The sequence below is a fragment of the Kitasatospora sp. NPDC001664 genome (assembly GCF_053596675.1).
In genome coordinates this window covers 114,572-171,226 of the sequence record NZ_JBSFGS010000011.1, presented here as the reverse complement: position 1 = coordinate 171,226, position 56,655 = coordinate 114,572, and the positions used below count along the sequence as shown (strand labels likewise).

Below are 56,655 nucleotides of genomic sequence, written 5' to 3'. Positions count from 1 at the left end.
CTCCGACCGGCACGAGCAGCTGCTGCGCGAGGCGCTGGAGGAGGGCGGCGGCGTGCCGGTGCTCGGCTCCGTCCGGCGCTCGGCCTCGGTCGCCACCCCGTCGCGGCACCTCGGCCTGATCCCGGCCGTGGAGCGCTCGGAGGCGGCCCTGACGGCCGTCCGGGACATGGGTGAACTCATCGCCGCCTCGGTGGACCTGGACGCCGTGCTGGAGCTGGCGCGGACGGCCCCCGAGCTGACGGAGGCACCGTGGTCCGCCGAGGACGAGGTCGAGGTGGTGCCGGGGCGCCCGCGGATCGCCCTGGCGGGCGGGGCCGCGTTCTCCTTCTCGTACGCCGAGAACGCGGAGCTGCTGGCGGCGGCCGGGGCCGAGGTGGTCCCCTTCGACCCGCTGCGGGACTCCGAACTCCCGGCGGGCACGGCCGGGTTGGTGATCGGGGGCGGCTTCCCGGAGATGTACGTCGGGGAGCTCAGCGCCAACGAGGGGCTGCGGAAGGCGATAGCGGAGCTGGCCGCCTCGGGGGCGCCGGTGGCTGCGGAGTGCGCCGGACTGCTGTACCTGGGGCGGGAGTTGGACGGCGTCGCGATGTGCGGGGCGGTGGACACCACCTCCCGGATGACGCAGCGTCTAACCCTCGGCTACCGGGAGGCGGTGGCGTTGACGGACAGCGTGCTGGCCCCTGCCGGGACCCGGCTGCGGGGGCACGAGTTCCACCGGACGGTCTGCGAACCGGGCGCCGGGCCCGCCCCGGCCTGGGGTTGGCGCAGCCCGACCGGACCGCAGACCGAGGGCTTCGTCGAGGGCTCGGTCCACGCGTCGTACCTGCACCTGCACTGGGCGGGGGCACCGGAGTTGGCCGTCCGCTTCGTCCGCGCCGCGGCGGCCGCCCGGCAGGGGGTTTAGGGGCGCGAGGAACTGCGCGAGACGGGAGGCGGCGACCCGTGTGCCGGGTACGGACGCTCACGTGCAAGTGCATCTCCGTACCCGGCACACGGGTCTGTGCCTTCCGCTTCGCGCAGTTCCTCGCGCCCCCGAAGCATCACGTTCTCCCGAAGGGGCGCTACCGGAGCGGGAGTTCGTAGATCAGCTCCAGGCCGTCCTCCTCGTCCCACTGTTCGCCGACGTGGGTGAAGCCGAAGGCGGCGACGGTGGCGAGGGAGGCCTCGTTGTCGGGGCTGATGGTGGCGCGGACGACGGTCACCTCCGGTTCGGCCTCCGCCTGCCGGATCAGGGCGGCGAGGATGGCCTTGGCGTAGCCGCGGCGGCGGTGGGCGGGGTCGACCCCGTAGCCGACCTCGACCATGCCGCGCTCGTCCGGCGGGCCGTGGAAGCCGGCGGCGCCGATCGGCACCTCGCCGGAGAGCGCGGCCCGGGTGACCCAGTCGGCGCTGGTGGGGTCGTCGGCGATCTGGTGGTAGCGGCGGCGCCAGGTGCCGCGCATCTTCTCGTCCGCGGCGTAGTCGGCCAACGGCAGGCCCAACTCGGCGACGGCGGCGGTGAGGTCACCCTCCATCAGGAGGCCCATCACGGGGCGGGGCACCTGCACCAGGCTGACCTGGAGCGGGGCGTCGGGGGCGGAGGTCCACGGGGCTGATCGTTCTGTCACGCACGGATGCTCGCCCACCGGACGGGGGCTGTCCACCGGTTATCGGCCGGACAGCCCCCTGCCGGGGAGTGCGTCAGTAGGGCTTCACCAGGACGTGGGCGGCGCCGGGGATGCCGATCTTGAGGAGCTCGTCCTCCTCGGGGGTGGTGGGGGTGCCGGTCTCCTGCTTGAGGACGGCGCGGGAGAGCGACTGCACGAACATCGCGCGCGGGCGGCGGCGGGCCTCCCAGGCGGCCAGGGCGGCGGGCACGGACTCGGCGGCGTCCAGCTCCTGGGCGAGCACCAGGGCGTCCTCGACGGCCATCGCGGCGCCCTGGGCGAGGTGCGGGGTGGAGGCGTGCGCGGCGTCGCCGGCCAGCACCACCCGGCCGACGTGCCAGGGCTCGTCGACGGTGACCTGGGAGATCCGGGAGTAGACCACGGCGGCCGGGTCGGTGACGTGGCCGAGCGCCTCGGCGACCGGGCCGGAGAAGCCGGCCAGGCGCTCGGCGAGCTGCTCGTGGGCCCGCTCCGGGTCCGGGCGGAAGTCCTCGGTCTCGGCGAACACGGCGCCCAGGTACATGAGGTCGTCGGTGATCGGGGTGAGCAGGGCCTTGGCGGCCTGGTTCCCGGTGCTCATCACCACGCCCTGCACCTCGGGCTGCCGGGGCACGGTGACCCGCCAGTTGGCGAAGCCGGTGTACTCGGGGCGGTAGCGCTCGCCGTACAGGCGGGTGCGCAGCGGGGAGCCGATCCCGTCGAAGCCGACCACCAGGTCGTAGCGGCCGGCGGTGCCGTCGGAGAGGGTGACCTCCACGCCCTCGCCGTCGTCGGCGAGTTCGGCGACGGTGGTGGAGAAGCGCACCGTGGCGCCGGCCTCCGCGGCGGCCCGGCCGAGCAGCCCGGCCAGGGCGGGGCGGGGTATGCCGTTGTTGGCGGGGGCGTCGTCCATCCGGGGCTGCGGGATCTTGGCCAGGGTGGCGCCGGCCGGGTCGCAGATGGTCAGCACCTCCCACTCGAAGCCGGCCTTCAGGCAGTCGTCCAGGACGCCGAGTTCGCGCATCACGTGCAGCGCGTTGGAGGGCTGGATGATGCCGACGCCGAGCGCGTCGAGCTCATCGCGCACCTCGGCGACCTCGACGGTGTGGCCGCGTCGGGCGAGGGCGACGGCGAGGCTCAGGCCGCCGATGCCGCCGCCGTGGACGAGGACGCGCAGGGGTTGTGCCATGGGGTGTCTCCGTTGGTTCGGGGGAGGTTCGCGGGGGACGGGGTCAGGCGACGGGGAGGGCCATCAGGTGGTCGACCAGGGCGAGCAGCACGTCCCGGCCGAAGGGCCGTTCGCGGATGTCGCCGACCAGCATCGGGACGTGCGGGTCGAGGTCGAGCGCGGCCCGGATCTCGTCCGGGGTGCGGGTGTTGACGCCGTGGAAGCAGTTGATCGCCACCACGAACGGGATGCCGCGGCTCTCGAAGAAGTCGATCGAGGCGAAGCTGGTCTCCAGCCGGCGGGTATCGGCGATGACCACCCCGCCGAGCGCGCCGTTGACCAGGTCGTTCCACATGAACCAGAACCGTTCCTGGCCCGGGGTGCCGAACAGGTAGACCACCAGCTCGGGGCTGACGGTGATCCGGCCGAAGTCCAGGGCGACGGTGGTGGTCTCCTTCTGGCCGACCCCGGCCAGGTCGTCCACGCCGACGCTGGCGGTGGTGAGGTACTCCTCGGTGCGCAGCGGGGCGACCTCGCTGACGGCCCCGACCATGGTGGTCTTGCCGACGCCGAAGCCGCCGGCGATCAGGATCTTGACGGCGTTGGCGCCCGCCTGAGTGGTCGTCATCTCAAAGCCTCCTCAGGCCCTCGCGTACGGCGGCCAGCAGACTCCGGTCGGCCCCGCCGGCGGCCCGGGCCACCGAGATCGGGGCGCGGGCGGTCAGCAGCCCCTGCTCGACCAGGTCGCCGAGCAGGATCTTGGTCACCGAGACCGGCAGGTCCAGGTCGGCGGCGACCTCGGCCACCGCGGCGGGGCGGCGGCAGCGGTCCAGGATCATCCGGTGCTCCGGCTGGAGCCGGCCGGGCCGGGCCGGCGCGCCGTAGGCGTCGACCGGCGCCGGCACGCTGGTGAGCAGGGTGATCAGGGTGAGGTCGTCCCGCTCGGACACGGTGCGGCCGGAGGTGATGGTGTACGGCCGGACCATGCTGTCCGCACCGTCGTCGCCCTCCTCCTCGTCCCAGTAGGAGGTCACCCGCGCTGCCCGCTCCGGGCGGCGAACGCGTCGAACTCGCCGCGCTGCGCGGCGCCGAGCTTCTGGCCCACCTGCTGCACCAGGTTGTGCATGGCCAGCGACATCACCTCGGCGTCGACGTCCTGGGAGGCGACCACGGCCAGGTGGGTGCCCTGCCCGGCGGCGATGACGAACAGCCAGAGCTCGGCCAGCTCGACGATCACCTGGTGCACCGGCCCGCCGTTGAACAGCTGGCCGACGCCGCGGGCCAGGCTCTGCTGGCCGGTGGCGACGGCGGCCAGCCGCTCGGCGTCGGAGCGGTCGATGGTGCGGGAGTGGCTGACCACCAGGCCGTCGTCGGACAGCAGGACGGCGTGCCTCGTCCCGGCCACCTGGTCCACCAGGCCGTCCAGCAGCCAGTCGAGGTCCTGGTGGGTGGCGGTTGTACGCGTCGTCATGTCCGGTCTTCTCTCGTCGGGATGGTGGTGTGGTGGTTTCCGGTGTCACCGGAGCGGGCCTCCCGGGACCGCCGCTGGAACGCACCGATGGCTGCTCCGGCCCGTCGGGGGGCCGGTCGGAACAGCGGGTTCTCGTCCCAACGGGGCGGCACGGGGGCGGGCTGCGGACCGTCGAGGTCGATCCGCAGCTCGTCCACCAGGCTGGCCTGGCGGACCCGGCGGGGCAGCGGCGGTTCGCCGCCCGGAAGGTCGGACACCGGCTCCGGGCGGTACGGCTCCGGCTGGTGGGGCTCGGGCCGGACGTGCTCGGGGTCGGTGCGGTGCGGCTCCGCCGCGTACGGCCCGGTCCCGTACGACTCCGCCCCGTACGGCTCGGCCTGCCACTGCGGCTCGGGGCGGTGGGGCTCCGGCTGGAACGGCGCGGGCTCGTAGGGCTGCGGCTGGTGGGCCTGCGGCTGGAACGGGTCCGGCTGGAACGGCTCCGGCTGAAACGGCTCCGCGCGGAACGGCTCCGGGGCGGCGAACCCCGCGGGCAGCGCGGGGAGGTCGTGACGGACCGTCACCTGCTCCCCGAGCGGTGCCGCCGGCGGCCCGCCGAGCTGCGGGAGCGGCTCGACGGTGGCGTACCGGTCGGCGCTGCCGATGGCGGTGACGCCGGCCAGCGCCTGGCCGCGCGAGCGGGTGGGCAGGCCGCCGTCCTGCTGCGGGGCGACGGCGAGCGGGCGGACCGTCGGGTCCGGGACGATCAGCTCCTCCGGGACGAGCACCACGACCCGGGTGCCGCCGAAGGCGGACTGGCGGAACTCGATCCGCAGGCCGTGCTGCGCCGCCAGGCGGGCCACCACGTAGAAGCCGAGCCGGATGTCGTCGCCGCGGGCCAGCACGTCGGTGCGGGGCGGACGGGTCATCAGGCGGTTGGCCTCGTCGATCTGGTCCTCGTCCATGCCGAGGCCGCGGTCCTCGACCTCGATCGCCACGCCCCGGCTGACCCGGCCGGCCCGGAGCTCGACCGGGTTCGGCGGGCGGGAGAAGCTGAGCGCGTTCTCGATCAGCTCGGCGAGCACGTGGGCCACCGGACCGACGGCGCGCTCGGAGAGCCAGGGGCTGCCGTCCAGGTCGATGACGACCCGGCGGTAGTCCTGCACCTCGCCCTGGGCGGCGCGCATCACGTCCAGCAGCGGGACCGGCTTGCGCCAGCGGCGGTGCGGGGTGCCGCCGGCCAGGATCACCAGGTTCTCCTCGTAGCGGCGCAGGCGCGCGGTGAGGTGGTCGAGGTCGAAGAGGCCCTCCAGGATCTCCGGGTCCTCGTGCCGGCGCTCCAACTCGTCCAGCTTCTTCAGCTGCTGACCGATCAGCAGCTGGGTGCGGCGGGCGATCCGCTGGAGCAGCCGCTCGAAGCCGCGGTGCTGGTCGGCCTGGGCGACGGCGGCCTGGATCGCACTGGCGCGGGCCAGGTTGAAGGCCTCGGCCAGCTTGGCCAGCTCGTCCTCGGTACGGGCCCAGGGATCGGGCTCGATCGCCCGGGCCTGCTCCTCGGCGTCGATCTGCTCACCGTTGCCGAGGCGTTCGACCACGGCGGGCAGGGTGTTCTCCAGCTCCTCGGCCTGCTCCTGGAGCCGGCCGATCCGGCGGCGCAGGGTGCGGGTGAGCCGCCAGCTGGTGATCGCGACCGCGACCACCGCGATCAGGCCGACCACGGTGGTCAGCAGCAGCCGCAGCGCGAGGGACATGATGCTGCCCTTGCCCTCCTCGACCACCAGCCCGGTGCGGTGCTCCAGCAGCGCGACCAGCTGCGGGGTGATGGCGTCGACCGACTGGCGCCAGACGTCCCGGTCGACGGTCAGCGCGATCCGGCCGTCGCGGCCGGGGGCGGCCTGCTTGAGCAGCTCCTGCTCGGCCCGGGTCTTGGCCTGCCAGGACTGGCCGGTGGCGATCTGCTGCCACATCGCGGTCTCTTCGGCCGGGAGGTAGGGCGCGACCTGGGTGTTGAACTGGAAGGTCTGCTCGGCGATCGCCTGCCGCAGCAGGAGGTGGTCGTCGGGGGCGAGCGAGCCGCTCGGCCAGCCGCGGGCCAGCAGCGCGTCCGAGCGGGAGATCATCTCCTTGGCCCAGAACAGGTTCACCAGCGGCTGGGAGATGGTGGTGATCCGGCCGTTGTCGACGTGGCTGAGCGCGGAGAACAGCTTGAGGTCCACCGCGATCAGGTCGGTGTAGTAGCCGTAGACGGCGGCCTGCTGCTGCTCGCTGCCGCTGTTCACCAGGGCCCGCTGGGCGGGCAGCTGGTTGATCGCCTGCCGGGCCTGCCGGACCGCCTCGCGGACCTCCTCGGGCGCGTCGTCGGCCGACACTCCCGAGAGCTTCTGGAAGTCGGCGATGGCCTGGTCGGTCTTGACCCGCTGCGCCCGCAGCGCGTCGTTGACCCCGCTGTGCGTGGCCAGGACGTCGGCGCTCAGGCGCCGCTCCTCCTGGAGGTTGTAGTACACGATGTTGGACGGCTGACCGGCCTCCTGCGCGAGCAGGCCCTGGGCCGCCTGGCGCTGGAAGTCGAAGAGGAGCTGTCCGCTGGTGACCGCCCAGAGGGCGGCCAGCGCCAGCCCGGGGACAATGGCCAGCACGAGCAGGGTCGCGCGGAGCGACAGTCGGCCCGTGACGATCCGGCTGGAAGCGCGCGTGCGCAGGGCTAGCTCCTTCGGACGTGGCACCAGTCGTTCACAACTGGTCGAATCTGATAGGACTCTGACGGATGGATATTAGTCGTACCGCATATCGACGGGTGAAACCCCCATGGCGGTCTCGTGAACGACAGACCGTCACACCCCCTCTGAACTGCCGTTCCACACAACTGAACTGATGCAGCGACCAGGGCCGACAGGTCCAGACCTCACGACCACCCCGCACCCTCCGGAGACGTGATGAGCCGTCAGCACACCTACACCCTCGCCGTGACCTGGACCGGGAACACCGGCGCCGGCACCGCGAACTACCGCGCCTACGAGCGCTCCCACGAAGTCGCGGCCGAGGGCCTGCCGACCATCATCGGCAGCTCCGACCCCCTCTTCCGGGGCGACCCCTCCCGCTGGAACCCGGAGCAGCTGCTGCTCGCCGCGCTCTCCCAGTGCCACCTGCTCTCCTACCTGCACCTCTGCGCGGTGAACAAGGTGGTGGTCACCGCCTACGTGGACGAGCCGGTCGGCACCATGGTCGAGGGGGCCGGGGACGGGCGCTTCACCGAGGCGGAGCTGCGGCCCCGGGTGGTGGTGACCGAGCCCGGCATGGTGGAGAAGGCGATCGCCCTGCACGCCGACGCCAACCGGGCCTGCTTCATCGCCAACTCGGTCAACTTCCCGGTGCACCACCGGCCCGAGGTGACGGTCGCCACGGCCGACTGAGCGGCATTGACCGCCTCTGGCCAGGCGTGATGGGATTCCGGCGGTCCATCGGTCGTCAGGAGTCCGGAGAAGCCCCCCGTGCAGCAGCCCTCCCTGGTCATCGGCGTCGGCGGCGGCAGCGGAGTGCCGGGAGCCGAGGTGCTGGCCCTGATCGACGCCACCCTGGCCGGCCTCGGCCGCGACCGCCGCGACGTGGCCCGGCTGGCCACCGTCAGCGCCAAGACCGCCGAGGCCGGGCTGCTCGCCGCGGCCGCCGCCCTCGCCGTCCCGCTCACCGGCTACCCCGCCGAGCAGCTCGCCGCCGTCCCGGTCCCGCACCCCTCCGGGACGGCCGCGGCGGCGGTCGGCACCCCGAGCGTGGCCGAAGCCGCCGCCCTGCTCGCCGCCGGCACCGGCTCCCGCCTGCTCGCCCCCAAGCACCGCTCCGCCCGCGCCACCGTCGCCATCGCGACGCCGGGCCCGGCCAGGGCCGCCGAGGGGAACGGGCACGGAAGCACCGCGACGGGGACCGGACCTGACACGGCGGAGCCCGGCACGGCCCTCCCGGGAGGGCCCGGCGGGGAGCCGGATCTGCGGCATCACGGGGACGCGGAGGTGCGGGCGGCCGGGCTGGTGGACCTGGCGGTGAACGTGCGGACCGGGACGCCGCCGCAGTGGCTGCGGGAGCGGCTGGCCGCGACGCTGGGCGACCTGGCGGCGTACCCCGAGGGGAGCCGGGCCAGGGCCGCCGTCGCGGGGCGGCACGGGCGGCCGGTGGAGGAGGTGCTGCTGACCTCGGGGGCGGCGGAGGCGTTCGTGCTGCTGGCCCGGGTGCTGGCGCCCCGTCACGCCGTGGTGGTGCACCCGCAGTTCACCGAGCCGGAGGCGGCACTGCGCGACGCCGGGCACCGCGTCGGCCGGGTGCTGCTCTCCCCCGCCGACGGCTTCCGCCTCACCCCCGGCGCCGTCCCCGAGGAGGCCGACCTGGTGGTGGTCGGCAACCCGACCAATCCCACCTCGGTCCTGCACCCCGCCGCCACCCTCGCCGCCCTAGCCCGCCCCGGCCGGACCCTGGTGGTGGACGAGGCCTTCGTCGACACCGTCCCCGGCGAGCGCGAGAGCCTGGCCGGCCTGCGCGGCCTGCCCGGTGAGGTGGTGGTGCTGCGCAGTCTGACCAAGACCTGGGGCCTGGCCGGACTGCGGATCGGCTACGTGCTGGGCCCCGCCGGGCTGATCGCCCGCCTCGCCGCCGCCCAGCCGCTCTGGCCGGTCTCCACCCCCGCGCTGGCCGCCGCCGAGGCGTGCAGCACCCCCGCCGCGCTGGCCGAGGCGGAGGCCGCCGCCCACACCATCGCGGCCCAACGCGCCCATCTGCTGGCCCGGTTGGCGGAGTTCCCGGCCGTCACCGTGCACGGGGAGCCGGCCGCCTCCTTCCTCCTCGTCCACGTCCCCGGCGCCGCCGCGCTGCGCGAGCGCCTGCGCGGGGCCGGCTACGCGCTCCGCCGCGGCGACACCTTCCCGGGCCTGGGCCCGGACTGGCTGCGGATCGCGGTCCGGGACGAGGCCACCACGGACGCCTTCGTCGCGGTGCTCCAGGAGCTGCTGCCCTGACGGGTGGTCAGTGCCCGCCCTTGGGTTCGAGGCAGCCGCCCTCCATGTGGACGCCGTGCACCTCGGCGTTCACGGTCGGCCCGAAACGGACCGTCACGCACGGCCCGACGCCCGGGACGAAGAGGGCCAGCAGCCCCGGGGCGTGGTCCAGCTGGACCTGGACGATCTCGCGCGGGTAGCCGAGGTTCTCCACCGTGGCCCGCACCGAGGCCTCCCCCGCCGCCATCCCGTCGCGCGGAAGCGCCGCCACCAGGCGGGCGGCGTGCGCCTCGCCCCGGCAGCGGGCCGTGGCGGAGAGCCCGAGGGTGGTCTTGAAGGCGTGGTTCTCCGCGTACTTGGGGTTCTCCGGCGCGGGGCCGCCGCCGGTGGCCGCAGAGGGCGTCGCGGTGGCGTCGGTGACGGCGGCACAGCGCTGCGCCACCTCCGGGAAGCGGGCGTCGTGCGCGGCCGGCGCCTCGGCCGCCCGCTGCGCGGCGGAGGCCTGGACCGGGGGCACCATCGCGCCGGGGCCGGACGGTGCCGGACGGCTGCCGCAGGCGGCCGTGGTCAGGAGCAGGCCGGCGACAGCGGGCAGCAGGAGGCGTCTCACGGCGGGGCTCCGGTTCACGAGGGGTGCGGCACGGTCGTGCCGATCATGCCGCACCCGTCCGACGAGGGTCGTGAGTACCCCTGCTCAGCTCAGGTCCGGCGCACGATCCCCAGCGCCGTGGCCTCGGCCAGCCAGCGCGGGTACTCCTCCAGCAGGGCGTCGTAGAGCGCGTCCTCCTGCCAGGAGCGCGGGTCGTCGCCGGCCGCGAAGAAGTCGGCGTTGTCCACCTTGCGGCCGTCCAGGTCGTCCAACCCGGCCAGGAAGCCGAGCTGTTCGCGGCGGCCGAAGCCGACGAACTTCCAGAACAGCGGCTGCTTGGACGCCGACTTCAGGGCCCGCCGGGTGGCACCGCCGTCCGAGGGGTCGCCGTCGGTCTGGAAGACCACCAGCGCCGGGGTCCCGGGGGCGCGGCGCTCGTGCAGCTTGGTGACGGCCTTGATGGCCGGGGCGTAGTTGGTGCCGCCCATGAAGACGCCCTCGCGGACCTCGTTGATCCGGCCCTGGTGGGTGGCGAGTTCGAGCTCGGTGGTCTTGGCGATGGTGTGGGAGAAGAGCACCAGCGGGACGGTGCCGTCGTCGTCGAGGTTGGCCGCCAGGCCGAGCACCTGCTCGGCGAAGACCTGGACGTCGCCGCGGTCGTAGAAGCGCCCCATGCTGCCCGAGTAGTCCAGCACCAGGTAGACGGCCGCCCGCTGTCCGGCGAGCCCGAGCCGCTGCAGGGAGGCCCCGGCGCTCTGGTACTTCGTCAGCAGCGCGGGGGCGACGGCGGCGACCTTCTCCAGGCTGATCGCGGGGGCGGCGAGGGCGGGAGTGTGAGCGACGGAAGGAGCGGGGGCGACCGCAGGAGCGGGGGTGGGGGCGACGGCGGGTTCGGGAGCGGCCGGTGCGGGTTCGTCCTCGACGCTCACGCCGTAGTCGGTGGCCAGCGCGGCCAGCCCGCCCGCGTAGCCCTGGCCGACGGCGCGGGCCTTCCAGAGCGTGCCGCGCCGGTAGAGCTCGGCCAGTACCAGGATCGTCTCGCCGTCCTCCATCCCCGGCGGGACGAACTCCAGCTCCGCCGCCGTGCCGTCGCCGATCCGCACCGAGGGCGTGGTCTCCGGCCGGAAGGTGGTGCCGGGCAGCTCCACGTCCACGCTGGCGACCACCACCACGGCGGCCACCTCCGTGGGGAGCTCGGTCAGCCGGGCGGTGATCCGCGCCCCGTCCAGGCGCACGCCGTCGCGGTGCGGGTTGTTGAAGAAGACCAGGTCCTGGTCGGTCCTGACCTTGCCCCGCTCGTCGACCAGCAGCGCCGATACGTCCACCGCCACCCCGCCGGAGGTGACCGTGACGGTCACCTCCGGTCCGGTGAGCGGGGCGTTGGCGCCCTTGGCGAGGCTTCTGGTGTCCGGCATCTGGGTCCCCCGTGTCGTTCCTGCGGAGGTCACAGGGTCACGGCCGGGCGGACGGCCCGTCAAGGGAGGTGGCGGGCCCGGGGCTTCAGGGGGCGATCGGGAGACGGCGCTTGTGGTCGGTCAGCCGGTAGCGGTTGACGATCTTCTCGTAGGAGGCCGCGTCGACCGGCTTGCCCTCCAGGAAGTCGTCGATCTCGTCGTAGGTGACGCCGAGCGCGTCCTCGTCGGCCTTGCCCGGGTCGAGGTTCTCCAGGTCGGCGGTCGGCACCTTCCAGACCAGCTCGGCCGGGGCGCCGAGGGCGTCCGCGACGGCGCGCACCCGGCGCTTGGTCAGGCCGGTCAGCGGCACCAGGTCGGCGGCGCCGTCACCGAACTTGGTGAAGAAGCCGGAGACCGCCTCGGCCGCGTGGTCGGTCCCGACCACCAGGCCGTCGTGGGCACCGGCCACCGCGTACTGGGCGATCATGCGCTGGCGGGCCTTGACGTTGCCGAGCAGGAAGTCCTGGTGGTGGGCGTCCCGGAAGGCGGTGCCGCCGGCCAGCACGGCGGCCAGCATGGCGTCGCTGGCGGGCTTCACGTCCACGGTCAGCACGTGGTCGGCCTCGATGAAGGAGAGCGCCAGCTGCGCGTCCTTCTCGTCCGCCTGCACCCCGTAGGGCAGCCGCATCGCGTAGAACTCCGCCTGGTGCCCCGCCGCCCGGGCCCGCTCGACGGCCAGCTGGCAGAGCCGGCCGGCGGTGGTCGAGTCCACCCCGCCGCTGATCCCCAGCACCAGCGACCGCAGCCCGGTGGAGGTCAGCCGCTCGGCCAGGAAGGCCACCCGCCGCTCGATCTCCGCCTCGGCCTCGAACGCCTCCGCGACCTCGAGCTCCCGGGCGATCTCCCGCTGGAGGGCACTGCCGGCCGGCTCACTCACGTCTGCTCCCACTGCTGTCCCGACACTCTGTCCCACCCACCCTACTCAGCCCCACCGCGCAGGCCTCCGGCCCACTCCGCCAGCAGCCCGAAGTGCGCCTCGCCGAGCCCGTGGCGGTGGTCCACCCACACCGTCAGCGCGGGCCCTGGATGGTGCGCCTCGATCCACTCGGCATCCCGCGGCTCCAGCTCGTCGTCCACCCAGGCGAACGGCCGCCCGGCGGCCCACTCGACCACCCGCCGGGTCTTCCAGTGCAGCCCGTCGGGATCGCCGCCGTGCGCGGACGGCCAGTCCACGTACGGGAGTTCGGGCAGGCCGAGGAGCGGGGAGATCCAGGCGTTGGCCTCCCCCCGCCAACTGGTGCACCAGACCGGCCGGTAGGGCAGCGCGAGCAGCGCGGGGCCGTGCGCCGGGTTCAGCCGCACCGTCCGGGGCAGCCGCGCGGAGAGCGGACGGACCGGGTGCGGGGCGTAGCCTCCCGGACAGTGGTCCGGGTCGGCGGTGTAGGGGCTGAGCGGGCCGTCCACGTCGAGGAGGAGCAGGGGGAGGTCCGCAGCGGGGTCGGCCTTCCGTTCGACGGTCACGCCGTGCATCGTGACCGGCGGGTCCGCGCGGGTCAAACGAGTTGATCAGCCGCGGCGGCCGGGGATCCACCGTACGGGTGAGGGAGCGTCACCCCTGACGGCGAAGTCGGGCCGGGAGGGCCGGACTTCGGGGGGACGGGGGTGCGGCGGGCGGGATGATCGGGGGCGACCGCGAACCGCTTTCCGAGAGGCTGCTCTGATGATCCGTAAGGCCGCGACCGCCGTGACCGCCGCCACCCTGGCCGCGCTGGCCTTCGCTCCCGCCACCGCCCAGGCCGTGCAGGAGGAGAACGGGCTGCAGGGTGCGCTGGACACCTCCTGCGAGGAGGTCGGCAAGCTGGGCACCCAGCAGGGGTTGGCGATGGCGGCCTTCCTCACCCCGGACCTGCCGGGCGGCCGCGTGCTGGGCAACTGCACCGCGCACGCGATCTCCGAGGGCGACGGCCAGCTGGCCTCGCTGCTGAACTCCACCCCGATCCGCTCGGTCGACCTGCGCTGACCCCCGCGAGGCCGCTACGCCGCCGTCCAGGCCCGGGCGGCGGCGATCCGGGCCGTGGTGGTGGGGTGGGTGGCGAAGAGCAGGACGACCCAGCGCGGCGGGTCCACGTCGGCGACGTTGGTGACCGCGAGGCGGCGCTGCATGGCGATGAACTGCGCCGGGTCGCCGGTGAGTTCGAGGGCGTGCCGGTCGGCCCGGGTCTCGATCCGGCGGCTGGCGGCGCACTGGGCGGGCCCGGCCAGAGCGGAGAGCAGTGCCCCGCAGGCGGCGAACAGGAAGAGCGAGCGCGGGTCGGCCGCCGAGTCGGCCCCGGCGGCCGTGAGCAGCGGCTGCCAGGAGGTCAGCAGGCCGAGCAGGACGACCGCGAGGGCTGCGCCGAGGGCGGCGAGGGTGGTGCCGGTGAGGACGTCCCGGTGCTTCACGTGGCCGAGCTCGTGCGCGACCACCAGCTCGGTCTCGCGCGGGTCGGCGGTGGCCAGCAGGGTGTCGTAGCAGACGATCCGCCGGGTGGCGCCGAAGCCGGAGACGTAGGCGTTGAGCGCGGTGGTGCGCCGGGAGGCGTCGGCGACCAGCACCTCGCGCACCCGGATGCCGTCCCGGCGCGCCAACTCCAGCAGCTCGGTGCGCAGTTCGCCCTCGGGCAGCGGGGTGAAGCGGTTGAACAGCGGCTCCACCAGCAGCGGGAAGAGGAAGGACAGCAGCACCACCAGCACGGCCGCCGCCCCGGCGGCGGGCAGCCACCAGCCGTCCGGGGAACGGTCGGTGAGGGCGTACAGACCGTACCCGAGCGGGAGGCCGAGCAGCAGGCTCAGCGCCAGGCCGCGCAGTTGGTCGACCGCCCAGCCGCCCCAGCCCTGGGTGACCAGCCCGTACCTGCGGCGGACCTCCCGCAGCCGCGCCCCGAACGGGAGCCCGGCGAGCTGGGAGAGCAGCACCAGTGCCGCGACCCCGGCCAGCACCTCGGCGGTGCGCGAGCCCCCGAACAGGCCCCCGGCCCAGGAGACCAGCCCGGCCCCGGCGGGGGTCAGGCCGAGCACGAGCGGGAGCAGCAGACCGACCGCGCGGGCTCCGAGCGCCCAGGGCAGTTGGGCCCGGCGCAGGGCCCGGCCGCGGGCGAGCTGGTCGGGGGTGAAGTCGTCCATGCCGGCAAGGATGGCAGGGATGGCGGGGAACGGCGGAGACCCGCTCTCCCCCCGGGGGTGAGCGGGTCTCCGTGACACTCGGTCAGCCGTGGTGCGGCGTCGGCCGGATCAGACCTGGCCGGCCTTCTCCAGGGCCTCGCAGCAGGTGTTGATCAGGAGGCGGGTCACGACGTACGGGTCGACGTTGGCGTTCGGGCGACGGTCCTCGATGTAGCCCTTCTGGTCCACCTCGACCTGCCACGGGATGCGCACCGAGGCACCGCGGTCGGAGACGCCGTAGGAGTAGACGTTCCACGGGGCGGTCTCGTGCTTGCCGGTCAGGCGGGACTGGATGTCGTCGCCGTACTGGTTGACGTGCTCCAGGACGATCTCCTGCGAGGCGCCGAGCGACTCGCAGGCGGTGATGATGGCGTCGTAGCCCTCACGCATCGCCTTGGTGGAGAAGTTGGTGTGGGCACCCGCACCGTTCCAGTCACCACGGGCCGGCTTGGCGTCCAGGGTGGCGTCGATGCCGAACTCCTCGGCGGTGCGGTAGAGCAGGTAGCGGGCGATCCACATGTCGTCCGAGACGGTCAGCGCGTCGACGGGGCCGATCTGGAACTCCCACTGGCCGGGCATGACCTCGGCGTTGATGCCGCAGATCGCCAGACCGGCGTCCAGGCAGCGGTCCAGGTGCAGCTCGACGATCTCGCGGCCGAAGACCTCCTCGGCGCCGACACCGCAGTAGTAGCCGCCCTGCGGGGCCGGGTAGCCGCCCTCCGGGAAGCCGAGCGGACGGGAGCCCTTGAAGAAGGTGTACTCCTGCTCGATGCCGAAGATCGACTCCTGCGAGGCGTACTTCTCGGCGACCTCGCGCAGCGCGGCGCGGGTGTTGGACTCGTGGGCGTCGCCGTTGGTCTCCAGCACCTCGCAGAGGACGAGGATGTTGTCACCGCCGCGGATCGGGTCCTTGACGACCTTCACCGGGTCGAGCACGCGGTCCGAGGCGTGGCCCTCGGCCTGGTTGGTCGAGGAACCGTCGAAGCCCCAGGTCGGGATCTTGTCGGCGTTCGGCAGGACGCGAGTCTTGGAACGGAGCTTCGCGGTCGGCTTGGTGCCGTCGATCCAGATGTACTCGGCCTTGATCGCCATTGCGGTGAACCTCACTGCTTGGGTGGTGGGTGCCCGCGTAGCGTCGCAAGCCGCCGTTTCCCGGTTGTTCCTCCGATGTAACGCCCATGTGAACCAACCGTCCGCAGCGGCACCGGCACGGTCCGACAGTGTCAGGTCCGGAATGTGGGCCGACGATTCCGTCAGACGGGCACATTCCGGGACCTCAGTGCCTGCGGGCGTGCGCCCGGCGGCGGCGGGTGAGGCGGAGCGCGACCGCGCCGACCAGCAGCAGGGTGCCGGCGACGGCCACCGTCGTGCCGGTGCCGCTGCTGCCGGTGGCGGCCAGCTGCTCGCCGGACCGGGTGGGGCTCTGGCTCGCCACGGCCGGGACGGCGCGGTTGGCCCTGCTCGGCTCGGCGGAGGGCGAGCCGCTCGGCGAGGCGCTCGCGGAGGGGCGCGGGGCGGGCTTCTCGCAGCTGACCGAGGCGACGGTGATCTTCCCGGTGACCTTGGCGACGTTCAGCTGGAGCGGGTTGAGGTCCAGCTCCACCTCCAGGGCGGAGGCCGCGGCGGTGCTGCTCGTGGTGGCGCGCTTGGAGAAGGTGACGTCCAGCTTGCCGACGCCGGGGACGTCCACCTTGGTCGGGCCCTCGACCTTGAGGGTGACCGGCTTGCCCAGCACCGTGATCCTGGCCGGGGAGTCCACCTTGGCGGTGGGCGGCCCGTCCACCGGGCAGGTCGCCTCGGCGGTGAGCGCCTCGACCGCGAGCAGCGGGGCCCCGACCAGGCCGGGCACCCCGAGGTCGGCCTTGGTCAGCTGCACCCGCGCGGAGGCGCCGCTCCCGTCGGCCTTGGTGGTCGAACGCCCCACCTCGGCACGGACCAGCTCGACCGGGCGGCCCTGGTCCACGCCCGCCACGGTGGCGGTCAGGGCGGTGCCGTCCTTGCTGGCCGGGGACTGCACCTTGTTCAGCGAGATGTTCACCGGCACGGCGGCCGTCCGGCCCAGCACGCTGACGTCGAGGTCGAGTTCGGCCGTGACGGCGTTGGCCTTGCCGGGGCTCGGCTCGGCGGCGTGTGCGGCGGGCACCGTCAGGAAAGCGACGAGGGCGGTGGCGGCGGCGGTACGGAGAACAGTGCTGGGCACGGGCATGACGAACGAGACCCCTGTGGAGTTGGCCGGACTGGATGAGCCGCCCAGTCTGGTCCGAACAGTCCGTCACATCAGTAACACTGTCGGTTAGTTCACTCGTTGGGGTTGTTTACCGAGAAGATGCCGCCTACGGGAGGCGCCAGTCGACCGGGGTGGCGCCCTGGTCGGCGAGCATCTGGTTGGCGCGGCTGAAGGGGCGGGAGCCGAAGAAGCCGCGGTCGGCGGACATCGGGCTGGGGTGGGCCGACTCCACCGCGGGGACGGTGCCGAGGAGGGGGCGGAGGTTGCGGGCGTCGCGGCCCCAGAGGATGGCGACCAGCGGGCCGCCGCGGGCGACCAGGGCGCGGATGGCCTGCTCGGTGACCTCCTCCCAGCCCTTGCCGCGGTGGGCGGCGGGCTTGCCCGGGGCGGTGGTGAGGGCGCGGTTGAGGAGGAGGACGCCCTGCTGGGTCCACGGCGTCAGGTCGCCGTTGGCGGGCGGCGGGAAGCCGAGGTCGCGGCCGTACTCCTGGTAGATGTTGACCAGGCTGCCCGGGATCGGCCGCACGTGCGGCGCCACCGAGAAGCTCAGCCCCACCGCGTGCCCCGGCGTGGGGTACGGGTCCTGACCGACGATCAGGACCCGGACGGCGTCGAAGGGCTGCTGGAAGGCCCGCAGCACGTCCGGCCCGGCCGGCAGGTACGTCCGCCCGGCGGCGAGCTCGCCGCGCAGGAAGCCCCCCATCTCGGCGACCTTGCCGGCCACCGGCTCCAGCGCCCTGGCCCAGCCAGGTTCGACGATCTCGTTCAGCGGACGTGCACCCATACGGCCCAGCCTATCCGTACGGGCGGACAGCGCTCAGCGCACGATCCGCCCCCGCAGCACCACCAGCTGAGGGTCCGCCAGCACCCGGACGTCCGCGCGCGGGTCCTCCGCGTAGACCACCAGATCCGCGGGGGCGCCCTCGTCCAGGCCGGGGCGGCCGAGCCACTCCCGGGCTCCCCAGGTGGTGGCGGAGAGCGCCTCGACGGCGGTCAGCCCGGCCTTGGTCAGCTCGGCCACCTCGTCGGCCACCAGCCCGTGCGCCAGCGAGCCGCCCGCGTCGGTGCCGACGTAGACCGGCACGCCCGCGTCGTGCGCGGCCGCCACGGTGTCGTAGCGGCGCTCGTGCAGCCGCCGCATGTGGGCCGACCAGGCGGGGAACTTGCTCTCGCCGCCGGCCGCGAGCTTGGGGAAGGTGGCGATGTTGACGAGGGTCGGCACGATGGCGACGCCGCGTTCGGCGAAGGCCGGGATCAACTCCTCGGTCAGGCCGGTGGCGTGCTCCACGCAGTCGATCCCGGCGGCCAGCAGGTCCGGCAGCGACTCGGCCGCGAAGCAGTGCGCGGTGACCCGCGCGCCCTCCTCGTGCGCCGCCGCGATCGCCTCCTTCAGCGCGTCCCCGGGCCAGCAGGCGGCCAGGTCGCCGCGGTCCCGGTCGATCCAGTCGCCGACCAGCTTGACCCAGCCGTCCCCGCGCCGGGCCTCGTCCCGGACGTAGGCGGCCAGGTCGCCTGGCTCGATCTCGTGGGCGTAGTTGCGGATGTAACGCCGCGTCCGGGCGATGTGGCGGCCGGCCCGGATGATCCTCGGCAGGTCCTCCCGGTCGTCGATCCACCGGGTGTCGGCGGCCGAGCCGGCGTCCCGGATCAGCAGGGTGCCGGCGTCCCGGTCGGTGACGGCCTGGCGTTCGCTGGTCGCGGCGTCCACCGCGCCGTGCGCGTCCAGTCCGACGTGGCAGTGCGCGTCCACCAGGCCGGGCAGCACCCAGCCGCGCACCGTGCGGGCCTCGGCGGCGGGCCGCCGGTACGTCACCCGGCCGTCCACCACCCAGAGTTCGTCCCGGACGTCCTGCGGACCGACCAGTACCCGACCCTTGACGTGCAGCACCGCACCATCGCTCATGGGCGCACTCTACCGACGGGGAAACCCACTGCCGAGGGGACGAACAGGGCAGACTGTCCACGAAGCGCTCCCGACGAAAGGCCGTTCCGTGAGTCCCGCCAGCCCCGTCAGCCCCGCGAGCCCGTTCCTCGACCTGCCGCAGCTCGGCGCGGCCCGGTTCGCCGCGATCGAGGACCGGGTCGCGGCCCTGCTGCACACCCGGGCCGACGTGATCGTCATGCAGGGCGAGGCGCTGCTGCCGCTGGAGGCGGCCATCCGCGGCGCGGTGCGGCCGGGCTCCACCGCGCTGAACGTGGTCACCGGCCCGTACGGGCAGACCTTCGGCGGGTGGCTGCGCAGCTGCGGCGCCGAGGTCGTGGACCTGGCGGTGCCGTTCACCGGCGCGGTGACGGCCGCTCAGGTGGCCGAGGCGCTGACGGCCCGTCCGGAGATCGACTTCGTCTCGCTGGTGCACGCCGAGGCGGCCACCGGGAACACCAACCCGGTCGCCGAGATCGCCGAGGTGGTCCGGGACCACGGCGCGCTGCTGATGCTGGACGCCGTCGCCTCGGTGGCGGCCGAGCCGCTGTACACCGATGCCTGGGGCGTGGACCTCTGCGTGATCGGCGGCCAGAAGGCGATGGGCGGCCCGGCCGGGGTGTCCGCCGTCTCGGTCAGCGACCGGGCCTGGGAGCGGATCACCGCCAACCCGGCCGCGCCGCGCCGTTCCTACCTCTCGCTGCTGGACTGGAAGGAGCGCTGGACGGACGCCGGGCGCTCCGTACTCCCGCACGCCCCGGCCCAGTTGGAGATGCTCGCGCTGGAGGCCTGCCTGGACCGGATCGAGGCCGACACCCTGGACGCGACCGTCGCCCGGCACCGCGCCGCCGCCGCGGCCCTGCGGGCCGGCGTCCGCACCCTCGGCTCGCTCTCCCCCTACGTCGTGGATGACGCCGCCGCGGCCCCGGTCGCCACCACCCTCCTCACCCCGTTCAGCCTGGACGCCACCACCCTGGCCGCCGCCCTCGCCGCCCGCTCCCTCCCGGTCCAGTCCGGCGGCGGAGCCCTCGCCACCACCATGCTCCGGGTCAACCACTACGGCCCGCACGCCTCCCTGGAGACGGTGCTCTCCGTCCTGACCGCCCTCGCCGAACACGCCCCGGGCGACGAGGGCTTCCTGACGGCCGCCGAGAAGGCCTGGGCCGAGGCGATCGGCGACTGAGGGCGAGCGGTCAGGGACACTGGGCAACATACATGGATGTATGATACTTCGATGTATGTTGCCCTAGCCCGAGGTGCCACGTGTCCTTCTACGGCCGCAAGACCGTCCTCCGGCAGCTGACCGAGCACCTGGACGGCATCCGCCGGAACGGCCAGGGCCGGATGCTCGCCGTCCGTGGCCGGCGCCAGGTGGGCAAGTCCCGCCTCTTCACCCGGTTCGTGGAGGAGTCCGGACTCCCGTACCTCTACTTCACCGCGGTGAAGAACGCCGACCCCGCCACCCAGCTCCAGGTCCTGACCGCCGACCTGGAGACCTCGCGGACCAGGCTCCCGAACGCCGAGGCCCTGTTCGCCACACCCCCGTCCTCCTGGAGCGACGCCCTGGGCCGGATCGGACTGGCCGCCGCGGACCAGCCGGTGATCGTCGTCCTCGACGAGTTCCCCTGGGCCGCCGCCACCGACCCGACCCTGGAGGGGACGCTCCAGAACGCCTGGGACCGCCGGCTCGAACGGACCCCGGTCATGCTGGTGCTGATCGGCTCCGACGTCACCATGATGGAGCGGCTGACCGAGCACGACCGCCCGCTGTTCGGCCGGGCGCGGGATCTGGTGATCAAGCCGTTCGACCCGGCGGAGTGCGCCGAGGCGATGGGCGCGGGCCACGGTCCGACCGAGGCGTTCGACGCCCACCTGGTGACCGGCGGCTACCCCCGGCTGCTGCTGGAGTGCGCACGGGCGGGCGGCGCCGGGGAGTTCGTCCGGCAGGAGCTGCGGGACGAGAACAGCAGCCTGGTGATCACCGGCCAACGGACCCTCGACGCCGAGTTCCCGGAAGGACCGCAGGCCCGCCGCGTGCTCTCCGCGATGGGCGGCCACGAGGTGGGCGTCGCCGCCTTCTCCCAGATCGTCGGCCGCCTGCCGGAGTCGGCCGGCACCGCAGCGCAGACCGCGACCACCAGGGCACTCACCCAACTCATCGACCAGAAGGGCGTGGTGGTCGCCGACACCCCGGTCGGCGCTCCGCCGAAGGGCCGGCTCAAGAGGTACCGGATCGACGACCCCTACCTGCGGTTCTGGTTCAGGTTCGTCGAGCAGCAGGTCGCACAGATCACCCGCGGGCGGGCCGACATCGCGATCGGCGCGTTCGAGCGCGACTGGGCCACCTGGCGGGGGAAAGCGATCGAGCCCCTCGTCCACGAGGCCGTGCGACGGCTCGCCCCCGAACTGCCGGGCTTCGACGGGTCGGAGGAGATCGGTAGCTGGTGGACGCGCGACAACGTCCACGAGTACGACCTCGCGGCCCGCTCGCCGTCCACCGGCCTGGTGACCGCCATCGGCTCGGTCAAGTGGCGGGAGCGGAAGCGCGTCAGCGCCGCCGAGCTGGGCCAGCTGGCCACCGCCCGGACGGTGGTCCCGGGGGCGGACGGGGCGCGGCTGGTCACCGTCTGTCCGGCCGGGCTCCGCTCCGGGGTCCGCCCCGATCTCCACCTGGGCGCGGCCGAGCTGCTGGCGGCCTGGCAGGCGTGAGGGACGGTTTTCGGACAGCGTGGCGGATTGCGCACGGGTAACAAGTGACTGCACCCGACCCGCGACCAGGGAAGATCTGCGGCGAACTGACGGTCTATCAGAATATTTTACGGCCGGAACAGGTCTGACACGTTCACGTCGAGCCTGCGTAGCCTCTGCTGCACGGCGGTCCCCTCCCCGCCACACCCCCACAGACCACAGGAGCAGCAGATGCGTCTTCCGGTCCGTTCCCTCTCCGCCGCCTCCAGCCGGGTGCTCGGCGTCGCCGCGCTGGCGGGCCTGCTGACGGCGGGCCAGTTCGTCGTACCGGGTTCGTTCGGGGTGCTGGCCGCGCCGGGTGCCGCCGCGTGCAGCTCCGACTCCGGCGACGCGGCCGCGCGGGTGGCCAAGGGCGCGCCCTCGCACACGGCCGAGCCGAACGCGGTCACCGACGCGCAGGCCAAGGCGATGAACGCCGACCTGGACGCCCGGGTGGCGCACCTGAAGTCGAGCGTCAACGGGCAGAACCTGCTGGCGGGCAGCGGTGCGCTGGCCGCCACCACCATCCCGGTGTACTTCCACGTGGTGCACGCCGGGACCACCGGCAAGCTGAGCGCGACGGCGATCAACAACCAGATCGCGGTGCTGAACGCGGCCTACGGCGGCCAGGGTTCGGGCAACACCGCCACGCCGTTCAAGTTCCAGCTGGTCGCCACCGACTACACCGACAACTCGAGCTGGTACAACGGGATCACCCCGGGCTCGTCCGCCGAGAAGTCGATGAAGACCTCGCTGCGCAAGGGCGGCGCCAACGCGCTCAACCTCTACACCGCCAAGCTGGGCCAGTCCCTGCTGGGCTGGGCGACGTTCCCGAGCTCCTACAACTCGAACCCCAAGGACGACGGCGTGGTGATGCTGGACGCCTCGCTGCCGGGCGGCTCGGCCACCAACTACAACGAGGGCGACACCGCGACCCACGAGGTCGGCCACTGGCTGGGGCTGTACCACACCTTCCAGGGCGGCTGCAACGGCCAGGGCGACCAGGTCAGCGACACGCCGGCCGAGGCCAGCGCCGCGTTCGAGTGCCCGACCGGCCGCGACTCCTGCGCGGGCAAGCCGGGCCTGGACCCGATCAAGAACTTCATGGACTACACCTACGACTCCTGCATGACCCAGTTCACCCCGGGCCAGGTGACCCGGATGACCAACGCCTGGGCCTCGTACCGCGCCTGACCGGACACCGGGAGCCCCCGACCGCGACCCGCGGCCGGGGGCTCCCGCGTGTCGGCCGCCGTTCGCGGGCCGGACAGCTGCCGGACGTCTGGATCTCACCCGGGCCACTGAGAGTTGTCTGTACAACTTGACCCGGAGGGTGAGATGGAAACGTCCCTGTACTGGCTCCGCGACAACTGCCCCTGTGCCGAGTGCCGCGATCCGCGCACCGGCCAGAAGCTGTTCCAGATCAACGACCTGCCCGAGGAGTTGACGATCCGCAGGGAGGTGGAGGAGGACGGCCGGCACACCGTCGAGTGGTCCGACGGGCACCTGTCGGCGTACCCGTCCGGCTTCACCGCCGAGGGCACCCCCGGCGACGACGGCCGCACCGAGCAGGGCCGCCCGCTCTGGACCGCCGCCGACTTCGCGGCCGGGCCGCCGGAGGCGGAGTGGTCCGCCTACCTGGCCGATCCCGCCGAGCGGGCCGCCGTGCTGGGAGCCGTGCGGCGGTTCGGCTTCGCGCTGCTGCGCGGGGTACCGCTGGTGGAGGGCCAGGTGCTGGCGGTGGCCCGCAGCTTCGGCCACGTCCGGGTGACCAACTACGGCGAGCTGTTCGACGTCCGGGTCGAGCCCGACCCGAACAACCTGGCCTTCACCAACGCGGCCATCGCCCCGCACACCGACAACCCCTACCGGGACCCGGTGCCCACCCTCCAGCTGCTGCACTGCCTGCGCAACGAGGCCGAGGGCGGCGACTCCGGCCTGGTGGACGGCTTCCGGGCCGCCGCCCTGCTGCGCGAGGAGCACCCGGAGGACTTCGCGGTGCTCACCCGCACCCCGGTGCCCTTCGTCTTCCGGGACCGGCGCACCGAGCTGCGCGCCGACCGGCCGCTGATCGAGACCGACGCGCTCGGCCGGATCCGCGAGGTGCGCTTCAACAACCGTTCGATCTCCACCCTGCGCGGGTTCTCCGTGCCGGAGCTGGACGCCTTCTACACCGCCTACCGCCGGTTCGCCGCGATCACCCTGCGGCCGGAGCTCCAACTGAAGTTCCGGCTCGGCCCCGGCGACTGCCTGGTCTTCGACAACACCCGCCTGCTGCACGCCCGGACGGCCTTCGAAGCGGACGGGGCCCGGCACCTCCAGGGCTGCTACGCCGACCTGGACTCCCTGGCCTCCACCCTGGCCCTGCTGCACCGTCAGGAGGAGGCCCTGGACCGGATCGCCGGGCTGTTCGCCGGCGAGGGCGCCGGGGAGTACCTCGGCGAGGAGGTCACCATGGCCGAGCACATGCTCCAGGCGGGCGCGCTGGCCGAGGCGGCCGGGGCGCCCGACCACCTGGTGGCCGCCGCCCTGCTGCACGACGTCGGCCACTTCGGCGGCACCGGGCTGGAGCTGATGGAGGGCCGGGACAACCGCCACAGCTCCTCCGGCGCCGACTGGCTGGCCCAGTGGTTCGGCCCGGAGGTGACCGAGCCGGTCCGGCTGCACGTGGCCGCCAAGCGCTACCTGTGCACCGCCGAGCCCGGCTACCGCGAACGCCTCTCCCCCGCCTCGGAGTTCACCCTCCGGGTGCAGGGCGGTCCGATGACCGAGGAGCAGGCGGCCGCGTTCGCCGCCCGGCCGGGCGCGGTGGACGCGGTGACGGTGCGGCGCTGGGACGAGCAGGCCAAGGAGGCCGGAGCCGAGGTGCCCGGATTCGACCACTACCGCCCGCTGCTGGCCCGGCTGATGGGCTGACGAGGTGACGGGCTGACGGGCTGACGGGCTGACGGAGAAACGCGCCGCGCCAGGGGCGCGGGGAACTGCGCGCGGCGGGAGGCGCCGACCCGGGTGCCGGGTACGGACAGCCACCCGCACGTGTGCCTCCGCTCCCGGCTGACGGACGGTCAGCCGCCGCCGGAGAGCAGCCGGCGGATCCGCTCGGCGGTGGCCGCGTCCCGGGCCGCCGTGAACGGCAGCGCGTTGCCGCCCGCCAGGCGGAACGGTTCGCCGCTCACGGTGGTCTGGGCGCCGCCGGCCTCGGTGACCAGCAGCAGGCCGGCCGCGTGGTCCCAGGCGTTCTCCCAGTCGTAGGCGGTCCCGTCGAACTCACCGCGGGCCAGTGCCAGGTACTCCAGCCCCGCCGAACCGGCGGAGGGCCGGATCCGCACCCCCGGCACCCGCAGGCCGAGCAGGGCCCGGCGCCGCTCCGGGGTGGTGTACTCGTGGTGCGAGGACGAGACCTCCAACTCGGCGCCGGGGACGGCGGATCCGGTGCTCAGCCGCTCCCCGTCCAGCCAGGCCCCGCCGCTGCGGACGGCGGTGGCGAACTGCTCCAGCGCCGGGGCGTGGGTCCAGGAGGCGAGGGTCTCGCCGCGGTGGGCGAGCGCCACCAGGGTGCAGAAGCCGGTCTTGCCGTGGACGAACGGGCGGGTGCCGTCCACCGGGTCGACGATCCAGACCGGGGCCTCGCCGGCCAGCGCGGCGTAGCGGGCGGGTTCGGCGTGCACGCCCTCCTCGCCGACCACCGCCGAGCCCGGCAGGATCGCGGTCAGGGCCCGGGTCAGGTACGCCTCGGCCTCCCGGTCGGCGGCGGTGACCAGGTCGTACGGGCCCTTCTTCTCGGACACCTCGCCGGGGGCCAGGTGGCGGAACCGGGGCATGATCTCGATGGCGGCGGCCTCCCGGACCGCCTCCTCGACACGGGGGAGCAGGGCGGTGAGAGTGCTGTCGTCGATCACCGGACCATCAGACCACACGGAGGGCGGCGAACGGACGCACTGCGGGCAACCATCCGAGGGCCACGCCGCGTGCGCGGGGCGGGAGGCCACCGCCCGGGAACCGCACGCACGGGGGTCGGTCGCACCTGCCGCGATCTGACCGGCGGGAGGTGGGTTGCCCGCGCAGTTCCTCGCGCCCCTGGGCGCTTGCCCTGCCGCGCCCACGCGGCGGAGCCGCACATGTCACAGCCTCGCGCCCCTGGGTCGCTGCCCTGCCGTCGCGCCTCGGTCGTTCTGCCTCAGTCGTTCTGCCGGGTGTGCCGCGAAAGTGCGGAGGAGGCCAGCGAGTTGTGGATGCTGAAGGCCACCGTGCCCGGCAGGTAGCGGTCCTGGGACCACTCGACCGGGGTGCCGGTCGGGTCGGTGGTGCGGCGCTTCTCGCGCAGCAGGGGGGAGCCGCGGCGGCAGCCGAGGAGCCGGGCGTCGTCGGCGTTGGCGGCCACCACGTCGATGGTGTGGTCGGCGTCGGTGAAGAGGATGCCGTGCTCGCGCAGCGGCTCGGTGTGGGAGACCACGTCCGGCGGGAGCTGGGCGACCAACTCGCCGACCCGGGGCGGGTAGACGGTGCGCTCGACCATCACCGGCGTGCCGGAGAGGGTGCGCAGACGGAGCGTCACGTACACCTCGGTACCGGGCTCCAGCCGGAGCTGCTCGCGCTCCGCCGCGTCGGCCGGCCGGCGGGTGAAGGACTCCAGCCGGCCGCCGGGCTCCTCGCCCATGGAGCGGGCCCAGTGGGTGAAGGAGAGGAGCTCGGAGAAGCTCTGCACCCGGGCGGTGCCGAGCACCACCCGGCGGGTGCCGCGGCGGGAGGTGACCAGGCCGTCCGCGCGCAGCACGGAGAGGGCCTGCCGGACGGTGCCGCGCGAGACGCCGTACTGCTCGGCCAGGGCACCCTCGGCGGGCAGCCGGCCGGAGTCGCCGTACGAGCCGGAGGTGATCGCCTCCCGCAGGTCGGCGGCCACCTTGCGGTAGAGCGAGCCGGCCGTGCTGTCCTGGTCGAGTGCCACGTGCCTCAAAGTCCTTCCCCGCGTTGGGCCCTGGACCGTTGGAGCACGCCAGGACGTAGCCGACTGTAGCCGCTGTGGATCACCCCGCAGCGGGCCGTGGTCACCGTTCCCGCATCCGCCCCCTGTACTGGGCCATCCGTTCACCTTCCCGTCACCGTACTCGGGCGTACTTACCCCGGCAGCCAAGTTGGCTGGCCAACTTGGCGCAGCGTCAGCTACGCCCCCTCCTTCGCTCGTGAACTCCCCTTCCTCAGGAGATCCACCCGTGATCGTGCACCGCTCCCGTGCCGCCGCCCTCGCGGCCGTGCTCACCGCCGCCGCGCTCTCCCTGACCGCCTGCGGCTCGGCCGGCTCGACCGCCAAGTCCGGTGACACCGCTGCCAAGGGCGGCGCCACCAAGGAGGCCAAGGACGCCACCTCGGCCGCCGACTTCGGCGGCATGGACGCCCTCGTCGCCGCCGCCAAGAAGGAGGGGAAGCTGCACGTCATCACGCTCCCCCGCGACTGGGCGAACTACGGCAAGATCCTCGACGGTTTCAAGGCCAAGTACGGCATCGAGATCGAGGAGGAGAACCCGGACGGCTCCAGCCAGGACGAGATCAACGCGATCAACTCCCGCAAGGGCCAGGACCGTGCCCCCGACGTGGTCGACCTGGGCAGCGCCTTCGCGCTCCAGGCGGTCAAGGACGGCCTGCTCGCCCCCTACAAGGTCGCCACCTTCGACAAGGTGCCGGACAGCATGAAGGACGCCACCGGCGCCCGGGTGAACGACTACGGCGGCTACATCTCGATCGGCTGCGACGCCAAGAAGATCCCGACCTGCCCGAAGACCTTCGCCGACCTGCTCAAGCCGGAGTACAAGGGCAAGGTCGCCCTCAACGGCAACCCGACCAAGTCCGGCTCGGCCTTCGGTGGCGTCTACGCCGCCGCGCTGGCCAACGGCGGTTCGCTGGACAACATCCAGCCCGGCATCGACTTCTTCGGCAAGCTGAAGCAGTCCGGCAACTTCAACCCGGTCGAGTCGACCCCGGCCACCATCGAGAAGGGCGAGACCCCGATCTCGATCGACTGGTCGTACCTGAACGCCGGTTACACCGACAAGTTCAAGCCGAAGGGCATCGACTGGCAGGTCGCCATCCCGGTCGACGGCTCCTACGCCCAGTACTACAACCAGGCCGTCAACAAGTGGGCGCCGCACCCGGCCGCCGCGCGCCTGTGGCAGGAGTACCTGTTCAGCGCCGAGGGCCAGAACCTCTTCATGGGCGGCTACGCCACCCCCTCCACCTTCGAGGCCATGAAGAAGGACGGCTCGCTCGACGCCACCGCCGCTGCCAAGCTGCCGACCGTCGAGAAGCCCTTCACCACCTTCCCGACCCAGGACCAGATCACGGCGGCCAAGAAGGTCATCACCGAGAACTGGACCAAGGCGATCGCGGGCTGATCACCGAGATGACTACGGCTCCCACCCCGGTGCCGACCCCCGCCGCCACCGAGAACGGTGGCGGCGCGGGGGTCCTCACCGCCACAACCCCCGCCCCCCGCAAGCGCGTTGCCGGCCTCCGCCGGTTCGGCGGCAGCTGGCTGGCCACCGTGCCGCTGCTGCTGTTCTTCCTGGTCGCCTTCGGCCTGCCGGCCGTGGCGATCGTCAGCGGTGCCTTCACCGCCTCCAGCGACGCCGAGTCCGGTGCCGGTGCGTTCACCACCACCAACCTCACCGACTCGGTGCAGGGCGCCTACTGGACCGCCCTGCTGAGCAGCCTCAAGCTCTCGGCGCTGACCGCCCTGCTGGGCACCCTGATCGGCCTGCCGATCGCCCAGGCGGTCGTCACCTCGCGGTTCCGCGCGCTGCGCGAGGCGGTGCTCACCGCCTCCGGCGTGCTGGCCAACTTCGGCGGCCTGCCGCTGGCCTTCGCCTTCGTCGCCACCCTCGGCAACGCCGGTGAGATCACCAGGCTGTTCAACCTGACCGACCACGGCTGGACGCTCTACTCGTTCACCGGCCTGACCATCGTGTACCTGTACTTCCTGGTGCCGCTGATGGTGCTCACCATCACCCCGGCGCTGGACGGCCTGCGGGTGCAGTGGCGGGAGGCCGCGCAGAACAACCGCGCCACCGCCCTGCAGTACTGGCGGCACGTCGCGCTGCCGATCCTGCTTCCCTCTCTGCTCGGCGGTTTCGTGCTGCTCTTCGGCAGCGCCTTCGCCGCGTACGCCACCGCCGCCGCGATGGTCGGCGCCACCGTGCCGCTGATCAGCCGTTCGATCGCCGACGCGCTCTCCGGCAACGTGCTGGTCGGCCAGGGCAACCTGGCGCTCGCGCTCAGCCTGGACATGATCCTGGTCGCCGTCCTGGTGATGGCCGTCTACCTGCCCCTCCAGCGCCGGAGTGCAAAGTGGCTCAGCTGATCTCTCGTCTCCGGGTCTGGCGCGGGCTGGTCCTGCTGGTCGCCGGGATCTACTTCCTGGTGCCGATGGCCGCCTCGCTCTGGTTCTCCATCGACACCAACGAGGGCATCGACTTCGCCGCCTACACCGGCCTGTTGAGCGCCCCCGGCTTCACCGAGAGCCTGGTGCTCACGCTGGAGCTGGCCGCCGTCACGGTGGTGCTGCTGCTGGTCCTGCTGGTGCCCGCGCTGATCGCCGTCCGGCTCGGCTCGCCCCGGCTCCGGCCGGTGCTCGAAGTGGTCTGCACCCTCCCGCTGGTGGTGCCGCCGGTCGCGCTGACCGCCGGTCTGATCGGCGTGCTGCGCTGGGGTCCCGACTACCTGATGGACACGCCGTTCTTCCAGACCTTCGTGTTCGTCCAGGACCCGAAGTTCCCGCTGGTGCTGGTCATCGCCTACGTGCTGATGTCGCTGCCGCTGGCGTACCGGGCGCTGGACGCCGGCCTGCGCGCGGTGGACGTGCGCACCCTGGTCGAGGCCGCCCGCAACTGCGGCGCCAGCTGGCCGCGCGCCGTGGTCACGGTCGTGCTGCCGAACCTGCGCGGGGCGCTGCTGAACGCCTCCTTCCTCACCCTGGCCCTGGTCCTGGGCGAGTTCACCGCCTCCTCGATCCTCGGCTACCAGCCCTTCGCGGTGTGGATCTACACCGTCGGCAACAGCGAGGGCCAGATGTCGGTCGCGGTCTCGATCCTGAGCCTGCTGATCACCTGGGTCCTGCTGCTCCTGCTCGCCTCCGCGGGCCGCGAGCGCCGGGCCAAGACCGCCGCCGCCTCCTGACACCACGTTGGAGACAACCCCCATGAGCACCGCCACCACCACGGCCTCCACCACCACGACCGGCGCCACCGTCGAGTTCCGCAGCCTGCGCCGCGCCTTCGGCCCCACCACCGCGCTGGACGGCCTGGACCTCACCATCAACCCGGGCGAGCTGCTCGCCCTGCTGGGCCCCTCGGGCTGCGGGAAGACCACCGCGCTGCGCATCCTGGCCGGCTTCGAGACCCACGACTCCGGCCAGGTGCTGGTGGACGGCCAGGACATCACCCAGGTGCCGGCGCACCGCCGCGACGCCGGCATGGTCTTCCAGTCCTACAGCCTGTTCCCGCACCTGACCGCCGCCGACAACGTGGCCTTCGGCCTGCGGATGCGCGGCACCGGCAAGGCCGAACGCCGCAACCGCGCCCAGGAGTTGCTGGAGCTGGTCGGCCTGCCGCAGCACGCCGACCGCTACCCGCACCAGCTCTCCGGCGGCCAGCAGCAGCGCATCGCGCTGGCCCGTGCGCTGGCCCTGCAGCCGCGGGTGCTGCTGCTGGACGAGCCGCTCTCCGCGCTGGACGCCAAGGTCCGGCTCAACCTCCGGGACGAGATCCGGCGCCTGCAGCAGGAGTTGGGCATCACCACCCTGTTCGTCACGCACGACCAGGAGGAGGCGCTCTCGATGGCCGACCGGGTCGCCGTGCTGCGGGCCGGCCGGCTGGAGCAGTGCGCGGCGCCCGCCGAGCTGTACTCCCGCCCCGCCACCGCCTTCGTCGCGGAGTTCGTCGGCACCATGAGCCGCATCCCCTGCACCCGCGCGGGCTCCTCCGTGGAGCTGCTCGGCCGGACCTTCCCGGTGGACGGCGAGCTGCCCGCCGACGGTGAACTCGACGTCCTGGTGCGGCCGGAGAACGTCGGCCTGGTCTCGAACGACGCGGGCGCGGCGGTCGTGGTCGGCGCCTCGTTCCTGGGCAGCGCGACCCGGATCACCGTACGGTTGTCCGACGGCACCGAGATCAAGGCCGACCTGCCGACGGAGGCCGCCGCAGGCCTGCCGGTCGGCGGCAACGCCGACGTCACGCTGCCCGACCGCCCGGTGCTGGTCGACCGCCGCACCGCCTGATCCGTCTCTGCCGAAGGTACCGCCATGCCTGCCCTCTCGACCGACAACTCATCCACCGACGACGGGAGTTCACCCCGGAGCGAGCCGCTGCCCCGCCCGGCCGCCGTGCTGTTCGACATGGACGGCACGCTGGTCGACACCGAGGAGCTCTGGTGGCAGGCCGCCGTCGAGTGCGCCGCCGCGCTCGGCCTCACCCTCACCGAGGACGACCTGCCGGAGGTGCTCGGCCAGGCCGTCGAGCACACCGCCGCGCACCTGCACCGCCGCGCCTCCGGCACCTCCGGCGGCACCGGCCTGGCCGAGCTGACGGCCCGTCTGGACGAGGCCTTCGCCTCCCGGGTGGCCGCCGAGGTGGTCCCCCGCCCCGGCGCGCTCGACCTGCTGGGCCGCCTGCGGGCGGCCGAGGTCCCGATGGCCCTGGTCTCGGCCTCGCCGCGCCGGGTGATCGACCTGGTGCTGGCCACCCTGGGCCGGGACTGGTTCCGCACCGTGCTGGCCGCCGAGGACACCCCGCGCACCAAGCCCGCCCCGGACCCGTACCTGGCCGCCGCCGCCCGCCTCGGCCTGGCCCCGGCCGCCTGCGTGGCGGTCGAGGACACCCCGACCGGCGTGGCCTCCGCCCACGCGGCGGGCTGCGCGGTGCTGGCCGTCCCCTCCGCCGTGCCGATCCAGGCCTCCGACCGGGTCACCGTGCTGGACAGCCTGGTGCACGCGGACCTGCCGCTGCTGGCCTCGCTCACCGCGGCCGCGCCGGGCGACCGCTGATGCCGTACGTGCTGCTCGCCCTGGCCATCATCAGCGAGGTGGCGGCCACCAGCTGCCTCAAACTGACCGAGGGCTTCAGCAGGTTCTGGCCGAGTCTGGGGGTGGGGATCGGCTACGTGCTCTCCTTCGCCCTGCTCGGGAAGGCCCTGAAGCACATACCGGTCTCGGTCGCCTACGCCGTCTGGTCCGGGGCCGGGACCGCCGCGGTCGCGGGCATCGGCGTGGTCGCCTTCGGCGAGCAGCTCGGGAAGGCCCAGTGGCTCGGCCTGGTGCTGATCATCGTCGGCGTGGTGGTGCTCAACCTGCGCGGCAGCCACTGACGGACGGCCCCTCAGGGTCGTTCAGGACCTGGGTCCCGGAGCCCGGTACCCCGTCGGTATGACGACGGGGCGCCGGGCTCCTTCCGCGTGCCGACGACCGGCCCGCGTGCGGGGTGGTGACCTGGAGGGACCGGGGGCGACCGTGCTCCCCGCACCGGAGGAGACCACCCGTGCCCCTGACCCCGCTGCGCCGCGCCGCCGTCGTCGTCACCGCCACGGCCGGCCTGGCCCTGCTCGCCTCCGCCGCGCCCGCGCCGGCCCTTGCACCCCGACCCTCCGCCCCTTCGCTCCAGCGGCAGTTGGACGCCCTGGTCGGCGACCTGGGCGTGCCCGGGGCGCTGGCGGTCGCCCGGGACCGGAGCGGCCGGACCGAGAGCCGCACGGCCGGGGTGGGCGACCTGGCCACCGGCGCGCCGGTGCCGGCGGACGGTGCGATCCGGGTCGGCAGCAACACCAAGACCTTCGTCGCCGTCGCGGTGCTCCAACTCGTCGGCGAGCGCCGGATCGAGCTGGACCGCGACCTCGACCACTACCTCCCGGGCCTGGTCCGCGGCCCGGGCGGCGACGGGCGTCGGATCACGGTGCGCCAGCTGCTCCAGCAGACCAGCGGCCTGCCCAACTACAGCGCCCACCTGCCCGACGAGATCCGCCACTACGAGCCGGGCGAGCTGCTCGCGCTCGCGCTCGCCCACCCGGCCACCTCCGAGCCCGAGGAGCGCAGGTGGGCGTACAGCAACACCAACTACCTGCTGGCCGGCCTGGTGGTGGAGAAGGTGACGGGCCGGCCGCTGGCCGCGGAGCTGGACCGACGGATCATCCGCCCGCTCGGCCTGCGCCGCACCCACTTCCCCGCCCCCGGCGAGCTGACCATCGAGGGCCCGCACCCCAGGGGCTACTACCGGGAGTCGGCGGGCGAGCCCTTCGCCGACGTCACCGACATCGACCACTCCTGGGCCTGGGCGGCCGGCCAGCTGGTCTCCACCCCGTCCGAGCTGGACCGGTTCTTCTCCGCCCTGCTCAGGGGCGAACTCCTCGGTCCCCGCCAGCTGGAGGAGATGCGCACCTCCACCTCCGACGCCGCCGCCGTCTTCGGCCCGGGCGCCCGGTACGGCCTCGGCCTGGTCAGCCGGCCGCTCTCCTGCGGCGGCGTCTACTGGGGTCACGGCGGCAGCATCCCCGGCTACGAGAGCCGGGTCGGCGTCACCGAGCACGGGCGGCGGGCGGCCAGCGTCGCGGTGAACGAACAGCGGGGCGACGCCGGGCGCTCGCGGTTGGATGGCGTAGTGGACGCCGTACTGTGCGCGTACCCCCGCTGAGGTATTTCAACTCACTCTACTTGTACGGGAACTGACGGTACGTCACCCTCGGGGAACGGGGTGCCGGGGGCACGGAGCCCCCGGCCGGACGAGGGGGGGTTCGGATGTACGGACGGGTTCAGGCCTGCCGGTCGGCGGCGGCCGCGCTGCTGCTGGTGGGCGTCGTGGCGGGCGGTTCGCCCGCCCTGGCGGCCGAGCGGGAGGGCGCGGTGCTGCACGCCGGGGCGGCCGACGCGGTGCCGGGAAGCTACCTGGTGGTGCTCAAGGAGACGGCGTTCCAGGGGACTTCGGCCCCGGCACTGGCCTCCCGCTACGGCGGGCAGGTGAAGCGGAGCTTCGACTCCGCGCTGCACGGCTTCTCGGCGCGGCTGACCGACCGTCAGGCCCGGCGGCTGGCGGCCGACCCGGCGGTGGCGAGCGTGGCCCAGGACCGGCGGGTGAAGCTGGACGCCACCCAGACCTCGCCGCCCTCCTGGGGGCTCGACCGGATCGACCGGCACCGGCGGCCGCTCGACGACCGCTACGTCTCCCCGGACACCGGCGGGCGCGGGGTGACGGTCTACGTGGTCGACACGGGGGTGAACATCGAGCACCAGGACTTCGGGGGCCGGGCCCGGTACGGCTTCAACGCGATCGACGGCTCGGCGGTGGCCGACGACGGCAACGGCCACGGGACCCACGTCGCGGGCACCGCGGCGGGCAGCACCTACGGGGTGGCCAAGCAGGCCTCGGTGGTCGCGGTCCAGGTCCTCGACGAGAACGGCGAGGGGACGTACGAGCAGGTGATCGCCGGCGTCGACTGGGTGACCCGCAACGCGGTCAAGCCCGCCGTGGTGAACATGAGCCTCGGCGGCGACCCCGACGAGACGCTGGACGCCGCCGTCCGCGCCTCCATCGCCTCCGGGCTGACCTACACCGTCGCGGCGGGCAACCAGGGCATCGACGCCGCCGAGCACTCCCCCGCCCGGGTCTCCACCGCGATCACCGTCGGGGCGAGCGACATCGACGACCGGGCGGCCTGGTACTCCAACCACGGCCCGCTGGTGGACCTCTACGCCCCGGGCGACGAGATCGTCTCGGCCTCCAACGGCTACGACGAGGCCGAGGCGACGCTCTCCGGCACCTCGATGGCCGCCCCGCACGTGGCGGGCGCCGCCGCCCTCCACCTGGCCGGCCACCGCACCGCCACTCCCGCCCAGGTGGCCGCCGCCCTCACCTCCACGGCGACCTCCGGCTCCCTGCGCGACCTGGAGGAGGGCACCCCCGACCGCCTGCTCTACCTCGGCCCGCCCGCCACCACCGGCCCCCACCCCCGCTTCGCCAACCCGGCCGTCCGGCCGATCCCCGACCCGGGCGTCCTCGACTCCACCATCACCGTGACCGGCGTCCCGGGCCGGGCCCCCACCGAGCTGGACGTCGAACTCGACGTCACCCACGACTTCATGGGCGACCTCCTGATCGACCTGATCGCCCCGGACGGCACCCCCTACCGCCTCAAGGACGGCGACTTCGCCTGGGGCGACGACGCCATCCGGACCACCCTCGGCGCCGACGTCTCCTCCGAGACCGCCAACGGCGTCTGGACCCTGCGGATCACCGACCCGTGGGAGTACCTCGAAGGACAGTTGAACGGCTGGGCGCTGAAGTTCTGACGCCCCGTCCTCCGGCGCCCCGCCTACCGCGCTGCGGCCCCGGCCCGGCGGCGCAGCGCGAAGGCGGTGCCCGCACCGGCGGCGAGGACGAGGCCGGCACCGAGCACGAGGGTACGAGTGTGGTCCTCCGTCGCCGCCGGAGCCGGGTTGTCGGCCATGGTGGTGCGGATCCACGAGGCGTAGGCGGGGGCGCTGGTGTAGAGGCCCGGGCCGTCCTGGCAGGGGACCTTCGGGGCGCCCGGGCCCGAGGTGACGCCGACGAGCTCCCAGCGGTCGTCGCGGCCCTTCTGCAGCTGGGGGCCGCCGGAGTCCCCGGCACAGGCCATGGCCTTGGGCTTGGTGCTGACGGTGCACAGCCGGGTCGGGCCCGCGTAGCCGGGGGCGCACTCGGTCTCGGCGCCCAGGCGGGTGTCCAACTCCTGGAGCTGCTCCGGGAAGCGCCACTCCCCGAAGACCGTGGTCCCGAAGCCGAGCAGGCGCGTCGGGGTGCCGGCCGGGCCCGCCGCGTCGGCGATCCTGACGGGCTGTTCGCCGACCGGCCGGTCCAGCCGGACCAGGGCGATGTCGTCCTGGTTGGCTCCCTGGCCCTCGCCGTTGCGGTAGCCGGGGTGGACGAAGCTGCGGTCGATCGTCCGCACCGTGCCGCCCTCCTTGCGCCGGTCGCTGCCGATCCGCACCGTGCCGTCCAGCTCCAGCCCCTCGCCGGTCACGCAGTGGGCCGCCGTCAGCACCCACTGCCGGTCGATCAGCGAGGCTCCACAGTTGCCGTCGAGCAGCCCCAGGCTGGGTGCGGACTCCGGGATGGTCGCCATGAAGGGGTGACTCGCGGTGGCCGCACCACCGTTGACGATGGCGCCGGCGGTGCCCGCCAGGGCGGTGGCGCAGGCGAGGGCGGCGACGGCGCCCACGACGGCGGTGCGGACGGTGCGGCGGCGGGAGGGCTTCGGATGGAGCACGAATCGTTCCTTCTGTCCGGGAATCGGTACGTGCCCAGCCTCTCCGCCCAAGATCCACCGCACCACGGGGACAGCCCCTGGATCCGCGCTCCGGGCAGCCACCCGCGGCACGGTGGGGCTACCCCCCGGTCCGTCAGGAGCCGAGCCGGACCAGCATCTTGCCGGTGTTGGCGCCGTTCATCATGCCGAGGAAGGCGGCCGGGGCGTTCTCGATGCCCTCGGCCACGGTCTCGCGGCTGGTGAGGGTGCCGTCGGCCAGCCAGGCGGCGGCGCGCGGGACGTAGTCGGCGAAGCGGTCGAACCAGTGGGTGACCAGCATGCCGCGCAGGGTGGCCTGCTGGGCGGCGGCGCGGAACAGGTTGGCGGGGCCGGGCTGCGGGGTGGTGGCGTTGTAGGTGCTGATGGCGCCGACCAGGGCGATCCGGCCGTCGTGGCGGATCGAGGCGAGGGCGGCTTCGAGGTGGTCGCCGCCGACGTTGTCGAGGTAGACGTCGATGCCCTCGGGTGCGGCCTCGGCGAGTTGGGCGGCCACCGATCCGGCCCGGTAGTCGATGGCGGCGTCGAAGCCGAACTCGGTGAGCAGCTTCCCGGCCTTGACCGGGCCCCCGGCCGAGCCGATCACCCGGGAGGCGCCGAGCGCCCGGGCCAGCCCGCCGGCCACGCTGCCGACCGCGCCCGCCGCCCCGGAGACGAAGACCACGTCGCCGGGGCGGACCGGGGCGGTCTCGGTGAGCGCGATGTACGCGGTCAGCCCGGTGGCCCCCAGCACGCCCAAGTAGGCCTGGGCCGGGGCGAGTTCCGGATCGATGACGGTGACGGCGGCCTCGTCCAGCGCGGCGTGCTCGCGCCAGCCGAGGAAGTGCGACACGGTGGCGCCGACCGGCACCGCCGCGGCACGCGAGGCGATCACCTCGCCGACCGCACTGCCCTGGAGGGCCGCGCCGAGGGCGAACGGCGGGAGGTAGGACTCGACGTCGTCCATCCGGCCGCGCATGTACGGATCCACCGACATCCAGGTGTTGCGGACCAGGACCTGACCCTCCGCCAGGTCGGTGGAGAGCTCGACGGTGGCGAGGGAGAAGTGCTCGGGGCCGGGGGCGCCGACCGGGCGGGCGGCGAGGCGGATCTCACGGCTGGTGACGACGGTGCCGGCCTTGGCGGACATGGGGTGCTCCTCGGGGTCGCAAGGTTCCTGCTGACGGGGACCACTCTGCGGGCGGGGTGTTCGGGAACCGTTCGGGTCCGGTTCGGGGCGGGCCCGGGGCCCCGCCGGTGTTGATCATCTGCACTACGGTGGAGCCATGCGATTCGGGGTGCTGGGCGGGGTCGAGGTGCACACGGACGACGGACGGCCCGTCGCCGTGCCGGAGGCGAAGGTCCGCACCCTGCTGGCCGCCCTGCTCGCCGCCGACGGCCGCCCCGCCTCCGCCGAGCGCTTGGTCGACGCCCTCTGGCCGGAGGAGCCGCTGCCCGCCAACCCGGGGCGGGCGCTCCAGGCCAAGGTCTCCCAGCTGCGCCGGGCGCTGGAGGAGGCGGAACCGGGCGCCCGCGCCCTGGTCGAGGCCGTCCCCGCGGGTTACCGGCTGGCCGCGACCGCCCACGATGTCGCACGCTTCGGCGAACTGACCGGGCGGGCAAGGGAGTCGGCCGACCCTGGCGAGCAGCGGGCGCTGCTGGCCGAGGCGCTGGAGCTCTGGCGCGGCCCTGCCTTCGCGGGCTTCGAGGAACAGCCGTTCGCCCGCACCGCCGCCACCCGGCTGACCGAGCAGTGGCTCACCGCCCGGGAGGGGCTGGCCGAGGCCCGCCTGCGCCTCGGCGAGTACGCCGAACTGATCGCGGAGACCGCCGAGTTGATCGACAGCCGGCCGTTCCGGGAACGCCCGCGCGCGCTGCACTGGCGGGCGCTCCACCGCACCGGCCGGACGGCCGAGGCGCTGAACGGGTACCAGGAGTACCGCGAACTGCTGGCCGATCAGCTGGGCAGCGATCCGGGCCACGAACTCGCCTCCCTGCACCAGGAGTTGCTGCGACAGGACGATTCGGCGGCACCGGCACCGCCGGCCCCTCGGCGGCCGGGCGGCCTCCCGGCCGCGGTCACCGGACTGCTCGGGCGGGACGCCGACCTCGCCGGGATCCGGCGGCTGCTCGACGACGGACGGCTGGTGACGCTGACCGGCACCGGCGGCGTCGGCAAGACCCGGCTCGCGCTGGCCGCCGCCGAGCAGGCCCGGCACCGGTACCCGGACGGCGCGTGGCTGGTGGAGCTGGCCGGGCACGGCCCCGGCTCCGACCCGGGCGATCTGGTCTGCGCCGCCCTGGGCATCCGCGACGACGGCAGCTGGGGGCCCGCCCCGGGCCGCGGCACCACCCCGACCGAGCGGCTCGCCGGTGCTCTGCGCGGGCGGCGGACGCTCCTGGTGCTGGACAACTGCGAGCACCTGGTGGAGCCGGTGGCCCTGCTGGTCGGCACGCTGCTGCGGGCCGCACCCGGCCTGGTGGTGCTGACCACCAGTCAGGAGCCGCTGGCCGTGGACGGCGAGGCGCTCTGGACGGTCGGCCCGCTGGCCGAGCCGGACGCCGTGGCGCTCTTCACCGCCCGGGCCGCCGCCTCCGCCCCGGGCTTCGCCCCCGACCCGGCCGAGCGGGACGCCGTGGCGGCGATCTGCCGGCGGCTGGACGGCCTGCCCCTGGCCCTGGAGCTGGCCGCCACCCGGATCCGTGCGCTCGGCGCGGCGGAACTGCTGGCCCGGCTGGACGACCGCTTCCGGCTGCTCACCACCGGCCGGCGCGGCGCACCCGCCCGCCAGCAGACCCTGCGGGCCGTGATCGACTGGAGCTGGGGCCTGCTCGGCGAAGCCGAGCGGACCGTGCTGCGCCGCCTGGCCGTGCACGCCGAGGGGTGCACCCTGGACGCGGCCGAACGGGTCTGCGCCGGGGGCGCGGTGACGGAGGCCGAGGTGGTCGACGTCCTGGCTCGGCTGGTCGACCGCTCGCTGCTCACCGTCCGCACCGGTACCGACGGAGCGGTGCGCTACCGGCCCTACGAGTCGGTGGCCGCCTACGCCCTGGAACAGCTGGAACTGGCCGGGGAGTCGCAGGAGGTGCGGGCGCTGCACCGCGCGCACTACACCGAGCTGGCCGCCCGGGCCTCGGCCCGGCTGCGCGGGCCCGAGCAGCGCCACTGGCTGGACCGGCTCAGCACCGAGAGCGCCAATCTGACGGGCAGTCTGGACCAGGCCGTCCGGGCCGGGGACACCGGCCAGGCACTGCGGCTGGTCGACTCGCTGGCCTGGTGCTGGGTGCTGCGCGGACGGCTCGGCGAGCTGCGCCGGGCGCTCGACGCGGCCCTGGCACTGCCCGGCGGCGAGCCGCTCGACCGGGCCCGGGCCACCGCCTGGCAGGCCGGGACGGCGGTGCTCAGCGGCGCCACGGCGGACCGCTCCAGCCGGTACGCCGCCGCCCTCGCCGCCCACCGCCCCGCCCGGTCCGCCGGAGCCGACGGGAACGGGGGAAACGGCGGGAACGGCGGGAACGGCGGAGCCGACGGGAGCGACGGGGCCGGTGCGGGCGACGACGGGCTCGCGCTGGCCGAGGCGCGGTGGTTCCTCGGGCACGCGGTGAGCAGCATCGGCGACCTGGTGGCCGGCGAGGAGCTGACCGCGCTGGCCCTGGCCGATTTCGAACGGCTCGGCCACCGCTGGGGCACCGCCGCCGCGCTCGGTGACCGGTCGGTGCAGCTGCTGGCCCGCGGCGACCTGGAGGGCGTCCGGCTCCACGGCGAACGCAGCGCCGCCACCTTCCGCGAACTCGGCGACCGCTGGGGCGAGTTGCGCACCGTCTACCCGCTCGCCGCCCGGGCCGAGATCCTCGGGGACTACCCGCAGGCCGCCGAACGGCTACGGGACGGCCTGGGGATGGCGGAGGAGCTGGGGCTGGCCACCACCGCCGGGGACCTGATGGCCGGGCTCGGCCGGATCGCCCTGCTGACGGGCGACCTCGCCGGAGCCCGCGAACTGCACGGGCGGGCACTGCGCCGCAGCGCCGAGCACGACTTCCGGGCCGGTGAGGTCAACGCCCAGCTCGGCCTCGCCCTCGGCGCCCGCCGCGAGGGCGACCTGGACACCGCCGAGGGCCACCTGCTGGCCGTCCTGGCCTGGCACCGGGAGGCCGGCCTGGAGAGCGCCAACGCGCTGGTGCTGGCCGAGTTGGGCTACGTCGCCGAGCTGCGCGGAGACGCCGGGGCCGCCCGCGCCCACCACCTGGCCGGTCTGGCGGCCGCCCGCACCACCGGCGACCCGCGGGCCCTGGCCCTCGCCCTGGAGGGCCTGGCCGGGGCGGCGGCGCTCGCGGGGGCGGCCGAGCCGTCGGCGTACCGGCGGGCGGCCGTTCTGCTCGGCGCCGCGGCGGCCGCCCGCGCGGGGACCGGCGCGCCGCTGCCGAGGGCCGAACGCGCCGACGTCGACCGGATCACGGCGGCGGTCCGCACCGCCCTCGGCCCCGAGGCCTTCACCGCCGCCTTCGCGGAGGGCACCGGCCTGACACCGGATCAGGCGATCGCCGACTGATCCGGTGGCAGTGCGGCGAGGACCCGGGCGAGGTTGTGCTCGACGACGGCGAGCATGAACGCGCGGTCGGGGAAGTCGCCGTCGAGGAGCCGGAGCGGGCCGGCCACCAGGGAGAGGCTCATCGCCAGGTCGTAGAGCGCCAGCCGCTGCGGGTCGAGGCCCTCGGCGTGGAGGGCGGGGTAGTGCTCGGCGAAGCGCAGGCGGAGGAAGACGTGCTCCCACTCCAGGTCGAAGAACATCAGACCCTCGATGTCGATCAGCACCGGCTGCCCCCGGTGGTCCACCAGCACGTGGTCGGGGCCGAGTTCGCCGTGGACCAGCGCGTACCGCTCCCGGGGGCGGACCTCGGCGGCCAGCGCGTGCAGCTCGGCCTCGACCCGGTCGCGGACGGCGGCTGCCCGGGGGTCGCGGGCGGCCGCCTCGGCCAGGTCGGCGAGGGCCCGGTCGAGGACCAGCTGCTCGCAGGAACTGCCCTGGGAGCGGCCGCCGCCGTCGATCAGGGCGGCCTTGCCGAAGGCCGGGGCGGTCTGCCGCCGCATCAGCCGGAGGCTGTCGGCGAGGCGGGCCAGGACGGGTGCGGCGGCCTCCGGGTCCCGTTCGAGCAGGACCTCCAGGCTCTCGCCGGGGACGTCCTCGACCACGGCGAACTCGGCCGGATGGAGGGTCCTGGAGCGGTCCGCCGCCAGCAGGCCGGGCGTGCGCACCCCGAGGGCGGTCAGGTGGCGGTGGGCGGCCAGGAAGAGGTCGATGCCCGAGGCGTGCGCGAGCGGGCCCGCGTGGTCCTCGGTGGCGTCCGGCGTCGTCGGCCAGTAGTTCTCGGAGGCGTGCCAGAGGTAGGCGACGGCCGTGCCGCCGTCGTCGAGGCGGAGCCGGTAGACGCCCTTCTTGCTGCCGCCCCGCAGCCGCTCGACGCTCCGCAGCCGCCGCTCCGGCCCGAACACGGCCCGGGCCACCCCCGCCAACTGATCGACCGTCACGTCCTCGACCCTCTTCCTCCGGTGGGCAAGGGCGCGATTCTAGAGGAGCCCCGCCCCCGGAAAAGGGGATTTTCCGGCCGGGCACGGCGGCTACGCTCCGTCGGATGAGCGAGGACGCGCAGCTTCTGAACGTGGTCGACGTCGAGGCGACCTGCTGGGACGGGCAGCCGCCGCCCGGGGCGGTGAGCGAGATCATCGAGATCGGGCTGACGGTGGTGGACCTGGCCGCCCGGCGGCGGGTGGCGCGGCACCGGATCCTGGTGCGGCCGGCCCGGTCCGCGGTGAGCGCGTTCTGCACCGAACTGACCGGCCTGACCCAGGCGGAGGTCATGCGGGGGGTCGAATTCGCCGAGGCCTGCCGCCTGTTGGCCGCCGAGCACCTCAGCGGGCAGCGGGTCTGGGCGAGTTGGGGCGACTACGACCGGCACCAGTTCACCCGGCAGTGCCGGGCCGCCGGGGTGCGGTACCCGTTCGGGCACCGGCACGTGAACGCCAAGGCCGCCTTCACCGAGGCGTACGGGCTGCGCAAGCGGCCCGGAATGGCGCAGGCCCTGCAGCTCGCCGGGCTCCCCCTGGAGGGGCGCCACCACCGGGGCGAGGACGACGCGTGGAACATCGGGGCCCTGGTCCTGGAGGTGGCGGCCCGCGGCGACTGGCCGGTCGACGCGCCGCCGCCCTGGGCGTCCGGATCTGTCGGTGGGGCTGACTACCATCCGCCCCATGAGAGCTGACGCGACGTTCACCGTGAAGTCCTTCGTCCCGGCCGAGGTCACCCCGGCCTTCGAGGTCACCACCGGCGCCCCGGCCGGGGTCGCCACCATGGAGAAGCTCTTCGAGGGCGAGGCCGCGGGCCGCTCCGCGACGATCTTCACCTCCGCCTTCGACCACGCCACCGGCGTCGGCACCTACCTCGCCCTGGAGTCCTTCGAGGGCACCCTGCACGGCAGCGAGGGCACCTTCAACTTCGCCCACTCCGCCAGCACCACCGGCAGTGACCGGCTCTCCCCCTTCTTCGTCATCGTCCCCGGCAGCGGCACCGGAGCCCTCACCGGCATCACCGGCGCCGGCTCCCTCACCGTCGACCAGGACGGCACCCACCGCGTCACCTTCGAGTACGAGCTCGGCGGCGCAGGGGCCTGACGCCCGGCCGCCCTACTCCGGGACGACCGCGAAGGCTTCGATTCGGGCGGGACGGGCTGCCGGGCCCATCCTTCCCTGAGGGGTCGTCAATTCTGCCAGCGGGCCAGGGACTCCTTGACCGTCACCAGCACCGGGGAGCCGGCCGGCAGGATCGCGGCGGCCAGCGCGGCCAGCGGCCGGAGCAGGGCGAGGGCGGCCTCCCCGCCCTCGGTGGTGCCGACGGCGTCGGCGTGGGCGGTGCGGAGCTGGAGGGTGAGCAGGTCGGCCGGGCCGAGCACGGCCGCCGCGTCGGCCGCGATGGCGGCCAGCCGGGCGGCGGCCTGCGGCTGGTGCCAGGGCCGCCGGTACTGGCGGACGGCGAACTGCCGGGAGGCGAACCCGGCCCGGGCGCGCAGGCCGGTCGCGGTGAGCGCGGTGCCGTGGGCCGGATTGCGGGCCAGCGCCAGGTGGCCGCTGCCGTCCACGGCCCGCTGCATCGGCACGGGGGGCCGGTAGAGGCTCGGCACCGGGTCCGGCACCTGCGCCAGTTCGACCGCCAGGTGGTGGTGGATCAGGTCCAGCGGGAGGTCGGCGGGCCCGTCCGGGACGCCCTCGCGCAGCAGCCGCAGCAGCTCCTCGGCGAAGCGGGTGAGCCCGAGCTCCTCGTTGAGCAGGGCCCTGCGGTCCCGGTCCACGGCGGTGAGCAGGTGCAGGTCGGCGGCGGCCGGTTCGTCCAGCGCCAGACCGGCGAAGCAGCAGTCCAGCACCGCGATCCGGTGCGCCGCCCCCTGCCCCAACGCGGCCAGCGCCGCCTCGGCGGAGAGCGCGGTGCCCGGCACCCGCTCCGGGTCGTCCTCCGTCCCGGGCAGCGCCAGGTGCAGGCGGCCCTCCGCGCTGGTCACGCCGTGCCCCGCGAAGTAGAGCAGCACCGTCGAGCGGGCCCGGCCGGCCGCGTCGGCGATCCGGTCCAGCACCTCGCCGGGACTCCGGGGATCGGCCAGCCGCACCACCCGCTCGGGGGCGAAGCTGCCGTCCGGGCCGGCGAGGTGGTCGGCGAGCAGCTCCATCGAGGCCACCGCCTCGGGCATCGGCGGCAGCCCGGCGTAGGTGCCTACCGCGACCAGCACCGCCCAGGAGTCGGCACGGTCGGGTGTCAGGGTCCAGGAGGTCACCGGGCTGCCGCCCCGCGGGGAAGCCCTCGGCCCGGTCCAGGACTTCGTCCGTGCCGGGCGATCGTCACGACGGCGGAGTGGGCGGCACCGGCGGAACCGGCGGGGCCGGAGGCACGGGCGGGGTGGGCGGAGTGGGCGGGGCCGGCGGGGTGGGCGGCACCGGCGGAGTGGGCGGAGTGGGCGGCACCGGCGGGGTGGGCGGCTGTGGAGCCGCCGTTCCGGTCGGGGCGGTCACGGCGCTGCCGTACGTCATGCGATTCCCCCTGGCTGTCCGTCAGATCGCTTGCGAGGAGCACATGTTGGCATAGCGACAGGTCCTTGTCAGTGGTGCCGGAGGAACCGGGGTGACGGACGGGACCGGTTGGTGACGCCTGCCCCAGGTGTCCGGGACAGCGGGCCGCACAGCATGGAGGCCGGAACCGAACCGTGTCCCGAGGACCCGACGGAGGAGGAGAGGCATGCTGGCGAACCGGACCACCCCGGTCACCGGGTACTCCGACGAACTGATCGTCGCCGACCCCGGCGGCGGCGCCGACGTGCACGCGATGCACGGCGGCAGGAACGTCGCGCGGTGGAAGTGCCTGGCCCGCCGACGCGGCCTGTCCGGCACCTGGGAGGCGATCGAGATCTCCACCCTGCCGCCCGCCACCGAGTGCGGCGTGCACCACCACAGCCGGACCGAGGAGCTCTACTTCGTGGTCTCCGGCGAGGGCGAACTGCTGCTGGACGGCGTCCTGCACACCGTCGGCCCCGGCACCCTGATCACCAACCCGGTCGGCACCCGGCACCGGCTGAACAACCCGGGCGCCGTCGACCTGGACTGGATCGTCATCGAAGTCATCAGCCCACCGGTCGCCGCCGTGCTCACCGGCGACCCCGGCCACACCGGAAGGCCCCTCATGCGCACCGCCACCATCATCGACCTCGCGGCGGACGGCACCGCCGACCTCACCGCCCTGCTCAGCGGCCCGCTCCGGGAGGCCCGGCTGGTCACCCTCGGGCCCGGCCGGCAGGAGGAGCTCCGCTCGGACGACCGGGAGCACACCCTGTACGTGCTGGCCGGCACCGGACGGGCGCTCGCGGGAGCCACCGAGGTGCGGCTCGCTCCGGGGACGGCGGTGACGCTGCCGCTCGGAAGTGCGGTGACGCTCCGCTCGGACGGGCAGTCGCTGCGGTACTTCACCGCGAGCCTGGCCGTGCCGGACGCCGAGGACGGGCGACGGGCGACCGAACGGGGTGCGGCATGATCGTCTCGCGACCGGGGAACGCACCCCGGACCCTTCGGGGCAACACGGTACGGAGCACCGGGCGCTCGCTGGCCCGGCGGGGGTTCTTCCACAGCGAGACCGAGTCGGTGGACCACCTCGACCTCGCTCCCGGCAGCCGGATCGACGCCCGGGGGCGGGAGGGCACGGAGGAGATCTGGTTCGTCGTCAGCGGCGGCGGACGCCTCGTCGGCCCGGACGGCTCCACCCTCCCGCTGCGGCGCCACACCCTGGCCGTCTGCCCCCTCGACACCGGCGCCACCCTGCACGCCGGCCCCGACGGCCTCTCCGCCGTCCTCATCGCCGTCGTCCCGCCGGGCCTCACCGACGCCATGCCCATCCGCTACCCCGCCGGCGGCTAGCTGTAGTGGCCCGGCCCGGCAGGGCAGCCCCCAGGGGCGCGAGGAACTGCGCGACCAGCCGTGCACCGCCGTTCAGATCGCGGCACGTGCAACTCGCCCTCGTGGAGGCGATCTGACGGTGGTGGTCTTCCGCTTCGCGCAGTTCCTCGCGCCCCTGTTCCGCTTTGCGGCGGCTAGCGCAGGACGCGGGCGGAGAGGTAGTTGCGGCGGCCGAAGCGGGGTTCGTCGACGGCGGTGAGTTCGTCGACCTGGAAGCGGTAGAGGGCTGCGGCTCCGGCGCCGCTGAGGTACTGGCGGCGTAGGTCGGGGTCCTGTCCGAAGGACGGGTAGCGGCCCTGGTAGGCCGCGAAGGCGGCCTCCGCGTGGTGGCCCCAGGCCTCGCCGGCCCGGCCGGTGAACTGGATGCCGCGGAGCTGTTCGCCGAAGACCGGCGGCGGGAGGAAGACGGTGGCGGCGGCCCTGGCCTCCTCGGTGAGGTGGAGGCTGTGGCGGGTGGAGCGCTCGCTGACGAAGTAGAGGACCAGGTCCTCGTCGTAGGCGAAGAAGGCGAGGTTGGCGTGCGGGCCGCGCTCGGGGCCCGCGGTGGCCAGGGTGAGCACCATGCTCTCGGCCAGCAGCCCCTCGACCCCCTTGGCGAACTCGGCCGCCGGCCAGTCCCCCTGGGTCATCTCCAACCGGAACGTCACGGTTCTCCCCCTCCGCCGCGCTGCACGTGGACCGAGCCGGCCCGGAGCGTTCTGCCGGACCGGCTCACATGCTCTCCCCGCGGCCGCGGGCACACAAGGGGCCCGTCAGAGCGCTCCCGAGGGGACGGCGTGCGCCCCGGAGCCCGCGCCGAGCACGGGCCCGAGCGCCCCCGCGCGGGCGCGGGCGACCAGCGGGGCGGCCCGGGCGGCGAGCAGGGCGGGCGGGGCGGCCAGCAGGACGCCGACCGCGACCCCGGCCAGCACGTCGTGCGGGTAGTGGACGCCGACCCAGACCCGGGAGGCGGCCATCAGCAGCGCGGCCACCGCGCAGAGCCGGCCGAGCCCGCGCCAGGCGAGCCAGAGGGCGGTGGCCGAGGCGGCGGCGATCACCGCGTGGCTGCTCGGGAAGGACCAGTCGCCCGGCGGCGGGCACGCCTCCAGGGTCGGCGGCCCGGGTAGCTGCCGGCACGGCCTGACCTCCTCGACCAGACCCTTGAGGACCAGGTTCACCAGGTAGGCGGCGACCACCACCAGTGGTGCGGCCAGTACCCGGGCCATCACCGCCGGGCCCCGGCCCCGGGCGTGCCACCAGGCGCCGAGCATCAGCAGCGCGAACAGGGCGAGGCCGAACTCCGACCAGATCCGCACCAGTTCGTCCAGCCAGGGCGGGGCGGCGTGCGCCCAGCCGGTCACCGTGGAGTAGAGCCCCCCGTCGATCGCGCCGCCGTCGAACGCGAGCGGCACGGCGGTCATCTGAACATCCTTCGAACAAAACGGATCACACGGACAACTAGTACCAGAGCGGAGATGAAGAACGGATAACCGGTCAATCCCCCTCTTCCGGCAGATAGCGGCCGGTCCAAAGATTCCCCAACCCCACCAACGCCCCGGCTCCCGGCCTTAACCTGTCTCCGGTACACCAGTGGACCGACGTGGGCCCGACGGGGGAGGCACCGGTTGCAGGAGAGTCATCGAGCGGTCCCGCAGCCCCGCCGAGCCCCCGAACAGGCGGACCTGCCCGAGCGCTACGAGCGGGCCGTGGCCTCCTCCGCGCCGCCGTCGGACGGGCCCGGGGCGGGCCCCAGGCCCGAGATCGGCGACTCCTGGGACCGGCTGCGCCGACTCGGCCTCGACCCGGACCGCGGCCGGGAGGCCCGCCGGATCGGCCCCGCCGAACTGGAGCACCGCCGCCGCGAGACCCACCTCTCCGAGATCCTCCCGGTGCTGCGGGCGACGCTGCTGCTGCCCACCGGCTCCACCCCGCTGATCCTGGCCATCGCCGACGGCGAGGGCCACGTGCTCTGGCACGAGGGCGAGCGCCCGCTGCTGCGCACCGCCGACTCGATCGGCTTCGAGACCGGCGCCCGCTGGGTCGAGGACGAGGTCGGCACCAACGGGATCGGCCTGGCCCTGCGGGTCCGCCGCCCGGTCCAGGTGCACTCCGCCGAGCACTACCTGCGCAGCCACCACGGCTGGACCTGCGTGGCCGCCCCCGTGCACGACCCGCGCACCGGCCGGCTGCTCGGCGCCGTCAACCTCAGCGGCCCGGCCCGCTCGATGGCCCCCTACCTGCTCCAACTCGCTGCCACCGGCGCCCGGCTGGCCGAGGCCGAACTGAGGGCCCGTCAACTGGAGGCGCTGCACCGGCTGCGCACCGTGGCCACCCCGCTGCTGGCCCGGGTGGACCAGCCCGCCGTGGTGGTGGACAACGAGGGCTGGACGGCGGCCACCGTCGGCCTGGCCCCGGTGCCCCGGCTCCGTTTGCCCGCCGAGGGGCTCGGCGGCTCGCCCCGGGTCTGGCTGCCCACCCTGGGCGAGTGCGCGGTGGAGCCGCTGGCCGACGGTTGGCTGATCCGTCCCACCGCCGACCCCGGCCCGGACCATCCCGGCGACGGCTCCCTGATCACCCTGGACCTGCGCCGGGCGGCCCGGCCCGAGCTCACCGTGGAGGGCGCGGTCGGCCGCTGGTCGCACGGGCTCAGCCCGCGCCACGCGGAACTGCTGCTGCTGCTGGCGGTGCACCGGGAGGGGCTCAGCGCGGCCCGGCTCTCCGAGGCGCTCTTCGGCGACCCCTCCCGGACGGTCACCGTCCGGGCCGAGGTCTCCCGGCTGCGGCGCTACCTGGGCGGGCTGCTGGACCACCGCCCGTACCGGCTGACCCCGGCGGCCGAGGTGACGGTGCTCCGCCCGAGCGACCCGTACGACCTGCTGCCGACCTCCTCCGCCCCGGCCGTGCGCGAGGTCCGCTCGGGCCTGCTGCGCGGCACGCTGCGGCTGCCCGGCGAGGGGATCGGCGAGGTGCTCAGAACCCGTTGAGCAGCTCGGTGAGCTGACCGTCCGTCGGCCCGGCGAGCGCCTCCTCCTCGGCCGACACCACGGCGTAGGTGCGCTCCAGCCAGGCCTGCACCCGGGGCTTGGAGGCCTCCAGGAGCGCCCGCCCGTGCGGCGATTCGAGGGCCAGGTGCAGGGTCGAGCCGTGGCAGGGGCAGTACGCGGGCCAGAGCTTGACGTCGCCCTGCCCGCTCAGACCGGAGAGGCCGTCCCGGAGCAGCTCACGGGAGAACACCCAGTCCGCCTCGTCGGAGCGGCCGAGGTGGAAGGTGAGCAGCACCTCGTAGGGCCTCTCCGGGTCGTACCGGAAGCGGGTGCGCACCTCTCCCACCGAGTCCTCGTCGAGCGCGATCCGCAGCGTCAGGACCTCCTCCACCGGCCCCGGCACGACGTCGGGTCCGACCGCCTCGTCGCCCGTGGGGGTGGCGGCGAACGGCGGGTTCGAGGCGGCTGACAGCGGGTCGCGCGGCATGACGATATCTCCGAGGCGGCTGGGGTTCCGCCCAGCCTGCGGCAGCGGCGCCGCCCTTGCAACCGTTGCAAGGGGGTTGCAACAACGGCCCGCGGCCCCGGATCCGACTGCCGCGCACCGGGTCTGGCGGTCCGTCAGGTGCGCACTGGTAGTCTCAGCTGGCCCCGCCACGTGCCCTGCCCCGTACCCGGACCGCGACGAGCGGACGGGCCGCAGCGGCGGCGGGACGGGTCTTCGATGGTTCTGGGTCGGTGAGTCGGGAAGGAGGCGGGCCGGTTGCTCCGGGAGCTCCGCGAGAAGGACGGGACGGCGGCCGCCGCACGACACGACGGGCCGTCACGGCACGCGCGGCACGGACGGCCGAAGCCGGTCGGCGCGCGGTTCCGGCTGCCGGGCTTCCGCTTCTCCGGCGCGGCGATGGCGATGTCCACCGTGGTCGGCATCAGCGTGGCCACCACCTGGCTGGTCAGCGAGCAGCAGAGCGTCGGCCGGCTGCCCGGGGTCACCAACGTCGGCGCCAGCCCGCCGGTGCCCAGCCCCGACTCGGCCCCCGAGCCCTCCCGGGAGGGCACGCCCCCGCCGACGCCCAGCCCCTCCGCCACGGTGCCCGGCCCGCGGGCGCTCGGTGCCCGCACCCCGTCGGTGACCCACCCGGCCAGCCCGAGCCCGGTCCGTCCCCGGACGTCCTCGCCCACGCCGGCCGCCCCCACGACCGCCACCACCCCGGCGACCCCGGCCCCCGGGCCCTCGCTCTCGGCTCCGCCCGCGCCGTCGTCCTCACCGTCGCCCTCTCCCGGCGGCGGCGCGCCCGGCCCGGTCGGACCGGTACCGGTGGCGCCCACCCCCTCCCCGAAGCCGACCGAGGCGATGACCGGTCTGGCCGAGCGCACGCCGCTCGGCCAGACCGGCTCCCGGCACACCCTGACCCTGGCCGTCGGCGAGGACCTCACCGCCCTCCAGGTCGAGTTCCAGCTCGCCCGCCCGGAGTCGCTGCCCGGCACGCTGCCGTGGACCACGCTGCCCGGCGCCGTGGTGACGGTGCTCCAGGAGCGCGGCACCCTGGTCTACCGCTTCACCCTCCCGCCGGGCCTCGACGTCGCCCCGGGCAGCTACCTCTTCGCCGTCCACACCGTCGACCCCTCCGCCTCGGCGAGCCCCGGCCCCGCCCGCCCCGCCACGGAGACCTGGTCCGCCTCGGCCTTCAACCTCCGCCGCTCCACCGCCACCACCACCCGCGGCACCTTCGGCTGACGCCCCGGCAGGGCACTCCGCCCGGCAGGGCACTCCGCCCGGCAGGGCAGCTGCCCAGGGGCGCGAGGAACTGCGCGACCAGCCGTGCACCGCCGTTCAGATCGCGGCACGTGCAACTGTCTCTCGTGGAGGCGATCTGACGGTGGTGGTCTTCCGCCTCGCGCAGTTCCTCGCGCCCCTGGGTAGCTGCCCTTCCGGGCCGAGCCAACCAACGGGCAGGTCGCGCCCACGCGGCGGAGCCGCACATCAGCAGAGCCTCGCGCCCCTGGGGCGCTGCCCTGCCGGGCGGAGTGCCCTGGCGGGTGGCCTCAGCTGCGGATGCGGGTGGCCCGGGTGAGGTCGTCGATCTGGTCGGCCAGGGTGCGGCGCAGTCCGGGTGTCAGGTCGTCGCCGGCCAGGGCGGCCTCGGCCAGGGCGAGGGTCTCCGGGGTGGACCAGCCGGTCGGGAAGAGGACGGAGCCGAGGACGCGCGAGACGGTTTCGCCGCGCTCGCCGGCCGCCGGTACCTCCGCGAAGTACCGTTCCACGTAGGGCCGTTGAAGCTCCTCACCGCCCGACTGCCAGAAGCCCTGGGCCACTGCGGTGAGCAGCGCGTTCGACAGCCCGCTCTCGCCGAACAGCACCCCCCACGCGGCCTCCTTCGCCTCGGCCCCCGGCAGCGCGGCCCGCGCCCGGGCCGCCCCCTCGGCGGCGGTCACCCCGGGGTCGGCCGCCAGCTCGGCCGCGATCCGCTCCTCGCCGATCACGCCGCGCGCGGCGAGCCGTACCAGCGCTGCCCACCGCAGCTCCGCGCTGAGCTCGATGCCGAAGGCACCGCCGGCGAGCCACCCCTCCAGCTCGGCCGACTCCCGCTCGCCGGTGGCGTTGTCGACGGCGGCCCGCAGCGCGGCCAGCCGCAGGCCCTGCTCCACGTCCTGACGGGCCAGCAGCTCCCGGGCGGCGGCCGCCAGCCGGGCCTGGGCGGCGGTCCGCTCCGCCGGCGGCAGGTAGGCGAGCATCTTGGTGCGGGCGAAGGTGAGGACCGCCTCCACGATGGCGTCCGCCGTCTCGCCGGGCAGGTGCGCGGCGACCAGGTCGAGGTACCCGGAGGGCGTCAGCTCGCCGTCGCGGACCAGGTCGCGGGCGTGCTCCCAGAGCACCGCGCGGACCAGCTCGTCCTGGAAGAGCGAGAGCTTCTCGGTGACGGTCCGCCAGGAGGCCTCGTCCAGCCGGATCTTGGCCCAGGACAGGTCGCCGTGGTTGGGCAGCAGCAGCGCGGGGCGGGGCGCCCCGGCCAGCTGCGGCAGCGGAGCGGGGGTGCCGGGCTCCAGCTCGACCCCGAAGGACTCCCGGAGCACCGGCCTCCCGTCCGCGTCCAGGTCGAAGACGCCGACGCCGACCAGGTGCGGGCGGCTGCCGTCCGGCACCAGCTCGGCGGAGACGACGGTGTCGCCGTCGTACGCGACCGACAGCCGCAGGGTGTCGACGCCGGAGGTGCGCAGCCAGCGCTCGGCCCAGCCGCGGACGTCCCGGCCGCTGGTCTCGCTCAACACGTCCAGGAACTCGGCGAGTTCGGCGTTTCCGAAGCGGTGCCGGGCGAAGTGCTCGTTGATCCCGGCGAAGAAGGCCTCGTCGCCGAGCCAGGCGACCAGCTGGCGCAGCGCGGCGGCGCCCTTGGCGTAGGAGATGCCGTCGAAGTTGCCCATCGCCTCGGCGACGCTCTCCAGGCCCTCGGCGGCGATCGGGTGGGTGGTGGAGCGCTGGTCGGCGTCGTAGCCCCAGCCCTTGCGCTTGATCGCGAAGCCGCTCCAGGCGCCGCGGAAGCGGGTCACCTCGTCGGTGATCCGGAAGCCGAGGTACTCGGCGAAGGACTCGTTCAGCCAGATGTCGTCCCACCAGCGGAGGGTGACCAGGTCGCCGAACCACATGTGGGCCATCTCGTGCGCCACCACCATGGCGCGGAAGGTGCGCTCCACCTCGGTGGGGGCCGAGTGGAAGAGCATCTGCTCGGCGAAGACCACGCAGCCCGGGTTCTCCATCGCGCCCCAGTTGAACTCGGGCACGAACGCCTGGTCGTAGTCGCCGAACGGGTAGCGCTCGTCGAAGAGCTCGTGCAGCCGGTCGAAGGACTGCCGGGTGACCTCGAACAGCTCCTCGGCCTCGCGGTCCAGGTCGGCGGCGAGCGCCTTGCGGCCGTGCAGGCCGAGCCGGATGCCGTCGTGCTCGGAGTGCACCGAGTGCAGCGGGCCCGCCACCACGGTGAACAGGTAGGTGGAGAACGGCTTGGTCGGCTCGAACTCCCAGCGGCCCTCGGCCACCTGCTTGCCGGTGCCGTTGCCGAGCACCGTCCAGCCGGCCGGGACGGTGGCGGAGAGGGTGAAGGCCGCCTTGAGGTCGGGCTGGTCGAAGCAGGGGAAGGCGAGCGGGGCCAGGTCGGGGCCGCAGCTCGCGTAGAGGTAGACCGAGCCGTCGGCCGGGTCGACGTAGCGGTGCAGGCCCTCACCGGTGGAGGAGTAGCGCTGGTCGGTGACCAGCAGCAGCTCGTTCTCGGCGAGCAGACCGGTCAGCGGCAGGCGGTGGTCCGCCACGGCGGCCGGGTCCAGCTCGGTGCCGTTGAGCACCGCGCGGTGCAGGACCTCGGGCCGCAGGTCGAGGAAGGTCCCGGCACCGGGCTCGGTGCAGGCGAAGCGGATGGTCGTCGTGCAGCCGTAGACCGTCTCGCCGCGGGTCAGGTCCAGGTCGAGGGTGTAGCCGTGGACCTGGAGGAGTCGGGCACGGGTGCGCGCCTCGGAACGTTGTAGGGCTGGCATGTCCTGCATGCTTTCCCAGCGGCCGGGACGGGACAAGCCGCTTTCCGTGCCGACTCGCCGATTCAGCTGAGAGCTTGGCTACGCTGGGCCTTCGCAGCCGCCAGAGTTGAGTGTGCATCAGGGATGCGCGTGGAGAAGGAGCAGCCAGTGACGACGGTCCTGACCCAGGGCGGCAACGCGCCGCTCGCCTCGGCCCGGGTGACGGTCGAGGTGACGGCCCCCAAGGCGCTGGACGTCTCGGGGCTGCTGCTCACCGAGGCGGGCAAGGTCCGCTCGGACGCCGACTTCGTCTTCTTCAACGCCCCGAACGGGCCCGGGGTGACGCACCGTCCGGCCGCCGGCGGTGCCCCCGACGCGATCACCGTGGACACCGGGGCGCTGCCCGCCGGCATCGAGAAGGTCGTCGTGACGGCCAGCCTCGACGACGCGGGCGCCACCTTCGCCGGCACCGAGCCCACCGCCACCATCCGCAACGCCGACACCGGGGAGGTGCTGGTCACCTTCACCCCGCCGCGGCTCACCCGGGAGACCGCCCTGGTGGTGGTCGAGGTCTACCGCCGGGGCGGCGCCTGGAAGGTCCGCGCCGTCGGCCAGGGCTACGCCGACGGCCTGGCCGGCATCGCCACCGACTTCGGCGTCACGGTGGACGACTCGCCCGCCCCGCCGCCCGCTCCCCCGCAGTCCGCCCCCACCCAGGCCGCGCCCACCCAGGCACCGCCGAAGCCGGTCACCCCGCCCGCCGTCCCGGCCTCGCTCACCAAGGTCACCCTCGACAAGGGCCGGGTCAGCCTCACCAAGGGCGGCTCCGTCTCGCTGGAGAAGAACGGCAAGCCCTTCCTCGCCGCCGTCCGGATGGGCCTCGGCTGGGAGCCCGCCGGGCGCGGCCGCAACATCGACCTGGACGCCTCCTGCATCGCCTTCGACGCCCAGCGCAACAAGGTCGAGACCGCCTGGTTCATGAAGCTCTCGGTCTTCAACGGCGCCATCGCCCACTCCGGCGACAACCTCACCGGCGAGGGCGCGGGCGACGACGAGGCCATCACCGTCCACCTGGACGGCCTCCCCGCCGAGGTCTGCGGCCTGGTCTTCGTCGTCAACTCCTTCTCCGGCCAGAAGTTCACCGACGTCAAGAACGCCTACTGCCGCCTCCTCGACGCCGGCTCCGGCCAGGAGCTGGTCCGCTTCGACCTCACCACCTCCGAGCCGAGCACCGGCGTCGTGATGTGCAAGCTGGTCCGGCAGTACTCCGGCGAGTGGGTGATGACCGCCATCGGCGAGTACGTCAACGCCAAGACGGCGCGCGCCATGGTCAAGCCCGCGGGCGCGATGCTCTGAGCCCCCCTCGCGGGGACGCCGAAGGGCCCGGGGCTGCTGCCCCGGGCCCTTCCGCCGTGACGACCCGTCAGCCCCGGGTCGCCATGGCGCGGAGGAAGAAGGTGAGGTTGGCCGGGCGCTCCGCGAGGCGGCGCATGAAGTAGCCGTACCACTCCTGGCCGTAGGGGAGGTAGACGCGCATGGTGTTGCCGGCCTCGGCGAGGCGCAGCTGCTCCTCGGGGCGGATGCCGAGCAGCATCTGGTACTCGAAGCTGTCCCGCGCGCGGCCGTTCCAGTCGGCCAGCTGGCCGGCGATCTTGATCATGTTGGGGTCGTGCGAGGCGACCATCGGGTAGCCCTCGCCGGCCATCAGGATCTTGAGGGCGCGGACGTAGGCCAGGTCGACCTCGTGCTTGCCCTGGAAGGCGACCGACTCGGGCTCCTTGTAGGCGCCCTTGCAGATCCGGACCCGGGAGCCGGCGGTGGCCAGGTCGCGGCAGTCGGACTCGGTGCGGCGCAGGTACGCCTGGAGGACGACGCCCAGCCACGGGAAGTCCACCCGCAGCTCGCGGGCGATGGCCAGGGTGGAGTCGGTGGTGGTGTGGTCCTCCATGTCGAGGGTCACCGTGGTGCCGGCCGCGGCGGCGGCCTCGCAGATGCGGCGGGCGTTCTCCAGGGCGATCTTCTCGCCGTCCACCGGGAGGAACTGGCCGACGGCGGAGAGCTTGACGGAGACCTCGGCGTCGGCGGCCAGGCCGGTCTCCTTGAGCGCGGCGAGCAGGTGCTCGTAGGCCTCGGCGGTGCCGGCGGCCTGCTCCGCGTCCTTGGTGTCCTCGCCCAGGTGGTCCAGGGTGACCTTGCGGCCGGTGACGATCAGCTCGTCGGTGGCGGTGACGGCCTGCTCGAGGCGCTCGCCGGCGACGAAGCGCTCGACTATCGCGTGGGTGGGCGGGAACTTCTCGACCACGGTGCGCACCTGCGGGGAGCGGGACGCGGCGAGGAGGGCGGAACGGAGCATCGTGAACTCCTGGAGAAGGTTCAGCAGGTGGGGAGGGGTGAGGGCGGCGGCGTGGGGTTCCGCCGCCGCCCTCAGGGGGGAGTGACGACTCAGACCGGCTGGCGGTCGGGGGGCGGGAGAAGGAGCGGCGTCGGGGTGCGTGGCTCGGCGGCGCCGAGGAGGGGGCACCTCCCGGCCGAAGGCTGGGGGCGAGTCCATGCGGAGCATCGGCGACCGACGAGAAGCCGGCGAAGGGCCCCTCCTGCCCGATGGCGGGCAAGGAGGGCGCGTGCCCCGGCGTCGCGACGCCGCCCCCCGACCGCCGGCCGGTCCTAGCCCATGTGGGGGTAGCGGTAGTCGGTCGGCGGGACGAAGGTCTCCTTGACCGAGCGCGTCGAGGTCCAGCGCATCAGGTTCTGCTTGGCGCCGGCCTTGTCGTTGGTGCCGGAGGCGCGGCCGCCGCCGAAGGGCTGCTGGCCGACGACGGCGCCGGTGGGCTTGTCGTTGATGTAGAAGTTGCCCGCCGCGTGACGGAGCTTCAGCATCGCGGCCTGGATGGCCTCGCGGTCCTGGGCGATCACGGCGCCGGTCAGGCCGTAGGAGGAGACCGACTCCATCTGGGTCAGCATCTCCTCGTACTTCTCGTCCTCGTAGACGTGCACGGCCAGGATCGGGCCGAAGTACTCGTCCTTGAAGTACTCGGAGGCCGGGTCCTCGCAGACCAGGACGGTCGGGCGGACGAAGTAGCCGACCGAGTCGTCGTAGGTGCCGCCGGCCAGGACCTCGACCTCGGGGTCGGCCTGGGCGCGGTCGATCGCGGCCTTGTTCTTGGCGAACGAGCGGGCGTCGATGACGGCCGACATGAAGTTCGACAGGTCGGTGACGTCGCCCATGGTGAGGCCGTCGACCTCGTCGCGGAACTCGTCCTTCAGCTCGGCCCAGATCGAGGCCGGGACGTAGGCGCGGGAGAGCGCCGAACACTTCTGGCCCTGGAACTCGAAGGCGCCGCGGGTCATCGCGGTCTTCAGCACGGCCTTGTCGGCGGACGGGTGGGCGACCAGGAAGTCCTTGCCACCGGTCTCGCCGACGATCCGCGGGTAGGTGCGGTAGTTGGCGATGTTGGTGCCGACCTCGCGCCACAGGTGCTGGAAGGTGGCGGTGGAGCCGGTGAAGTGGATGCCGGCCAGCTCCGGGTGGTGGAGCGCGACCTCGGAGACGGCCAGGCCGTCGCCGGTGACCATGTTGATGACGCCCTTGGGCAGGCCGGCCGCCTCCAGCAGGCGCATCAGCAGGTGCGCGGAGAACTGCTGGGTGGGGGACGGCTTCCAGATCACCACGTTGCCCATCAGGGCCGGGGCGGTCGGGAGGTTGAGCGCGATCGCGGTGAAGTTGAAGGGGGTGATCGCGTAGACGAAGCCCTCCAGCGCGCGGTGGTCGCTGCGGTTCCAGACGCCGTCCGAGGAGATCGGCTGCTCGGCGATGATCTGGCGGGCGAAGTGCACGTTGAAGCGCAGGAAGTCGACCAGCTCGCAGGGGGTGTCGATCTCGGCCTGCTGGGCGGTCTTGGACTGGCCGAGCATGGTGGCGGCGGCCAGGGTCTCGCGCCAGGGGCCGGCCAGCAGGTCGGCGGCCTTGAGGAAGATCGCGGCGCGGGAGTCGAAGGAGAGCGCCTGCCAGGCGGGGGCCGCGGCCAGGGCGGCGTCGATCGCGTCGCGCGCGTCGTCCTGGGTGGCGTTGCGCAGGGTGCCGAGGCGGGCCGCGTGGTTGTGCGGCTGGACGACGTGGATCTCCTCGCCGCCA

51 protein-coding genes (2 of these 51 only partly in view) are annotated in these 56,655 nt (G+C 74.1%); 24 read left to right on the top strand and 27 right to left on the bottom strand.

Annotation, left to right across the window (positions count from 1 at the left end; all coding sequences use genetic code 11):
- Positions 1-904, top strand: partial view of a cobyrinate a,c-diamide synthase gene (locus ACWCYY_RS17565; protein WP_449796529.1) — the 3' portion only. It extends 464 nt beyond the left edge of the window; the window shows 904 of its 1,368 coding nt (coding positions 465-1,368); its start codon lies off the left edge, out of view; its stop codon occupies positions 902-904.
- 157 nt (positions 905-1,061) lie between these two features.
- Here the strand turns inward: ACWCYY_RS17565 and ACWCYY_RS17560 are convergent, their stop codons facing one another.
- The 6 genes from ACWCYY_RS17560 to ACWCYY_RS17535 all read right to left on the bottom strand — a co-directional run bounded on the left by ACWCYY_RS17560 (position 1,062) and on the right by ACWCYY_RS17535 (position 6,966).
- The gene (locus ACWCYY_RS17560; RefSeq protein ID WP_380149050.1) at positions 1,062-1,607 is read right to left on the bottom strand and encodes a GNAT family N-acetyltransferase; all 546 of its coding nucleotides are present in this window, start codon (positions 1,605-1,607) and stop codon (positions 1,062-1,064) included.
- 73 nt (positions 1,608-1,680) lie between these two features.
- The gene (locus ACWCYY_RS17555) at positions 1,681-2,814 is read right to left on the bottom strand and encodes an FAD-dependent monooxygenase (RefSeq protein WP_449796528.1); all 1,134 of its coding nucleotides are present in this window, start codon (positions 2,812-2,814) and stop codon (positions 1,681-1,683) included.
- A 43-nt stretch (positions 2,815-2,857) separates the two neighbouring features.
- Complete coding sequence (locus ACWCYY_RS17550) at positions 2,858-3,421, bottom strand: GTP-binding protein (protein WP_380149047.1); 564 nt, start codon at positions 3,419-3,421, stop codon at positions 2,858-2,860.
- Between the two features lies 1 nt (position 3,422).
- The gene (locus ACWCYY_RS17545) at positions 3,423-3,779 is read right to left on the bottom strand and encodes a DUF742 domain-containing protein (protein ID WP_380149104.1); all 357 of its coding nucleotides are present in this window, start codon (positions 3,777-3,779) and stop codon (positions 3,423-3,425) included.
- Positions 3,780-3,823: 44 nt separating this feature from the next.
- Complete coding sequence (locus ACWCYY_RS17540) at positions 3,824-4,264, bottom strand: roadblock/LC7 domain-containing protein (protein ID WP_380149045.1); 441 nt, start codon at positions 4,262-4,264, stop codon at positions 3,824-3,826.
- Positions 4,261-6,966, bottom strand: coding sequence for a nitrate- and nitrite sensing domain-containing protein (locus tag ACWCYY_RS17535; protein WP_449796527.1), 2,706 nt, complete (start codon positions 6,964-6,966; stop codon positions 4,261-4,263). The genes ACWCYY_RS17540 and ACWCYY_RS17535 overlap by 4 nt, the downstream gene beginning before the upstream one ends.
- Before the next feature lie 210 nt (positions 6,967-7,176).
- Here ACWCYY_RS17535 and ACWCYY_RS17530 point away from each other — a divergent pair, with 210 nt between their 5' ends.
- Positions 7,177-7,653: an OsmC family protein gene (locus ACWCYY_RS17530; RefSeq protein ID WP_345281235.1), complete on the top strand. Its 477-nt coding sequence runs from the start codon at positions 7,177-7,179 to the stop codon at positions 7,651-7,653.
- A 78-nt stretch (positions 7,654-7,731) separates the two neighbouring features.
- Positions 7,732-9,243, top strand: a complete 1,512-nt coding sequence (gene cobC / locus ACWCYY_RS17525; RefSeq protein WP_449796526.1) for an Rv2231c family pyridoxal phosphate-dependent protein CobC — start codon at positions 7,732-7,734, stop codon at positions 9,241-9,243.
- 7 nt (positions 9,244-9,250) lie between these two features.
- On the opposite strand, the gene ACWCYY_RS17520 is transcribed toward cobC, so the two are convergent.
- The 4 genes from ACWCYY_RS17520 to ACWCYY_RS17505 all read right to left on the bottom strand — a co-directional run bounded on the left by ACWCYY_RS17520 (position 9,251) and on the right by ACWCYY_RS17505 (position 12,726).
- Entirely contained in the window at positions 9,251-9,832 is a 582-nt protein-coding gene (locus tag ACWCYY_RS17520) for a hypothetical protein (RefSeq protein WP_449796525.1), read from the bottom strand.
- An 89-nt stretch (positions 9,833-9,921) separates the two neighbouring features.
- Positions 9,922-11,226 (bottom strand): VWA domain-containing protein, encoded by a 1,305-nt coding sequence (locus tag ACWCYY_RS17515; protein ID WP_449796524.1) that lies wholly within the window; start codon positions 11,224-11,226, stop codon positions 9,922-9,924.
- Positions 11,227-11,311: 85 nt separating this feature from the next.
- Complete coding sequence (gene nadE / locus ACWCYY_RS17510; protein ID WP_449796523.1) at positions 11,312-12,142, bottom strand: ammonia-dependent NAD(+) synthetase; 831 nt, start codon at positions 12,140-12,142, stop codon at positions 11,312-11,314.
- A gap of 41 nt (positions 12,143-12,183) precedes the next feature.
- A complete protein-coding gene (locus tag ACWCYY_RS17505) occupies positions 12,184-12,726 on the bottom strand; it encodes a hypothetical protein (protein WP_449796522.1) in 543 nt (180 codons plus the stop codon).
- A gap of 199 nt (positions 12,727-12,925) precedes the next feature.
- Between ACWCYY_RS17505 and ACWCYY_RS17500 the strand changes: the two genes are divergently transcribed.
- Positions 12,926-13,225: a hypothetical protein gene (locus ACWCYY_RS17500; RefSeq protein ID WP_345281223.1), complete on the top strand. Its 300-nt coding sequence runs from the start codon at positions 12,926-12,928 to the stop codon at positions 13,223-13,225.
- Between the two features lie 14 nt (positions 13,226-13,239).
- Here the strand turns inward: ACWCYY_RS17500 and ACWCYY_RS17495 are convergent, their stop codons facing one another.
- From ACWCYY_RS17495 to ACWCYY_RS17475, 5 genes are all read right to left on the bottom strand, one after another.
- Positions 13,240-14,367: a M48 family metalloprotease gene (locus tag ACWCYY_RS17495; protein WP_449796521.1), complete on the bottom strand. Its 1,128-nt coding sequence runs from the start codon at positions 14,365-14,367 to the stop codon at positions 13,240-13,242.
- A 108-nt stretch (positions 14,368-14,475) separates the two neighbouring features.
- Positions 14,476-15,498 (bottom strand): glutamine synthetase GlnII, encoded by a 1,023-nt coding sequence (glnII, locus tag ACWCYY_RS17490; RefSeq protein ID WP_345281242.1) that lies wholly within the window; start codon positions 15,496-15,498, stop codon positions 14,476-14,478.
- 184 nt (positions 15,499-15,682) lie between these two features.
- A complete protein-coding gene (locus ACWCYY_RS17485) occupies positions 15,683-16,606 on the bottom strand; it encodes an SCO1860 family LAETG-anchored protein (RefSeq protein WP_345281220.1) in 924 nt (307 codons plus the stop codon).
- Positions 16,607-16,739: 133 nt separating this feature from the next.
- Positions 16,740-17,417: a uracil-DNA glycosylase gene (locus ACWCYY_RS17480; protein WP_345281219.1), complete on the bottom strand. Its 678-nt coding sequence runs from the start codon at positions 17,415-17,417 to the stop codon at positions 16,740-16,742.
- A 33-nt stretch (positions 17,418-17,450) separates the two neighbouring features.
- Positions 17,451-18,536 (bottom strand): amidohydrolase family protein, encoded by a 1,086-nt coding sequence (locus ACWCYY_RS17475; RefSeq protein WP_345281217.1) that lies wholly within the window; start codon positions 18,534-18,536, stop codon positions 17,451-17,453.
- A gap of 88 nt (positions 18,537-18,624) precedes the next feature.
- On the opposite strand from ACWCYY_RS17475, the gene ACWCYY_RS17470 reads away from it, so the two are divergent.
- From ACWCYY_RS17470 to tmpA, 4 genes are all read left to right on the top strand, one after another.
- Complete coding sequence (locus ACWCYY_RS17470; protein ID WP_449796520.1) at positions 18,625-19,737, top strand: pyridoxal-phosphate-dependent aminotransferase family protein; 1,113 nt, start codon at positions 18,625-18,627, stop codon at positions 19,735-19,737.
- Positions 19,738-19,817: 80 nt separating this feature from the next.
- Complete coding sequence (locus ACWCYY_RS17465) at positions 19,818-21,263, top strand: ATP-binding protein (protein WP_449796519.1); 1,446 nt, start codon at positions 19,818-19,820, stop codon at positions 21,261-21,263.
- 210 nt (positions 21,264-21,473) lie between these two features.
- Positions 21,474-22,475 (top strand): zinc metalloprotease, encoded by a 1,002-nt coding sequence (locus tag ACWCYY_RS17460; RefSeq protein WP_449796518.1) that lies wholly within the window; start codon positions 21,474-21,476, stop codon positions 22,473-22,475.
- Positions 22,476-22,589: 114 nt separating this feature from the next.
- Positions 22,590-24,197 carry a 2-trimethylaminoethylphosphonate dioxygenase gene (tmpA, locus tag ACWCYY_RS17455; protein WP_449796517.1) on the top strand — a complete coding sequence of 536 codons (1,608 nt, stop codon included), beginning with the start codon at positions 22,590-22,592 and terminating at the stop codon, positions 24,195-24,197.
- 149 nt (positions 24,198-24,346) lie between these two features.
- On the opposite strand, the gene ACWCYY_RS17450 is transcribed toward tmpA, so the two are convergent.
- Both ACWCYY_RS17450 and ACWCYY_RS17445 read right to left on the bottom strand, forming a co-directional pair.
- Positions 24,347-25,180, bottom strand: coding sequence for an inositol monophosphatase family protein (locus ACWCYY_RS17450; protein ID WP_449796516.1), 834 nt, complete (start codon positions 25,178-25,180; stop codon positions 24,347-24,349).
- Positions 25,181-25,458: 278 nt separating this feature from the next.
- Entirely contained in the window at positions 25,459-26,226 is a 768-nt protein-coding gene (locus ACWCYY_RS17445; RefSeq protein WP_345281205.1) for a GntR family transcriptional regulator, read from the bottom strand.
- A 265-nt stretch (positions 26,227-26,491) separates the two neighbouring features.
- Between ACWCYY_RS17445 and ACWCYY_RS17440 the strand changes: the two genes are divergently transcribed.
- The 8 genes from ACWCYY_RS17440 to ACWCYY_RS17405 all read left to right on the top strand — a co-directional run bounded on the left by ACWCYY_RS17440 (position 26,492) and on the right by ACWCYY_RS17405 (position 34,599).
- Positions 26,492-27,667 carry an ABC transporter substrate-binding protein gene (locus tag ACWCYY_RS17440; protein ID WP_345281203.1) on the top strand — a complete coding sequence of 392 codons (1,176 nt, stop codon included), beginning with the start codon at positions 26,492-26,494 and terminating at the stop codon, positions 27,665-27,667.
- A gap of 8 nt (positions 27,668-27,675) precedes the next feature.
- Positions 27,676-28,632, top strand: a complete 957-nt coding sequence (locus ACWCYY_RS17435; RefSeq protein WP_449796515.1) for an ABC transporter permease — start codon at positions 27,676-27,678, stop codon at positions 28,630-28,632.
- Positions 28,632-29,447: an ABC transporter permease gene (locus tag ACWCYY_RS17430; protein WP_345281240.1), complete on the top strand. Its 816-nt coding sequence runs from the start codon at positions 28,632-28,634 to the stop codon at positions 29,445-29,447. The genes ACWCYY_RS17435 and ACWCYY_RS17430 overlap by 1 nt, the downstream gene beginning before the upstream one ends.
- A gap of 22 nt (positions 29,448-29,469) precedes the next feature.
- On the top strand, positions 29,470-30,546 hold the full coding sequence (locus tag ACWCYY_RS17425) for an ABC transporter ATP-binding protein (protein ID WP_449796514.1): 1,077 nt from the start codon (positions 29,470-29,472) through the stop codon (positions 30,544-30,546).
- A 24-nt stretch (positions 30,547-30,570) separates the two neighbouring features.
- Positions 30,571-31,311, top strand: coding sequence for an HAD family hydrolase (locus ACWCYY_RS17420; RefSeq protein ID WP_449796513.1), 741 nt, complete (start codon positions 30,571-30,573; stop codon positions 31,309-31,311).
- A complete protein-coding gene (locus ACWCYY_RS17415) occupies positions 31,311-31,631 on the top strand; it encodes a DMT family transporter (protein WP_345281195.1) in 321 nt (106 codons plus the stop codon). The genes ACWCYY_RS17420 and ACWCYY_RS17415 overlap by 1 nt, the downstream gene beginning before the upstream one ends.
- Positions 31,632-31,801: 170 nt before the next feature.
- Complete coding sequence (locus ACWCYY_RS17410) at positions 31,802-32,947, top strand: serine hydrolase domain-containing protein (protein WP_449796512.1); 1,146 nt, start codon at positions 31,802-31,804, stop codon at positions 32,945-32,947.
- Between the two features lie 104 nt (positions 32,948-33,051).
- Positions 33,052-34,599 (top strand): S8 family peptidase, encoded by a 1,548-nt coding sequence (locus ACWCYY_RS17405; RefSeq protein WP_449796511.1) that lies wholly within the window; start codon positions 33,052-33,054, stop codon positions 34,597-34,599.
- Positions 34,600-34,622: 23 nt separating this feature from the next.
- Here ACWCYY_RS17405 and ACWCYY_RS17400 read toward each other — a convergent pair whose 3' ends face one another.
- Positions 34,623-35,555, bottom strand: a complete 933-nt coding sequence (locus ACWCYY_RS17400) for a S1 family peptidase (RefSeq protein ID WP_449796510.1) — start codon at positions 35,553-35,555, stop codon at positions 34,623-34,625.
- A gap of 133 nt (positions 35,556-35,688) precedes the next feature.
- Positions 35,689-36,720, bottom strand: a complete 1,032-nt coding sequence (locus ACWCYY_RS17395) for an NADP-dependent oxidoreductase (RefSeq protein ID WP_449796509.1) — start codon at positions 36,718-36,720, stop codon at positions 35,689-35,691.
- Positions 36,721-36,856: 136 nt separating this feature from the next.
- On the opposite strand from ACWCYY_RS17395, the gene ACWCYY_RS17390 reads away from it, so the two are divergent.
- Complete coding sequence (locus ACWCYY_RS17390) at positions 36,857-40,120, top strand: BTAD domain-containing putative transcriptional regulator (RefSeq protein WP_449796508.1); 3,264 nt, start codon at positions 36,857-36,859, stop codon at positions 40,118-40,120.
- Here the strand turns inward: ACWCYY_RS17390 and ACWCYY_RS17385 are convergent.
- Entirely contained in the window at positions 40,102-41,097 is a 996-nt protein-coding gene (locus tag ACWCYY_RS17385; protein ID WP_449796507.1) for a phosphotransferase family protein, read from the bottom strand. The two genes, ACWCYY_RS17390 and ACWCYY_RS17385, sit on opposite strands and share 19 nt — an antisense overlap.
- Positions 41,098-41,201: 104 nt before the next feature.
- On the opposite strand from ACWCYY_RS17385, the gene ACWCYY_RS17380 reads away from it, so the two are divergent.
- Positions 41,202-41,828 carry an exonuclease domain-containing protein gene (locus ACWCYY_RS17380; RefSeq protein WP_449796506.1) on the top strand — a complete coding sequence of 209 codons (627 nt, stop codon included), beginning with the start codon at positions 41,202-41,204 and terminating at the stop codon, positions 41,826-41,828.
- On the top strand, positions 41,818-42,237 hold the full coding sequence (locus ACWCYY_RS17375) for a DUF3224 domain-containing protein (RefSeq protein ID WP_449796505.1): 420 nt from the start codon (positions 41,818-41,820) through the stop codon (positions 42,235-42,237). The genes ACWCYY_RS17380 and ACWCYY_RS17375 overlap by 11 nt, the downstream gene beginning before the upstream one ends.
- Before the next feature lie 86 nt (positions 42,238-42,323).
- Here the strand turns inward: ACWCYY_RS17375 and ACWCYY_RS17370 are convergent, their stop codons facing one another.
- Positions 42,324-43,388, bottom strand: a complete 1,065-nt coding sequence (locus ACWCYY_RS17370; RefSeq protein ID WP_449796504.1) for a caspase, EACC1-associated type — start codon at positions 43,386-43,388, stop codon at positions 42,324-42,326.
- 458 nt (positions 43,389-43,846) lie between these two features.
- On the opposite strand from ACWCYY_RS17370, the gene ACWCYY_RS17365 reads away from it, so the two are divergent.
- On the top strand, positions 43,847-44,635 hold the full coding sequence (locus ACWCYY_RS17365; RefSeq protein WP_449796503.1) for a cupin domain-containing protein: 789 nt from the start codon (positions 43,847-43,849) through the stop codon (positions 44,633-44,635).
- Positions 44,632-45,015, top strand: a complete 384-nt coding sequence (locus ACWCYY_RS17360; RefSeq protein WP_345281171.1) for a hypothetical protein — start codon at positions 44,632-44,634, stop codon at positions 45,013-45,015. Before ACWCYY_RS17365 ends, ACWCYY_RS17360 begins: the two co-directional genes overlap by 4 nt.
- Positions 45,016-45,188: 173 nt before the next feature.
- Here the strand turns inward: ACWCYY_RS17360 and ACWCYY_RS17355 are convergent, their stop codons facing one another.
- Together ACWCYY_RS17355 and ACWCYY_RS17350 are read right to left on the bottom strand one after the other, a co-directional pair.
- Positions 45,189-45,701, bottom strand: coding sequence for a pyridoxamine 5'-phosphate oxidase family protein (locus ACWCYY_RS17355; protein ID WP_345281169.1), 513 nt, complete (start codon positions 45,699-45,701; stop codon positions 45,189-45,191).
- A 105-nt stretch (positions 45,702-45,806) separates the two neighbouring features.
- Complete coding sequence (locus ACWCYY_RS17350) at positions 45,807-46,454, bottom strand: phosphatase PAP2 family protein (protein WP_449796502.1); 648 nt, start codon at positions 46,452-46,454, stop codon at positions 45,807-45,809.
- 204 nt (positions 46,455-46,658) lie between these two features.
- Here ACWCYY_RS17350 and ACWCYY_RS17345 point away from each other — a divergent pair, with 204 nt between their 5' ends.
- The gene (locus ACWCYY_RS17345; RefSeq protein ID WP_449796501.1) at positions 46,659-48,017 is read left to right on the top strand and encodes a GAF domain-containing protein; all 1,359 of its coding nucleotides are present in this window, start codon (positions 46,659-46,661) and stop codon (positions 48,015-48,017) included.
- On the opposite strand, the gene ACWCYY_RS17340 is transcribed toward ACWCYY_RS17345, so the two are convergent.
- Complete coding sequence (locus ACWCYY_RS17340; RefSeq protein ID WP_345281164.1) at positions 48,004-48,504, bottom strand: SsgA family sporulation/cell division regulator; 501 nt, start codon at positions 48,502-48,504, stop codon at positions 48,004-48,006. The two genes, ACWCYY_RS17345 and ACWCYY_RS17340, sit on opposite strands and share 14 nt — an antisense overlap.
- 276 nt (positions 48,505-48,780) lie before the next feature.
- On the opposite strand from ACWCYY_RS17340, the gene ACWCYY_RS17335 reads away from it, so the two are divergent.
- The gene (locus ACWCYY_RS17335) at positions 48,781-49,755 is read left to right on the top strand and encodes a hypothetical protein (RefSeq protein WP_449796500.1); all 975 of its coding nucleotides are present in this window, start codon (positions 48,781-48,783) and stop codon (positions 49,753-49,755) included.
- 308 nt (positions 49,756-50,063) lie between these two features.
- On the opposite strand, the gene pepN is transcribed toward ACWCYY_RS17335, so the two are convergent.
- On the bottom strand, positions 50,064-52,544 hold the full coding sequence (pepN, locus tag ACWCYY_RS17330) for an aminopeptidase N (RefSeq protein ID WP_449796499.1): 2,481 nt from the start codon (positions 52,542-52,544) through the stop codon (positions 50,064-50,066).
- Between the two features lie 159 nt (positions 52,545-52,703).
- Between pepN and ACWCYY_RS17325 the strand changes: the two genes are divergently transcribed.
- Positions 52,704-53,879 (top strand): TerD family protein, encoded by a 1,176-nt coding sequence (locus ACWCYY_RS17325; protein WP_449796554.1) that lies wholly within the window; start codon positions 52,704-52,706, stop codon positions 53,877-53,879.
- A 67-nt stretch (positions 53,880-53,946) separates the two neighbouring features.
- On the opposite strand, the gene ACWCYY_RS17320 is transcribed toward ACWCYY_RS17325, so the two are convergent.
- Both ACWCYY_RS17320 and pruA read right to left on the bottom strand, forming a co-directional pair.
- A complete protein-coding gene (locus ACWCYY_RS17320) occupies positions 53,947-54,876 on the bottom strand; it encodes a proline dehydrogenase family protein (protein WP_449796498.1) in 930 nt (309 codons plus the stop codon).
- Positions 54,877-55,187: 311 nt separating this feature from the next.
- Positions 55,188-56,655 carry the 3' portion of an L-glutamate gamma-semialdehyde dehydrogenase gene (pruA, locus tag ACWCYY_RS17315; protein WP_449796497.1) on the bottom strand. 161 nt of this gene lie beyond the right edge of the window, so only the last 1,468 of its 1,629 coding nucleotides appear in the window; the start codon falls outside the window, past its right edge; the stop codon is at positions 55,188-55,190.

Coding starts and splice junctions, on each gene's coding strand:
- ACWCYY_RS17555 (WP_449796528.1), bottom strand. CDS start 2,814: ATGGCACAACCCCTGCGCGTCCTCGTCCACGGCGGCGGCATCGGCGGC.
- ACWCYY_RS17550 (WP_380149047.1), bottom strand. CDS start 3,421: ATGACGACCACTCAGGCGGGCGCCAACGCCGTCAAGATCCTGATCGCC.
- ACWCYY_RS17545 (WP_380149104.1), bottom strand. CDS start 3,779: ATGGTCCGGCCGTACACCATCACCTCCGGCCGCACCGTGTCCGAGCGG.
- ACWCYY_RS17540 (WP_380149045.1), bottom strand. CDS start 4,264: ATGACGACGCGTACAACCGCCACCCACCAGGACCTCGACTGGCTGCTG.
- ACWCYY_RS17530 (WP_345281235.1), top strand. CDS start 7,177: ATGAGCCGTCAGCACACCTACACCCTCGCCGTGACCTGGACCGGGAAC.
- ACWCYY_RS17515 (WP_449796524.1), bottom strand. CDS start 11,226: ATGCCGGACACCAGAAGCCTCGCCAAGGGCGCCAACGCCCCGCTCACC.
- ACWCYY_RS17500 (WP_345281223.1), top strand. CDS start 12,926: ATGATCCGTAAGGCCGCGACCGCCGTGACCGCCGCCACCCTGGCCGCG.
- ACWCYY_RS17495 (WP_449796521.1), bottom strand. CDS start 14,367: ATGGACGACTTCACCCCCGACCAGCTCGCCCGCGGCCGGGCCCTGCGC.
- glnII (WP_345281242.1), bottom strand. CDS start 15,498: ATGGCGATCAAGGCCGAGTACATCTGGATCGACGGCACCAAGCCGACC.
- ACWCYY_RS17480 (WP_345281219.1), bottom strand. CDS start 17,417: ATGGGTGCACGTCCGCTGAACGAGATCGTCGAACCTGGCTGGGCCAGG.
- ACWCYY_RS17475 (WP_345281217.1), bottom strand. CDS start 18,536: ATGAGCGATGGTGCGGTGCTGCACGTCAAGGGTCGGGTACTGGTCGGT.
- ACWCYY_RS17460 (WP_449796518.1), top strand. CDS start 21,474: ATGCGTCTTCCGGTCCGTTCCCTCTCCGCCGCCTCCAGCCGGGTGCTC.
- ACWCYY_RS17435 (WP_449796515.1), top strand. CDS start 27,676: ATGACTACGGCTCCCACCCCGGTGCCGACCCCCGCCGCCACCGAGAAC.
- ACWCYY_RS17425 (WP_449796514.1), top strand. CDS start 29,470: ATGAGCACCGCCACCACCACGGCCTCCACCACCACGACCGGCGCCACC.
- ACWCYY_RS17420 (WP_449796513.1), top strand. CDS start 30,571: ATGCCTGCCCTCTCGACCGACAACTCATCCACCGACGACGGGAGTTCA.
- ACWCYY_RS17415 (WP_345281195.1), top strand. CDS start 31,311: ATGCCGTACGTGCTGCTCGCCCTGGCCATCATCAGCGAGGTGGCGGCC.
- ACWCYY_RS17405 (WP_449796511.1), top strand. CDS start 33,052: ATGTACGGACGGGTTCAGGCCTGCCGGTCGGCGGCGGCCGCGCTGCTG.
- ACWCYY_RS17395 (WP_449796509.1), bottom strand. CDS start 36,720: ATGTCCGCCAAGGCCGGCACCGTCGTCACCAGCCGTGAGATCCGCCTC.
- ACWCYY_RS17390 (WP_449796508.1), top strand. CDS start 36,857: ATGCGATTCGGGGTGCTGGGCGGGGTCGAGGTGCACACGGACGACGGA.
- ACWCYY_RS17380 (WP_449796506.1), top strand. CDS start 41,202: ATGAGCGAGGACGCGCAGCTTCTGAACGTGGTCGACGTCGAGGCGACC.
- ACWCYY_RS17375 (WP_449796505.1), top strand. CDS start 41,818: ATGAGAGCTGACGCGACGTTCACCGTGAAGTCCTTCGTCCCGGCCGAG.
- ACWCYY_RS17365 (WP_449796503.1), top strand. CDS start 43,847: ATGCTGGCGAACCGGACCACCCCGGTCACCGGGTACTCCGACGAACTG.
- ACWCYY_RS17360 (WP_345281171.1), top strand. CDS start 44,632: ATGATCGTCTCGCGACCGGGGAACGCACCCCGGACCCTTCGGGGCAAC.
- ACWCYY_RS17350 (WP_449796502.1), bottom strand. CDS start 46,454: ATGACCGCCGTGCCGCTCGCGTTCGACGGCGGCGCGATCGACGGGGGG.
- ACWCYY_RS17340 (WP_345281164.1), bottom strand. CDS start 48,504: ATGCCGCGCGACCCGCTGTCAGCCGCCTCGAACCCGCCGTTCGCCGCC.
- pepN (WP_449796499.1), bottom strand. CDS start 52,544: ATGCCAGCCCTACAACGTTCCGAGGCGCGCACCCGTGCCCGACTCCTC.
- ACWCYY_RS17320 (WP_449796498.1), bottom strand. CDS start 54,876: ATGCTCCGTTCCGCCCTCCTCGCCGCGTCCCGCTCCCCGCAGGTGCGC.